Annotated in this window: 48 protein-coding genes and 2 pseudogenes (2 of these 50 cut by a window edge); 27 read left to right on the forward strand and 23 right to left on the reverse strand. The window is 73.4% G+C overall.

All coding sequences use genetic code 11. The features are described 5' to 3' along the window. The 6 genes from ACYVDO_RS01285 to ACYVDO_RS01310 all read left to right on the forward strand — a co-directional run. On the forward strand, positions 1–1,308 hold the 3' portion of the coding sequence (locus ACYVDO_RS01285) for a pilus assembly protein TadG-related protein (protein WP_460932232.1). Its footprint begins 6 nt before the window's first position; 1,308 of the gene's 1,314 nt are visible here — the last part of the coding sequence; the start codon falls outside the window, past its left edge; the stop codon is at positions 1,306–1,308. A gap of 13 nt (positions 1,309–1,321) precedes the next feature. Then, positions 1,322–2,134 carry an RcpC/CpaB family pilus assembly protein gene (locus ACYVDO_RS01290; RefSeq protein WP_460932233.1) on the forward strand — a complete coding sequence of 271 codons (813 nt, stop codon included), beginning with the start codon at positions 1,322–1,324 and terminating at the stop codon, positions 2,132–2,134. Further along, positions 2,131–3,315, forward strand: coding sequence for an AAA family ATPase (locus tag ACYVDO_RS01295; protein ID WP_460932235.1), 1,185 nt, complete (start codon positions 2,131–2,133; stop codon positions 3,313–3,315). The genes ACYVDO_RS01290 and ACYVDO_RS01295 overlap by 4 nt, the downstream gene beginning before the upstream one ends. Then, on the forward strand, positions 3,315–4,694 hold the full coding sequence (locus ACYVDO_RS01300; protein ID WP_460932237.1) for a CpaF family protein: 1,380 nt from the start codon (positions 3,315–3,317) through the stop codon (positions 4,692–4,694). The genes ACYVDO_RS01295 and ACYVDO_RS01300 overlap by 1 nt, the downstream gene beginning before the upstream one ends. A gap of 152 nt (positions 4,695–4,846) precedes the next feature. Continuing rightward, positions 4,847–6,682 (forward strand): type II secretion system F family protein, encoded by a 1,836-nt coding sequence (locus ACYVDO_RS01305; protein WP_460932239.1) that lies wholly within the window; start codon positions 4,847–4,849, stop codon positions 6,680–6,682. Beyond that, the gene (locus ACYVDO_RS01310) at positions 6,682–7,602 is read left to right on the forward strand and encodes a type II secretion system F family protein (RefSeq protein ID WP_460932666.1); all 921 of its coding nucleotides are present in this window, start codon (positions 6,682–6,684) and stop codon (positions 7,600–7,602) included. The genes ACYVDO_RS01305 and ACYVDO_RS01310 overlap by 1 nt, the downstream gene beginning before the upstream one ends. Before the next feature lie 113 nt (positions 7,603–7,715). Here ACYVDO_RS01310 and ACYVDO_RS01315 read toward each other — a convergent pair whose 3' ends face one another. Next, positions 7,716–8,366 carry a response regulator transcription factor gene (locus ACYVDO_RS01315; RefSeq protein WP_460932241.1) on the reverse strand — a complete coding sequence of 217 codons (651 nt, stop codon included), beginning with the start codon at positions 8,364–8,366 and terminating at the stop codon, positions 7,716–7,718. After that, on the reverse strand, positions 8,363–9,976 hold the full coding sequence (locus tag ACYVDO_RS01320; protein WP_460932243.1) for a sensor histidine kinase: 1,614 nt from the start codon (positions 9,974–9,976) through the stop codon (positions 8,363–8,365). Before ACYVDO_RS01320 ends, ACYVDO_RS01315 begins: the two co-directional genes overlap by 4 nt. A gap of 130 nt (positions 9,977–10,106) precedes the next feature. Here ACYVDO_RS01320 and ACYVDO_RS01325 point away from each other — a divergent pair, with 130 nt between their 5' ends. From ACYVDO_RS01325 to ACYVDO_RS01340, 4 genes are all read left to right on the forward strand, one after another. Then, entirely contained in the window at positions 10,107–10,871 is a 765-nt protein-coding gene (locus ACYVDO_RS01325) for a ComF family protein (protein WP_460932244.1), read from the forward strand. Positions 10,872–11,104: 233 nt separating this feature from the next. Continuing rightward, positions 11,105–11,746, forward strand: a complete 642-nt coding sequence (gene hpf / locus ACYVDO_RS01330) for a ribosome hibernation-promoting factor, HPF/YfiA family (protein WP_460932246.1) — start codon at positions 11,105–11,107, stop codon at positions 11,744–11,746. A gap of 53 nt (positions 11,747–11,799) precedes the next feature. Beyond that, positions 11,800–12,498 carry a response regulator gene (locus tag ACYVDO_RS01335; RefSeq protein ID WP_460932248.1) on the forward strand — a complete coding sequence of 233 codons (699 nt, stop codon included), beginning with the start codon at positions 11,800–11,802 and terminating at the stop codon, positions 12,496–12,498. Continuing rightward, a complete protein-coding gene (locus tag ACYVDO_RS01340; protein ID WP_460932250.1) occupies positions 12,495–13,715 on the forward strand; it encodes a winged helix-turn-helix domain-containing protein in 1,221 nt (406 codons plus the stop codon). The genes ACYVDO_RS01335 and ACYVDO_RS01340 overlap by 4 nt, the downstream gene beginning before the upstream one ends. Here ACYVDO_RS01340 and ACYVDO_RS01345 read toward each other — a convergent pair. Next, positions 13,653–15,488, reverse strand: a complete 1,836-nt coding sequence (locus ACYVDO_RS01345; RefSeq protein WP_460932252.1) for a histidine kinase N-terminal 7TM domain-containing protein — start codon at positions 15,486–15,488, stop codon at positions 13,653–13,655. The two genes, ACYVDO_RS01340 and ACYVDO_RS01345, sit on opposite strands and share 63 nt — an antisense overlap. 228 nt (positions 15,489–15,716) lie before the next feature. On the opposite strand from ACYVDO_RS01345, the gene ACYVDO_RS01350 reads away from it, so the two are divergent. The 4 genes and pseudogenes from ACYVDO_RS01350 (at position 15,717) to ACYVDO_RS01365 (ending at position 20,489) form a co-directional block, all read left to right on the forward strand. Next, positions 15,717–17,066, forward strand: coding sequence for an MFS transporter (locus tag ACYVDO_RS01350; protein ID WP_460932254.1), 1,350 nt, complete (start codon positions 15,717–15,719; stop codon positions 17,064–17,066). Positions 17,067–17,102: 36 nt separating this feature from the next. After that, positions 17,103–17,390: a GNAT family N-acetyltransferase gene (locus tag ACYVDO_RS01355; protein ID WP_460932256.1), complete on the forward strand. Its 288-nt coding sequence runs from the start codon at positions 17,103–17,105 to the stop codon at positions 17,388–17,390. Between the two features lie 168 nt (positions 17,391–17,558). Next, positions 17,559–20,052, forward strand: a pseudogene (gene secA / locus ACYVDO_RS01360) (preprotein translocase subunit SecA); the annotation flags it as partial. A gap of 68 nt (positions 20,053–20,120) precedes the next feature. Then, positions 20,121–20,489, forward strand: a complete 369-nt coding sequence (locus ACYVDO_RS01365) for an SEC-C metal-binding domain-containing protein (protein WP_460932667.1) — start codon at positions 20,121–20,123, stop codon at positions 20,487–20,489. A 10-nt stretch (positions 20,490–20,499) separates the two neighbouring features. On the opposite strand, the gene ACYVDO_RS01370 is transcribed toward ACYVDO_RS01365, so the two are convergent. Together ACYVDO_RS01370 and ACYVDO_RS01375 are read right to left on the reverse strand one after the other, a co-directional pair. Next, positions 20,500–21,081 carry an Rv3235 family protein gene (locus ACYVDO_RS01370; protein WP_460932258.1) on the reverse strand — a complete coding sequence of 194 codons (582 nt, stop codon included), beginning with the start codon at positions 21,079–21,081 and terminating at the stop codon, positions 20,500–20,502. After that, complete coding sequence (locus tag ACYVDO_RS01375; protein ID WP_460932260.1) at positions 21,078–21,980, reverse strand: LysM peptidoglycan-binding domain-containing protein; 903 nt, start codon at positions 21,978–21,980, stop codon at positions 21,078–21,080. The genes ACYVDO_RS01370 and ACYVDO_RS01375 overlap by 4 nt, the downstream gene beginning before the upstream one ends. Before the next feature lie 79 nt (positions 21,981–22,059). On the opposite strand from ACYVDO_RS01375, the gene ACYVDO_RS01380 reads away from it, so the two are divergent. Then, the gene (locus ACYVDO_RS01380; RefSeq protein WP_460932262.1) at positions 22,060–22,647 is read left to right on the forward strand and encodes a hypothetical protein; all 588 of its coding nucleotides are present in this window, start codon (positions 22,060–22,062) and stop codon (positions 22,645–22,647) included. A gap of 195 nt (positions 22,648–22,842) precedes the next feature. On the opposite strand, the gene ACYVDO_RS01385 is transcribed toward ACYVDO_RS01380, so the two are convergent. After that, positions 22,843–23,067 (reverse strand): helix-turn-helix domain-containing protein, encoded by a 225-nt coding sequence (locus tag ACYVDO_RS01385; protein WP_460932264.1) that lies wholly within the window; start codon positions 23,065–23,067, stop codon positions 22,843–22,845. Between the two features lie 238 nt (positions 23,068–23,305). On the opposite strand from ACYVDO_RS01385, the gene ACYVDO_RS01390 reads away from it, so the two are divergent. Further along, a complete protein-coding gene (locus ACYVDO_RS01390) occupies positions 23,306–23,974 on the forward strand; it encodes an SAF domain-containing protein (RefSeq protein WP_460932266.1) in 669 nt (222 codons plus the stop codon). Then, a complete protein-coding gene (locus ACYVDO_RS01395) occupies positions 23,971–25,218 on the forward strand; it encodes an AAA family ATPase (RefSeq protein WP_460932268.1) in 1,248 nt (415 codons plus the stop codon). The genes ACYVDO_RS01390 and ACYVDO_RS01395 overlap by 4 nt, the downstream gene beginning before the upstream one ends. Before the next feature lie 6 nt (positions 25,219–25,224). On the opposite strand, the gene ACYVDO_RS01400 is transcribed toward ACYVDO_RS01395, so the two are convergent. Both ACYVDO_RS01400 and ACYVDO_RS01405 read right to left on the reverse strand, forming a co-directional pair. Further along, positions 25,225–26,547 (reverse strand): hypothetical protein, encoded by a 1,323-nt coding sequence (locus ACYVDO_RS01400; RefSeq protein ID WP_460932270.1) that lies wholly within the window; start codon positions 26,545–26,547, stop codon positions 25,225–25,227. Further along, complete coding sequence (locus ACYVDO_RS01405) at positions 26,544–27,023, reverse strand: hypothetical protein (protein ID WP_460932271.1); 480 nt, start codon at positions 27,021–27,023, stop codon at positions 26,544–26,546. Before ACYVDO_RS01405 ends, ACYVDO_RS01400 begins: the two co-directional genes overlap by 4 nt. Positions 27,024–27,063: 40 nt before the next feature. Between ACYVDO_RS01405 and ACYVDO_RS01410 the strand changes: the two genes are divergently transcribed. The 3 genes from ACYVDO_RS01410 to ACYVDO_RS01420 are packed head-to-tail and all read left to right on the forward strand — an operon-like array spanning position 27,064 to position 29,910. Next, positions 27,064–28,488, forward strand: a complete 1,425-nt coding sequence (locus tag ACYVDO_RS01410; RefSeq protein ID WP_460932273.1) for a WS/DGAT/MGAT family O-acyltransferase — start codon at positions 27,064–27,066, stop codon at positions 28,486–28,488. Then, positions 28,485–29,483: a patatin-like phospholipase family protein gene (locus ACYVDO_RS01415; protein ID WP_460932275.1), complete on the forward strand. Its 999-nt coding sequence runs from the start codon at positions 28,485–28,487 to the stop codon at positions 29,481–29,483. The genes ACYVDO_RS01410 and ACYVDO_RS01415 overlap by 4 nt, the downstream gene beginning before the upstream one ends. A 4-nt stretch (positions 29,484–29,487) precedes the next feature. Then, on the forward strand, positions 29,488–29,910 hold the full coding sequence (locus ACYVDO_RS01420) for a DUF6912 family protein (protein ID WP_460932277.1): 423 nt from the start codon (positions 29,488–29,490) through the stop codon (positions 29,908–29,910). Between the two features lie 12 nt (positions 29,911–29,922). Here the strand turns inward: ACYVDO_RS01420 and ACYVDO_RS01425 are convergent, their stop codons facing one another. After that, the gene (locus ACYVDO_RS01425) at positions 29,923–30,744 is read right to left on the reverse strand and encodes an alpha/beta fold hydrolase (protein ID WP_460932279.1); all 822 of its coding nucleotides are present in this window, start codon (positions 30,742–30,744) and stop codon (positions 29,923–29,925) included. A 78-nt stretch (positions 30,745–30,822) separates the two neighbouring features. Here ACYVDO_RS01425 and pruA point away from each other — a divergent pair, with 78 nt between their 5' ends. Further along, positions 30,823–32,451, forward strand: coding sequence for an L-glutamate gamma-semialdehyde dehydrogenase (gene pruA / locus ACYVDO_RS01430; RefSeq protein WP_460932281.1), 1,629 nt, complete (start codon positions 30,823–30,825; stop codon positions 32,449–32,451). 127 nt (positions 32,452–32,578) lie between these two features. Here the strand turns inward: pruA and ACYVDO_RS01435 are convergent, their stop codons facing one another. From ACYVDO_RS01435 to ACYVDO_RS01460, 6 genes are all read right to left on the reverse strand, one after another. Beyond that, positions 32,579–33,070, reverse strand: coding sequence for a DUF2505 domain-containing protein (locus ACYVDO_RS01435; RefSeq protein ID WP_460932283.1), 492 nt, complete (start codon positions 33,068–33,070; stop codon positions 32,579–32,581). Positions 33,071–33,183: 113 nt separating this feature from the next. Beyond that, a complete protein-coding gene (locus tag ACYVDO_RS01440) occupies positions 33,184–34,845 on the reverse strand; it encodes a 5-oxoprolinase subunit B/C family protein (RefSeq protein ID WP_460932285.1) in 1,662 nt (553 codons plus the stop codon). After that, positions 34,846–35,616 (reverse strand): LamB/YcsF family protein, encoded by a 771-nt coding sequence (locus ACYVDO_RS01445; protein ID WP_460932287.1) that lies wholly within the window; start codon positions 35,614–35,616, stop codon positions 34,846–34,848. It abuts the gene before it with no gap. Next, positions 35,613–36,128, reverse strand: coding sequence for a hypothetical protein (locus ACYVDO_RS01450; protein WP_460932289.1), 516 nt, complete (start codon positions 36,126–36,128; stop codon positions 35,613–35,615). Before ACYVDO_RS01450 ends, ACYVDO_RS01445 begins: the two co-directional genes overlap by 4 nt. Beyond that, a complete protein-coding gene (locus ACYVDO_RS01455) occupies positions 36,125–36,472 on the reverse strand; it encodes a hypothetical protein (protein ID WP_460932291.1) in 348 nt (115 codons plus the stop codon). Before ACYVDO_RS01455 ends, ACYVDO_RS01450 begins: the two co-directional genes overlap by 4 nt. A 95-nt stretch (positions 36,473–36,567) precedes the next feature. Then, positions 36,568–36,723 carry a DUF6131 family protein gene (locus tag ACYVDO_RS01460; protein WP_460932293.1) on the reverse strand — a complete coding sequence of 52 codons (156 nt, stop codon included), beginning with the start codon at positions 36,721–36,723 and terminating at the stop codon, positions 36,568–36,570. A gap of 216 nt (positions 36,724–36,939) precedes the next feature. Here ACYVDO_RS01460 and ACYVDO_RS01465 point away from each other — a divergent pair, with 216 nt between their 5' ends. The 3 genes from ACYVDO_RS01465 to ACYVDO_RS01475 all read left to right on the forward strand — a co-directional run bounded on the left by ACYVDO_RS01465 (position 36,940) and on the right by ACYVDO_RS01475 (position 44,190). Further along, positions 36,940–41,847: an NAD-glutamate dehydrogenase gene (locus ACYVDO_RS01465; RefSeq protein ID WP_460932295.1), complete on the forward strand. Its 4,908-nt coding sequence runs from the start codon at positions 36,940–36,942 to the stop codon at positions 41,845–41,847. Beyond that, positions 41,844–42,611, forward strand: coding sequence for an MOSC domain-containing protein (locus tag ACYVDO_RS01470; RefSeq protein WP_460932296.1), 768 nt, complete (start codon positions 41,844–41,846; stop codon positions 42,609–42,611). The genes ACYVDO_RS01465 and ACYVDO_RS01470 overlap by 4 nt, the downstream gene beginning before the upstream one ends. Positions 42,612–42,696: 85 nt before the next feature. Then, the gene (locus ACYVDO_RS01475; protein WP_460932298.1) at positions 42,697–44,190 is read left to right on the forward strand and encodes a sensor histidine kinase; all 1,494 of its coding nucleotides are present in this window, start codon (positions 42,697–42,699) and stop codon (positions 44,188–44,190) included. Between the two features lie 135 nt (positions 44,191–44,325). On the opposite strand, the gene ACYVDO_RS01480 is transcribed toward ACYVDO_RS01475, so the two are convergent. Continuing rightward, positions 44,326–44,574, reverse strand: a complete 249-nt coding sequence (locus tag ACYVDO_RS01480) for a WhiB family transcriptional regulator (protein WP_460932300.1) — start codon at positions 44,572–44,574, stop codon at positions 44,326–44,328. 376 nt (positions 44,575–44,950) lie between these two features. Between ACYVDO_RS01480 and ACYVDO_RS01485 the strand changes: the two genes are divergently transcribed. Then, complete coding sequence (locus ACYVDO_RS01485; protein WP_460932301.1) at positions 44,951–45,361, forward strand: hypothetical protein; 411 nt, start codon at positions 44,951–44,953, stop codon at positions 45,359–45,361. A gap of 58 nt (positions 45,362–45,419) precedes the next feature. On the opposite strand, the gene ACYVDO_RS01490 is transcribed toward ACYVDO_RS01485, so the two are convergent. The 7 genes from ACYVDO_RS01490 to ACYVDO_RS01520 all read right to left on the reverse strand — a co-directional run bounded on the left by ACYVDO_RS01490 (position 45,420) and on the right by ACYVDO_RS01520 (position 56,474). Continuing rightward, positions 45,420–46,769 carry a hypothetical protein gene (locus tag ACYVDO_RS01490; RefSeq protein WP_460932303.1) on the reverse strand — a complete coding sequence of 450 codons (1,350 nt, stop codon included), beginning with the start codon at positions 46,767–46,769 and terminating at the stop codon, positions 45,420–45,422. Then, positions 46,766–47,284 (reverse strand): SigE family RNA polymerase sigma factor, encoded by a 519-nt coding sequence (locus ACYVDO_RS01495; protein ID WP_460932305.1) that lies wholly within the window; start codon positions 47,282–47,284, stop codon positions 46,766–46,768. Before ACYVDO_RS01495 ends, ACYVDO_RS01490 begins: the two co-directional genes overlap by 4 nt. 78 nt (positions 47,285–47,362) lie before the next feature. Continuing rightward, positions 47,363–51,613, reverse strand: a complete 4,251-nt coding sequence (locus ACYVDO_RS01500; RefSeq protein WP_460932307.1) for an FtsK/SpoIIIE domain-containing protein — start codon at positions 51,611–51,613, stop codon at positions 47,363–47,365. Positions 51,614–51,774: 161 nt separating this feature from the next. Beyond that, positions 51,775–52,497: an ATP-binding cassette domain-containing protein gene (locus ACYVDO_RS01505; protein ID WP_460932309.1), complete on the reverse strand. Its 723-nt coding sequence runs from the start codon at positions 52,495–52,497 to the stop codon at positions 51,775–51,777. Further along, positions 52,494–53,315: an ABC transporter ATP-binding protein gene (locus tag ACYVDO_RS01510; RefSeq protein WP_460932311.1), complete on the reverse strand. Its 822-nt coding sequence runs from the start codon at positions 53,313–53,315 to the stop codon at positions 52,494–52,496. The genes ACYVDO_RS01505 and ACYVDO_RS01510 overlap by 4 nt, the downstream gene beginning before the upstream one ends. Continuing rightward, entirely contained in the window at positions 53,312–54,088 is a 777-nt protein-coding gene (locus ACYVDO_RS01515; RefSeq protein WP_460932668.1) for an FtsX-like permease family protein, read from the reverse strand. Before ACYVDO_RS01515 ends, ACYVDO_RS01510 begins: the two co-directional genes overlap by 4 nt. A 214-nt stretch (positions 54,089–54,302) precedes the next feature. Beyond that, the gene (locus ACYVDO_RS01520) at positions 54,303–56,474 is read right to left on the reverse strand and encodes a hypothetical protein (protein WP_460932313.1); all 2,172 of its coding nucleotides are present in this window, start codon (positions 56,472–56,474) and stop codon (positions 54,303–54,305) included. 208 nt (positions 56,475–56,682) lie between these two features. Between ACYVDO_RS01520 and ACYVDO_RS01525 the strand changes: the two are divergent. Together ACYVDO_RS01525 and ACYVDO_RS01530 are read left to right on the forward strand one after the other, a co-directional pair. Continuing rightward, positions 56,683–57,303: pseudogene (locus ACYVDO_RS01525) on the forward strand (ATPase, T2SS/T4P/T4SS family); the annotation flags it as partial. Between the two features lie 49 nt (positions 57,304–57,352). Then, positions 57,353–57,389: the 5' portion of a recombinase family protein gene (locus tag ACYVDO_RS01530; protein ID WP_460932315.1), read on the forward strand. The gene runs 1,580 nt beyond the window's last position; only the first 37 of its 1,617 coding nucleotides appear in the window; the start codon lies at positions 57,353–57,355; its stop codon lies off the right edge, out of view.

Below are 57,389 nucleotides of genomic sequence, written 5' to 3' on the forward strand. Positions count from 1 at the left end.
GGCATCCTCATCATGACCCGCTTGGCGCGACTGGCCGGGCGGCCGGCGGCCGGCGAGCGCGGAGCGGTGGCAACCATCGTCGCCATCCTCCTCGGCGGCTGTGTCCTCTTCGGCATGGCGGCTCTCGCGGTGGACGTGGGTGGCCTCATGTTCGAGCGACGCCAGCTGCAGAACGGTGCCGACAGTGCCACCTCGAGCATGGCCATGGCTTGCGCCCGGGACGCTGCGAAGTGCACCGACACCGCAGGCAGTACGACCGCCCAGGACGTGGCGGCCCTCAACAACAAGAACAACACCCGCGACCAGGTGGGCGGCGTGCAAGGTGCGTGCGGCAACTCCGTAGCCGTGGCCCAGGCGGTGGCGAAGGGTGCCGCGCTCACGCTGTGTCCCACGACCACCCTTGGCGGTCCGGACTGTCCGCCAGTCCCTCCGGCCGTGACTGCCAAGGGACTTCCGTACGTGGAGGTCCGCACGGTGACCAAGGAGGCCAATGGTTCCTCCGGCATCACCAACTGGTTCTCGAAGGCCAACGGCGGCCAGGCCCAGAGCACTGTGAGCGCCTGCGCACGGGCCGCATGGGGCCCGGTCAACCCGGGGACACTGAACGTGCTGCCCGTCATCATCTCGTACTGCGACTGGAAGAACCAGACAGGGTACAACCCGTTGACCCCAGGCAACCCCCTGCTGTATCCGCCGGGCCCGGACAACACCACCACCTACGGCTACGGATCCGCCACAAACCCCTGGCCGGCGGGCAGCTGGGAGCGGGCCGTCTACACCAAGGGAAATGACACGACCTGCCCCAACTGGAACGGCCACACCGCCCCGGGTGGGTTCTCGGTCATCGACAACGCCTCCTGCACTGTGATGACCAGTGACGACTCGTGGTACCACGGCACCCCCGGTAGCTCTGCGCCCTGTGACCCGGCCATCTTCCACGCCTTCCTGGGCAAGGTGGTCTACGTCCCGGTGTTCGACTGCATGAGCTACCAGACCTGGCCGGCCTACACGACCACGGATCCGCCGGGCGGGTGCAACTCGGGAAACGGGAGCAACACCTACTACCGCGTGATGAACTACGCGGCCTTCTACCTCACGGGTTGGTACTTCTCCAGTGACCCGCAGAGCTCGATCAACCCCAACAACCCCTTTCCCGGGGGCAATCCCTGCACCGGGGGGGACCGCTGCATGTCGGGCTTCTTCCTGAAGGACCTCATCACCAAGGCCGACCTGCAGGACCTCCTGAACAACCCGCCCGGACCGCAGCCCCCCAACACCGGTCTCCAGGCCGCTGTCAACATCGGATAGGAACCCAGCAACCATGGGACGTCGCGTCATCGCCATCTTCGCAGCCGCTGTCATCGCCCTCGTCGGCGTCGCGGCCGTGCTGCTCTACGCCCGAGGAGCTGACAGCCGCGCGGTGGCGGCGAACCAGCCCACCACCGTGTACGTGTCCAAGGCACTGGTGCCTGCGTCCACGGTGCTCAAGGACGCCGTCCGCGCCGGCTTGATCGTGCGGACGCAGGTCGCGGCCAAGGCAGCTCCAGCTGGCGCTCTCACGCAGGTCGACGACACCAACGGAGCCTTGGTGGCAGTCACGGACATCGCTCCGGGGGAGTACCTCCAGGCAGCGCGCTTCGGCAAGACCCCCACGGGGTCGAAGGCGATCGAGGTGCCGCAGGGCATGCTCGCGATCTCGCTGCAGCTCTCGGACCCCGCGCGTGTCGGCAGCTTCGTGACTCCGGGTAGCCACATCGCCATCTTCGACACCTACAACATCAAGGCCATCGGCGCCGACGCCAAGTCGAAGGCGCTCAACGAGGCAGGGGTCAGCGGCACCAGCCTGATCATGGACAACGTGCTCGTGATCGGCATGGGCGACTCGGCCCTCAACCCGGGACAGACGGCCGCGGCCTCCGCCGAGGACCCCAAGGCAGCTGCCGCTGCGCCCGCGGGCGGTGCTCCCGCCTTCCTGGTGACCGTCGCGGTCAGCCCGAAGGACTCGACGAAGCTGGTCCACGCCATCCAGAAGGGAGTCCTCTACGCGGGCCTCCGAAGTGCGGACCTCAAGATGGGCACGGTCCCGCGTGCGGATGACCTCAACCTCGTCGACCTGAGCGGGCTGGGCAAGTGACCCTTCTCTGGGACGCCGACCCCGGCGCCGTCGAACGGTTCCAGGTCGCGCTGGGTGGGGTCGCCCGGCACGACTCCCCGGCGGCCCTGAGCCGTGCGCTCGAGGCAGACTCCACCGAGTTCCTCGTCATCATCGGTCCGGACGTAGACCTCGGTTCGGCGTGCGACTTCTCCGAGAGCGTGAGGATCCAGCGGCCAGAGGTGGGCGTGATCCTCACCCGCCGCCGGGTGGACGTCGCGGTGCTGGCCCAGTCCCTGCGCGCCGGCGTGCGCGAGGTCGTCCAGGCCGACGACCTGACGTCGCTCGCGGACGCAGCCCGCCGCAGCCGCGAGATCTCGCAGAAGGTTGCCGGGCACACGACCACGGACGCGAGTCGCGACGGCAAGGTCATCACGGTCTTCTCTGCCAAGGGCGGGGTGGGCAAGACGACCTTCTCCACCAACATCGCGGCCTACCTCGCGACCGCCGGGTCCAAGGTGCTGCTCGTCGACCTCGACCTGGCCTTCGGGGACGTCGCGATCAGCCTGCAGATGTTGCCCACCACGTCGATCATGGACCTGGTCGGCATGGCGGGGCACATCGACGAGCAGGGACTCGCCTCGGTGGTCACCCGTCACAGCAGCGGGCTCGACGCTGCTGCGGCCCCGTCCGACCCGAGCGACGCGGACCGCATCCCGGGCAGCACCATCAGCGAGCTGCTCCGGGTGGCCAAGTCGGTGTACGACTTCGTCATCATCGACACGCCTCCTGCGTTCACGGAACATGTGCTCGCAGCCTTCGACAACAGCGACCTCCTCGTCCTCATCGCGACCCTGGACATCCCGGCGGTGAAGAACCTGCGCCTCAGCCTGGACACCCTGGACCTGCTCGGCACCCCCAAGGACTCCCGCCTGGTGGTCCTCAACCGGTCCGACGCCAAGGTGGGCTTGCGCGCCGAGGACGTGGTGACCGCGATCCGGCAGGACATCGCCCTCATGGTGCCTACGAGCCCTGCCGTGCCGGCGTCGGTCAACAAGGGTGTGCCGCTCGTCATCGACGAGCCACGGCACCCGGTCAGCGTGGCCTTCAAGGAGCTGACCGAGAAGTTCCTGCGCAATCCCGGCTCGCCCGAGAGCCGCGCGGAGGCCAAGGTCGACGCCGGGCCGCAGCGCCGTTGGAGCCTCACCCGAGGGGGTAAGTGATGAGCCTCGCAGACCGTCTCGACAGCGTGCGGCGCGCCGCCCAGCCGAACCTCCCCGAGACGCACGCCAAGGCGGCAGGCCAGCAGGTGCAGGAGCGCCACCGCATCGTCGACCCCTTTGCCACGGTCAAGGCCAGTGTGCACCAGGCCCTTCTCGACTCCCTGGGCCCGCAGCTGTACGACCCCCACCTGGACCAGAACGAGCTCGAGACCCGGGTCCGGCACACCCTCCAGGAGGTCATCGACCAGGAGGAGACGCCGCTCTCCCTGTCCGACCGCACGCGCATCGCTCAAGAGGTGTCCGACGAGATCCTCGGCCATGGTCCGCTCGAGCCCCTGCTTCGAGACAGTGAGATCTCCGAGATCATGGTCAACGGTGCCGACTCCATCTACGTGGAGCGCGCCGGCAAGCTCTATCCGGTCGACACACACTTCTCCAGCGAGGCCCACCTCCGCCGCACCATCGACAAGATCGTGGGACGCGTCGGACGGCGGGTCGACGAGGCCAGCCCGCTCGTGGACGCACGCCTCCCCGACGGCTCCCGTGTCAACGCCGTCATCCCGCCCATCGCGCTCGACGGCGCGATGCTCACCATCCGCAAGTTCTCCACCGACCCCTTCACCGACCGCGACCTCATCGCGTTCGGGACCTTCACGCAGCGGGGTCGGGACTTCCTCGACGCCTGTGTCCGTGGCCGGCGGAACATCATCATCTCCGGAGGCACGGGCTCGGGTAAGACCACCCTGCTCAACGTGGTGTCCTCCTTCATCCCCGAGGACGAGCGCATCGTCACCATCGAGGACGCGGCCGAGCTCCAGCTGCGCCAGGACCACGTCCTGCGCCTGGAGTCGCGTCCGTCCAACATCGAGGGCAAGGGCGCCATCCCCATCCGCGAGCTGGTCAAGAACTCGCTGCGTATGCGGCCCGACCGCATCGTCGTCGGTGAGATCCGAGACGGCGCCGCGCTCGACATGCTGCAGGCCATGAACACCGGTCATGACGGCTCGATCACCACGGTCCACGCCAACAGCCCGCGCGACAGCCTCTCCCGCCTGGAGACCCTCGTCCTCATGGCCGGCGTGGACCTCCCGGTGCGCGCGATCCGCGAGCAGGTGGCCGGTGCTGTCGACCTGGTGATCCAGCAGGCCCGACTCAAGGACGGCTCGCGCCGCATCGTCGCGATCAGCGAGGTCTCCGGGATGGAGGGCGACATCATCACGATGCAGGACATCTTCACGTTCAACTACTCCGCCGGGCGCGACGAGCAGGGTCGGTTCCGCGGCACCTTGGTGAGCACGGGCCTGCGCCCCAAGTTCGCTGAGGAGCTCCACGACCTGGGCATCGACTTCGCCCCCGACATGTTCGTTCGGGGCGTCTAGTGGAGAGGAATGTCCTTCGACGGGTCCGGCGTGGCGTGGCTGCCGTGGGCGCAGGCGCGCTGGTGGGCGCACTGTTGGGCTGGGGCGCTGCCATGGCGGCGGGTCAGCCAGTCCCGGCGTCGCTGAGCTCCCTCGCGCATGAAGGTGATGACGTGACGGGGGTCCTCAGCGTCCGGGGCGGTCTGGAAGCGCTCACCATCGACGCCGCCTCCCTGAGTGCCACTGTCGGCGGCAAGACGTACCCGGTCAGCACTCGTCCGCAGTCGTCGTCGCGCCGAGCGACGATGCTCGTGGTGGACACGAGCGGCTCCATGGGCGAGCCAGGCATGCAGGTCGTCCGCAGCTCCGTGGCGGCGTTCCTGGCGGATGCCCCCAAGGACGTCGCCGTTGGCCTCATCTCGTTCGCCGGCACCGCCGGGGTCGATGTCGCACCGACCGCCAACCGCGCTCTGGTCCAGAAGGAAGTCAACGCGCTGAAGGCCCGGGGCGAGACCTCGCTCTACGACGCGGTCGCGCTGGCGACGACCGCGTTGGCCGGGTACGACGACCGCAGCATCATCCTGCTCAGCGATGGGGGGGACACAGCCAGCCGGAAGGCCACCCGGAACACCGCGACCGCTGCACTGGGCAAGTTCGACGTCCGCACGGAGGCCATCGCCTTCAAGACGGCGGAGAGCGACGGCTCGGTGCTGAAGGGCTTCGCCTCGGCCGGCGGTGGCAGCGTGGCGGCAGCGAACGACGCCGCGGCGGTGAAGGCGGCCTTCGAGGCGGCCGCCAACGTCCTCGACTCGCAGGTGAGCTTCACGATCCGGCCCGATGCCGGGCTGAGCGCCGTGGTGCCCGTGTCGATTTCTGGTTCGGCCGGCGGGCGGTCGTTCGTCGCCCAGGCCTCGGTCGACTTCGGCGCCGCACCACCCGCCCCTGTCGCGACCGCCCCGCCCGTCGTGGCGGACGCGGGTGCGGCTCCCGCGCTGGCACGACTGAAGGCACCCGGTGGTGTCAACATCGTCCTGCTCGCCGGGGTTGCTGCCCTCTTCCTTGGCCTCGTCGTCCTGTTCATCGCCCTCGTCGCCCCGCAACTGAGGTCGGGACGATCCAAGCGGGTCGAGACCATCGAGCGCTACGTCAACCCGACGACCGCCATGCCTCTTTCGGGCGCGACGGGCTCCTCGACCAGCCTGTCGGCCAACCTCGTCAACCTGGGTGACAAGGTGATGGAGGGACGAGAGTCGACGAGCAAGACCATGGCGCTCATCGAACGCGCAGACCTGCCCCTCCGGGCCGGTGAGTGGTGGGTGTTGCGGATCGTCGCGGTGGTTGTCACCACTGCGGTCGTCATGCTCCTGATGCGCGGGGGACTGGTCATGACGGCGGTCTCCATGATCCTGGGTGTCCTCGCCGGCGTCGCCCTCCCCTCGTTGGTGCTGCGGTTCCTGGCCAAGCGGCGGTCCAAGAAGTTCGAGGCCCAGCTCCCGGACGTGCTCACGCTGGTGGCGTCCAGCCTCTCCACCGGCTTCTCGCTTCTCCAAGCCCTGGACGCTGTGGCCAAGGACGCAGCGGAGCCTGCTGCGAAGGAGTTCGGACGGGCGCTGGCCGAGACTCGCATCGGTGCCGACATCAGCGAGTCGCTGGAGCGGATGGCCGAGCGGACCGGCAGCGTCAACATGAAGTGGACCACCATGGCGATCCGGATCCAGCGGGAGGTCGGCGGCAACCTCGCCGAGACCCTCAGGACCACCGCGACGACCCTTCGAGAACGTGAGGCGCTCCAGCGGCACGTCAGGGCTCTGTCCGCCGAGGGCAAGCTGTCTGCCTACATCCTGATCGGGCTCCCCATCGGCATCTTCTTCTACACGATGCAGACCAACCGGGAGTACGTCGAGCTGCTCTGGACGCGTCCCCTCGGGATCGCCATGTTGGTGGCTGGTGTCCTCTCATTGACCGCCGGAGTGTTCTGGATGCGTAAAGTCGTGGATGTGCAGGTGTGATGATGACGTCAGTTCTCCTCCTTGTCGGACTGGTCTGCGTCGCCGCGGGCCTGGTCACCATCGTCATGGCGGTCACCGCCGGCGCCGGAGAGGCGACCGGCGTTGCGCGCTCGCTCGCGCTCATCGAGCGCACCGTGGACGCCCAGGAAGTGGGCAAGGCCGACTTGCCGGCCTTCGAGCGTCTCGCGGTGCCCATGCTCCGAGGCCTGCGAGGCATCGCCTACCGCCTGTCACCCGAGGGAACCTCGGACAAGATGACGCGTCGCCTCGACCTCGCCGGCAACCCCCAGGGGTGGACCGCCGAGCGGATCATGGGGGGCAAGGGCATCGGCGTCTTCGTGGGCGCACTGCTCGGTCTGCTCTTCGGTGGCTTCAGTCTCCGTGGCGTGCTGTTCGCCGCGATCGGCGCCGTCCTGCTGTTCTTCGTACCTGACCTGCTGCTGTACAACTTGGGCCTCAAGCGACAGGACGAACTGCGACGGGGCCTCGCTGACGCCCTCGACATGCTCACCGTCTGTGTCGAAGCTGGTCAAGGTTTCGACGCAGCGCTGCTCCAAGTGGCCCGGTCAGTCGACGGCCCCATCGCGGGGGAGTTCGCCCGCGTCTTGTCGGAGGTGCAGATCGGCAAGTCGCGGGGCGAGGCGTTCTCCTCCCTGGCCAACCGGACGACCGTTCCGGAGGCCAAGAACTTCGTGAGCGCCCTCGTCCAGGCCGATCGGCTCGGCCTGCCCATCGGGAACGTGCTTCGGGAACAGTCGAACCAGATGCGCCTGGTCCGCCGTCAGCTGGCGGAGGAGAAGGCCCAGAAGGTGCCGGTGAAGATCCTCTTCCCGATGTTGCTGTGCATTTTCCCGGCTCTGTTCATCGTGATCATCGGTCCGGGCGCCATTCGGATCGTGGACACCTTCAGCGCCATGTGAGTGCCCAGCGCGAACAGCACGACGGGAGCGTGTCCGCCGCGGCGGACACCCTCCCGTCGTGCTGTTCCAGCGGCTCTCGTCGCATGTCGAGGACGCCGGAGTGGAAACGGGCCTCAGCGGTTGACCTGGCCCACCGACTCCGCCTTGACAAGCCCCAGACGCAGAGCGGCCATCACGGCCGACGCGCGGTTGTGGGCGCCGAGCTTCTCGTAGACCTTCGACACGTGGGTCTTCACGGTGGACTCGCTCATGTAGAGCCGCTTGGCCACTGCCGCGATGGAGTCGCCGGCGACGAGGCGGTCCAGCACCTCGGCCTCCCGCGGGGTGAGCCGCGGCTTGTCGTTGGAGTCGCGCCGACGCAGGGCTTCGGCGAGCCCGGTGGCCATGAACGCGTCCGGAGCCACGGCCGCCCGGCGCACGGCCGCGATGACCTCGTCGGAAGGTGCCGACTTCAGCACGAGGGCCGACGCCCCGAGGTCGAGCGCCTCGAGCAGCGTCTCGTCGTCGTTGTGCATCGTCAGCACGACGATGCCCAGGCGGGGAGAGGCCTCGCGCGCGGCGCGGGCCAGGACGAGGCCGGAGCCGTCCGGCATCGACACGTCGACGACGAGGACATGGATGAGGTTGGCAGCGAGCACGGCCTTGCCCTCGGCGATCCCGCCAGCCTGGCCGACCACCTTGAGGTCGTCCTCGCTGTCGATCATCCGGCACACCGCCTCACGGACGAGGGTGTGGTCGTCGATCACCACGACGTTGATGGTCATGACGGTTGGGGGATCCTTTCGTTCGACAAGGTTGCCGACGGAGCGCCGCCGCGGCCCCGCATGCGCATGCGGATGGCGACGCCGTCACCAGCGTAGGGCTCGACGACGATCTCGCCGCCGAGCCCGGTCAGGGGGTTGTCGGTGAAGTCACGCTCGGTGAGGGAGCTGGTGCCGTTGTGGCCCATCCAGAGCTCGACTCGCGGTGCCGCCACGTTGAGCCGCACCTCGACCATGGTGGCGTTGAGCGAGTGCCGGGCGTCGGCGAGCACCTGGAGGAACAACCGGTAGATGAGCACCTCGGTGTGCGCCGGGAGCCGGAACCCGTTCTCGCTCAGGTGCATCCGCGTCGTGACGCCGGAGCTGGAGCCGAAGTTCTGCAGCCTCGCCCCGATCATCGCGCCCAGCCCGGTGTCGGGTCGCACCGCGATCCGCAGGTCGGCGATGTGCAGGCGCAGGTCCGCCAGCACCCGGGAAACCTCCTCGCGCAGGCCGTCGAGGTCGTCGGCGAGGGGCGAGCCCTGGGTGCGCGCGATGCGGCGCAGCGAGTCGATCCCGAAGCCGAGGGCGACCATCTCCTGGGCGATGCCGTCGTGCATCTCCCGCGCCAGGCGCTCCCGCTCCTCCAGGCCGGCGCGCTCACGCAGGCCCGCGAAGAGCACCGAGAGGTCGATGTTCGTGGAGTGCTGCGAGCCGACCCCGATCGCGGCGTCGAGGTCGCTCTCGGTGAACGGAGTGACGAGGGGCCGGTCCGCGACGAGCAGCCCCATGCGCTGGCCGTTCTCGTCGTGGAGCGGCACCGCCAGCAGGGACCGACCGACGAGGTCCTCCGTCCACTCCGTCAGGGTGGCGACCCCGTCGTTCCAGGCCGGAGCGAGGACGGAGCCCGGCTCGGTGGGGTCCGGCCACGGGGTGCGGTCTGCTCCGCGGATGGCGAGGGGGACGGCGGGGTCGGTGCCGTAGCCCACGAGCACCGCGCTGCGCGCCGCCCGCATCCGGCTGGCGAGGTCCTGCAGGGCCATCTCGGCCGAGGCCGGTGCGTCGAAGCCGGTGTCGAGGGTGTCGGCGAGCTCGTGCAGCCGGCGCAGGAGCAGCCCGGCCTCCGCCGCGACGTTCGCGTCGACCGGGGGCGCTTCGGGCTCGAGCGCGTGCGACCAGGCGCCCAACATGCCGAACAGCAGGGCCAGCAGGACGGCCAGTCCGATGCTGACGGCCTCGGCGGTGTCCAGGCGATGGAGCTGCCAGGCGGTCAGCAGGGCGACCGGAGCGCTGAGGACGGGGACGATGACCGCTCCGCGGTGCCGGAACCTCGTGCCCGCGTGGTAGGCCGGGATGAGGACGAGCAGCTTCGCCCAGCCGCCGGTGAACCCCATCGCCAGACCGGCGATGACGGTCGAGCCGCACAACAGCGCCCACACCTGCGCGCGGCGCACGGCGGTGTCGAGGACCGTGAGGTAGGCAAGCCCGGCCGCCGTGAGGTCCAGGGTGAGGACGAGCAGGATCCAGGGAAGACCGGCGAGGAGGTCGCCGTCGATGTACGCGAACATGCCCGCGAGCAGGGCGAATGCCAGGCGGAGCCTGGTGGACACCGCGAGGTGTGGCATCCACGTCATGTGTGCCTCCTGTCTCACCCGGCTCCGTCGCCCCGCTGTCCACAGGCCGGTCCACAGCCTAGTCGCGTCCACACGCCCACGTCGCCTGATCGCCCCGAACACACGCGTCCGAGACGATCGGCGGGTGTGCGTGACCGGTGCCCTGCGCAGCCTCGTGGACCTCGCCCTGCCACCGTCGTGCGCCGCCTGCGGCACTCCGGACGACGGGCTCTGCCCCCGGTGCCGGGCCGACCTGGAGCAGGGCCGGTGGCCCGACGGTCCGCGCCGGGTGGCGCCGGACCCGTGCCCCACGGCACTGCCGCCCGTCGTCGCCTGCACGCCCTTCGCCGGCGCCGCGGCCCGCCTGGTCGTGGCCCACAAGGACCGCGACCGCAGGGACTGCACCCCCCTCCTCGCCGAGCTCCTCTCGGCGAGCATCGAGGCCGTGCTCGTACTCGACCCGCGGGTGCGCCGTGCCCTGGCGGGTGGCAATGGTCCGGTGCTCGTGGTGCCCGTACCCTCCTCGGCCCGGGCGCGGCGAGCCCGGGGTGACGCGCCGCTCGTGACGCTGGCGCGCCGGGCCGTCGCCGGGTTCGGCCCCCGGGAGGTGGTGCTGGGCCAGGTCCTCGCCGTCCGCCGGAGGGTGGCCGACCAGGCGGGCCTGGGCGCCCGCGAGCGCGCCGCCAACCTCGAGCACGCGCTGGTCGTCCGCCCCGGTTGCGAGGATGCGGTGGCGCGCTCGCCCTGCCTCCTCGTCGACGACGTCCTCACCACGGGTGCGACGCTCGCGGAGGCGGCTCGGGCCTTGCGCTCAGCAGGGGCCCGTGACGTCGCGGCGGCCGTCGTCTGCGCCACCGAACGCCGGCGCGGCCCGCGGGTCGTGCCTCGGCCGGCCCCCTCCGGAACCCCTCGGTAAACGTGGGGTCAGATGCGCTGTCGGAAACCTCGTGGACCAACTACCGTCGGTACATGGCCCCCCTGGCCCCCGTGCTGGACACGACCGCAGGGCGTCGCGGACCTCGTCCGTCAGGCGCCCCGGCGAGGGGAGCAGGAACCTCCTCCGCGCCAGGTGGGGGGTGGTGTCGCGGCTGACGCTCCGGGGTCCCGCCGCTCCCGACACCCCCATCCGCCGTAACCATGGAGGACACCGTGGAAATTGTCGTCACCGGACGTCACATGCAGGTCTCGGACCGTTTCCGTGCCCACCTCGACGAGAAGCTGGCGAAGATCCCGCAGCTCGCGCCCCGCGCCCAGCGGGTCGACGTCGTGGTGAGTCACGAGCCCAACAAGCGCCAGGCGAAGGCGTGCGAGCGGGTCGAGATCACCTGCCATGTGAAGGGCCCCATCGTGCGGGCCGAAGCCTGCCTGGACGACAAGTACGGAGCGCTGGACCTCGCCATGGACAAGCTCATGGAGCGATTGCGACGCGCGCAGGACCGCAAGCGCGTCCACCGTGGCCGGCACGCCCCGGAGTCACTCGCCGAGGCGAGCGCCCGGTTCGAGTCGAACGGGACCGCGCTCGAGGCCGATGACAGTGCGACAGGGGAGCAGGACGACCCCTTCGGCACGCAGGGCAACTCCCCGATCGAGGTCCGCGAGAAGGTCCACGCCTCGACGCCCATGGGGCTCGACCAGGCCGTCCGGGAGATGGAGCTGGTCGGCCACGACTTCTACCTCTACCACGACATGGACACCGGGCAGCCGAGCGTGGTCTACCGGCGCCGGGGCTGGTCCTACGGCGTCATCCACCTCGACGTCGCCGAGCCCGACGCCGACCGGAAGGTCTCCTGACCGCAGGACCTCCGCTGACCTGCGCCGACGGCGTCTCATGACAGAATGCGCGGGTGACCGACGACCCGCAGGCCGCGCCCGTTGCCGACCCCATCCGGGTCGTCATCGCGGACGACCACGTGCTGTACCGGCGCGGGCTGCAGATGGTGGTCTCCCAGGACGACGACATCGAGATCGTCGGTGAGGCCGGGGACGGCAAGGAGGCGGTCGACCGGGTGGTCGAGCTGCTGCCCGACGTCGTCCTCATGGACGTGCGGATGCCGCACACCTCCGGCATCGAGGCGTGCCAGCGGATCAAGTCCCAGGTCCCCTCGACCAAGATCATCATGCTCACGATGTCCGACGAGGAGTCCGACCTCTACGAGGCCGTCAAGGCCGGCGCCAACGGTTACCTCCTCAAGGACGTCCCCGGCGAGGAGATCGCCGACGGCGTCCGGGCGGTGCACAACGGGGACTCCCTCATCTCGCCCTCCATGGCCTCCAAGCTGCTGGCCGAGTTCGCCCAGATGAGCCGCCGCCAGGGTGAGCGTCCGTCCGCGGTCGGCGCGCCCCGCCTCACCGAGCGTGAGCTCGAGGTGCTGCGCCTGGTCGCCCGTGGCCTGGCCAACAAGGAGATCGCGCACGACCTGTTCATCTCCGAGAACACCGTGAAGAACCACGTCCGCAACATCCTCGAGAAGCTCCAGCTGCACTCGCGGATGGAGGCGGCGATGTATGCCGTGCGCGAGAACCTCCTCGAACCCGACGAATGACCGGCCCTGCCCCGCTGCGCCTCACGAAGGCCCAGGCGCGGCGGATAGCCCTGGCGGCGCAGGGCTTCCTCGACCGTCGTCCCGAGCCGGGCACGGCGACAGCGCGGCACCTCCAGCGCGTCGTCGAACGGGTCCAGGTCGTCCAGATCGACAGCGTCAACGTGGTCACGCGCAGCCAGTACCTGCCCTTCTTCTCCCGGCTCGGGCCCTACGACACCGCCCTGCTCGACCGGGCCCGGGACCGCGCCCCACGGCGGCTCGTCGAGTACTGGGCCCACGAGGCGAGCCTGGTCCCGCCGACCACGTGGCCCCTGCTGGACTTCCGGATGCGACGGGCGCTGGCCGACTCGTGGGGTGGGATGCAGCGGGTCGCCCGCGACCACCCCGACCTGGTCGAGGCGGTCTTCACCGAGGTCGTGACGCGCGGCCCGGTCACCTCCCGGGAGCTCGAGGCGGCCCTCGAGCACGACCTGCCCCGGTCCCGCGACCAGTGGGGCTGGAACTGGTCGCTGGTCAAGAGCGCCCTCGAGCACCTCTTCTGGTCGGGCCGCATCTCCTCGGCCGGGCGTACCCAGCAGTTCGAGCGCCGGTATGCCTCGCTCGAGCGGGTGCTGCCGAAGCCGGTGCTCGCCGTGGCGGCTCGCCCCGAGGACCGCCCCGACGACGCCAGTGCCTTCCGCGCGCTGGTCGAGCTCTCCGCCCGCGCGCACGGGGTCGGGACCGAGCAGTGCCTGCGCGACTACTTCCGGCTCAAGCCGGAGCAGGCGCGCCCGGCCATCGAGACGCTCGTCGCCGACGGAGTGCTCCGCCCCGCCACCATCGAGGGTTGGCGCCGGCCGGCATACCTGCACGTCGACGCGCGCCGTCCCAGGAAGGTGCAGGCGCGCGCCCTCCTCAGCCCGTTCGACTCGCTCATCTGGCAGCGCGAGCGGACCGCGGCGCTGTTCGGCTTCGACTACCGGCTCGAGATCTACGTGCCTGCCGCGCAACGGGTGCACGGCTACTACGTGCTGCCCTTCCTGTTCGGCGAGCACCTCGTGGCGCGCTGCGACCTCAAGGCCGACCGGGCCGCCGGTGTCCTGCGGGTGCACGCGGTCCACTGGGAGCCCGGTGCGCCACCGGAGGCCGGTCCGGCCCTCCACGCCGAGCTCGCGTCACTCGCCGGCTGGTTGGGCCTGCCTGGTGTCGTCGGGCAGGTCGTCGACGGCCTCGGCTGAGGCCGGCTCCGCGCGCAGGAGCAGCACGGCGAGGTCGTCCTCGAGCACCCCGCCGTGGAAGTCGCGGACCGCGCCGAGCAGGGCCTCCAGGACCCGCTCCGACGGATGGGCGGCCTGGCGGGTGAGCACGGACTCCACCCGCCCCGTCCCGAACATCGCCTGCCCCCGTCGGGACTCGACCAGCCCGTCGGTGAAGGCGCACAGCAGGTCGCCGGGCCGGAGCACGAGGGTGGTGTCGTGCAGCTCGGGGTCCTCGAGCAGGCCCAGGACGGTCCCGGGCACTCCGTGCTCCCCGCTGCCGACTCCTGGCTGCACCACGATGGGCAGCGGGTGCCCGGCCAGGCAGAAAGTGAGCCGCACCCCGTCGTCGAGCGGCTCGACCTGCCCGTAGACGACGGTGCAGAACTGCTCCGGGTGGGTGGCCTCGAGCAGGCGGGTGTTGACCGACCGCAGGGTGCGGCTGGGTCGGTGCCGGGCCTCGGCGAGGGCACGGATCGTGTACCGGGCAGCGGCGCTGACGGCCGCCGCCTGCGCCCCCTTCCCGCTGACGTCACCCAGCACGAAGCCCCAGGTCCGCGGGCCGAGCGCGAAGACGTCCAGGAAGTCACCCCCGACCTCGCCGCCGTCACCGGCCGGGTGGTACGCGCTCGCGACCTCGCAGCCCGGGACCGTGGGCAGGCGCCCGGGCACCATGCTGGCCTGCAGGGCCGTCGCGACGCGTCGCTGCTCGGCGAGCACCCGCTGCAGCTCGGTCCTGGCCCGGACCCGGTCGGTCACCTCGCGCAGGACGATCAGCTCGCCGGCCGGGCGTCCGGCCCCGTCGGCGAGCTGCTGGCGCTGCACGTCGAAGGAACGCTCGCCCGACGCGTCCTCGATGTGGACCTCCGGCGCACCGCCGTCCGGCGTCGCCACGGCGAAGCGGACCTCGTGCGGCAGGACGTCGGTCAGCCGGCGCCCGACCAGCGAGGACCGCGTGGCCGACAGGAGCGAGGCCGCGGCCGGGTTGACGTCCGCCACGCGCCCGAAGGCGTCGAGCACGAGGACGGCGTCGGCCATGGTCTCGACGACGGCGCTGCGGGCCAGCGGGGCGAGGTCGGTGATCCGCTCCCGGAACAGCCCCCAGACCAGGACCCCGCCGGTCAGGCTGAAGGCGAAGGGGGTGAGGTCGATGCGGGCGAAGACCCCCACGCCCCCGTTGTGCAGGAAGTTCGCGACCCACGGCAGGAGCCCCGCGGCCATCAGCAGCAGGGCCAGCCGGCGGTAGGTGCGGGCCAGCCGCACCATGCTCGTCATGAACAGCACGGTCGCGACGACCAGCAGCGCGTTGACGTAGACGAGGTGCACCCAGAAGAGGGGACCGGTCGCGACGACGACGAGCTGGTCGGGGGCCACGCGGGCGGGGTAGTGGTGCACCAGGTCGTGGGTCGCCGGGACGGCGAGGGCGGCCATGACCACGACGGGCTCGACCGCCAGCAGGAGCAGCAGCCGGCGCGTGACCCGGTGGCCGCGACCGGTGTACTGCAACACGAAGCACAGGAACGACGGGCCGAGCAGGCTCACGCCGAGGTACTTCAGGTCACCCCACAGCGACTTGGTCGCGACCGCGACCGAGGCGAGCTCCACGGCATACGCCAGTCCCCACCAGGCCACGGAGCCGAGGACGGCTGCCAGGCTCCAGCCGGTGGGGGTGTCCCGGCGCCAGGCGGCGTACAGCGCGAGCACGGCCAGCAGGGTGCCCGCCACCGCCATCGACACCGCGAGCAGCTCCAGCATGCACGACCCCCTCGCGAGGCTCCTGCCCCCACCACCACAGCCCGTCCCCTTGAGCACACCGTAACCGGTGCGGGGCCGGCTCCGGAGGCGAAGTGACGGAAACGAGACCCGCGGCGTCGACGCCGACACCGGCAGCGCTGGTCGAAGCGCCAGCGGCTGGCGGGAACCGCGCGGGTGTTGTCCGGATCAGGCTGTCCCGGGCGTCCGCGTGGCAGATAGCCTGCGCAGGTGAGTTTTCCTGCCGTGACGACGCCGGCCACCCGAGCTCCCCGGACCGCAGGACGCCGTGCGTGGTGGGTCGCGCTGGTCGTGCTCGGCGCGCTGGTGGCCGCGGCCGGCTTCCGGTCCTCGACGGGCGCCCTCCTCGTGCCGCTGGAGACGGAGTTCGGGTGGTCCCGCGCGACCACCTCCGGCGCGGTGACCGCCAACCTGGTCGTCTACGGGCTCACCGCGCCGTTCGCCGCCGCCCTCATGGAGCGGTTCGGCATCCGCTCGGTCGTGGTCGCCGCGCTCGCCCTCGTGGCGGCCGGCTCGGGGCTGACCACCGTCATGACCGAGCCGTGGCAGCTGTGGCTGCTCTGGGGGCTGGCGATCGGGGTCGGCACCGGCGCGATGGCCCTGGTGCTCGGCTCGGTGGTGGCCAACCGGTGGTTCGTCGAGTCGCGCCGCGGACTGGTGACCGGGGTGTTCTCCGCCGCCGGGGCGGCCGGTCAGCTCGTCTTCCTGCCCGGGATCGCCGCGCTCGCCACCGGCCCCGGATGGCGCTGGGCGGCCCTGGTGGTCAGCGCCGCCTCGCTCGTGCTCGTGCCGCTCGTGCTGCTCGTCGTGCGCAACCACCCAGCCGACCTGGGGCTGGCACCCTACGGCTCCGAGCCCGGGGCGGACCCCGAACCGGCTCCGTCGCGCCACCTGCCCGGGCCGGGTCCTGCCCGCCTCGCGCTGGCGACGCTCCGGTCGAGCACCAGGTCACGCACGTTCTGGATCCTCTTCGCGACGTTCTGGATCTGCGGCTGGTCCACCAACGGCCTCATCGGCACCCACTTCATCCCGGCCGCCCACGACCACGGGATGCCGGAGACGACCGCCGCAGGCCTGCTCGCCCTCGTCGGCGTGTTCGACCTCGTCGGGACCATCGCCTCCGGGTGGCTCACCGACAAAGTCGACCCGCGCCTCCTGCTCTGCGGGTACTACGGGTTCCGCGGGCTGTCCCTGCTCTTCGTGCCGGCGCTGCTCGGGCCGGACCTGCACCCCAGCCTGTTCCTGTTCATCGTCTTCTACGGGCTGGACTGGGTGGCGACGGTGCCCCCGACCATCGCCCTGTGCCGGCGCCACTTCGGCGTCGCCCGCTCCAGCGTGGTGTTCGGCTGGGTGTTCGCCGCCCACATGGTGGGCGCCGGGGTGGCCGCCTCGTATGCCGGGTGGGTGCGCCAGGCCACCGGGGACTACTACACCGCGTGGCTGACCGCCGGGGGCCTGTGCCTCTTCGCCGCCCTGGCCTGCCTCGCGATCTCGCGGTCGCCCGGCGAGGAGCGCGACGCCGCGCCGCTCGAGGAGGCCGAGGTCGCGGCCCTGGCCTGAGGTGCGGCGGGGCAGCCCGTCTGGTGGGGTGGGGCCATGAGCGAGACCACGGTGAAGGACAACCCCGACCTCAGCCGCTACGAGGCCTACGTCGACGGCACTCTCGCCGGCTTCGCGGCATACCGGTTCTCCGGGGGCCACATCGTCTTCACCCACACGGAGGTGGACGACGCGTACGAGGGGCAGGGGGTCGGCAGCGAGCTGGCGCGTGGGGCGCTGGACCAGGTGCGCGCGGCGGGGGAGCACGACGTCGTCGCGATGTGCCCCTTCATCGCCGCCTGGATCGAGCGCCACCCCGACTACCAGGACCTCGTCGCACCGTAGCCGCGCCGGGGCGCCGCCCTGCCGGAACCGCCCGGGCGGGCGCCGCGTTGGCGCTCCGGGGGAGTGTTCCCCCTGACGTGCGTCCGACGGGCGGACAGGGTCGACTAACCTAGTGCGGGCCGCCGGCGCATCCGTCGCCGGAGGCCGCGAACTTCCAGGAGAGACTGCGTGTCCAAGATCGTCGAAAAGCTGCTGCGTGCCGGTGAGGGACGCATCCTCAAGAAGCTCCAAGGCATCGCCGCCCAGGTGAACGCCATCGAGGAGGACTTCGAGAAGCTCACCGACGCCGAGCTGCGCGCCGAGACCGACGTCTTCCGCAAGCGCCTCGCCGACGGGGAGACTCTCGACGAGATCCTCCCCGAGGCGTTCGCGGCCGTGCGCGAGGCCGCCAAGCGGACCATCGGCAAGCGGCACTTCGACGTCCAGCTCATGGGTGGCGCGGCCCTGCACCTCGGGAACGTCGCCGAGATGAAGACCGGTGAGGGCAAGACCCTCGTCGCGACGCTGCCGTCCTACCTCAACGCCCTCGAGGGCAAGGGCGTGCACGTCGTCACGGTCAACGACTACCTCGCGGAGTACCAGTCCGAGCTCATGGGCCGCGTCCACCGCGCCCTCGGCCTCGAGACCGGCGTGATCCTGTCGGCGATGACCCCCGAGCAGCGACGCGCCGAGTACGCCAAGGACATCACGTACGGCACGAACAACGAGTTCGGCTTCGACTACCTGCGCGACAACATGGCCTGGACCATGGACGAGCTCGTCCAGCGCGGCCACAACTTCGCGATCGTCGACGAGGTCGACTCGATCCTCATCGACGAGGCCCGCACGCCGCTCATCATCAGCGGTCCCGCCGACGCGGCGACCAAGTGGTACACCGAGTTCGCGCGCATCGCCCAGCGGCTGACGCGCGGCGAGCTCGAGTCCGGCCAGGGCGACTACGAGGTCGACGAGAAGAAGAAGACCGTCGGCGTCCTCGAGGCCGGCATCGCCAAGGTCGAGGACTACCTCGGCATCGACAACCTCTACGAGTCCGTCAACACCCCGCTCATCGGCTACCTGAACAACGCCATCAAGGCGAAGGAGCTGTTCAAGCGGGACAAGGACTACGTCAACATGAACGGCGAGATCCTCATCGTCGACGAGCACACCGGCCGCATCCTCGCGGGCCGGCGCTACAACGAGGGGATGCACCAGGCGATCGAGGCGAAGGAGGGCGTCGAGATCCAGAACGAGAACCAGACGCTCGCCACGATCACCCTGCAGAACTACTTCCGCATGTACGACAAGCTCTCGGGCATGACGGGCACCGCCCAGACCGAGGCGGCCGAGCTGTACTCGATCTACAAGCTCGGCGTCGTCCCGATCCCGACGAACCGGCCGATGATCCGCATGGACCAGCCGGACCTCGTCTACCGCACCGAGGAGGCCAAGTTCTCCGCGGTGGTCGACGACCTCGTCGCCCGGCACAAGAAGGGACAGCCCGTCCTCGTCGGCACCACCTCGGTCGAGAAGAGCGAGTACCTCTCCGACCAGCTGCGCCGCAAGGGCGTCCCGCACGAGGTGCTCAACGCCAAGCAGCACGAGCGTGAGGCCGCGATCGTCGCGCAGGCCGGTCGCAAGGGTGCAGTCACCGTGGCCACCAACATGGCCGGTCGAGGCACCGACATCATGCTCGGCGGCAACCCCGAGTTCATGGCTGTCGCGGCGCTCAAGCAGCGCGGCCTCGACCCGGAGGAGACCCCGGAGGAGTACGAGGCTGCCTGGGACCAGGCGCTCGCCGAGGCCGAGGAGGCAGTCAAGGCCGAGCACGACGAGGTCACCGAGCTCGGCGGCCTGTACGTCCTGGGCACCGAGCGGCACGAGTCGCGCCGGATCGACAACCAGCTGCGGGGACGCTCCGGCCGCCAGGGCGACCCGGGCGAGTCCCGGTTCTACCTGTCGCTGCAGGACGACCTCATGCGCCTGTTCAACGCCGCCATGGTCGACCGGTTCATGACGACCGCCAAGATGGACGACGACGTGCCGATCGAGTCCAAGATGGTCAGCCGCTCGATCCAGAGCGCGCAGGGCCAGGTCGAGGGCCGCAACTTCGAGATCCGCAAGAACGTCCTCAAGTACGACGACGTGCTCAACCGGCAGCGGACCGTGATCTACGACGAGCGCCGGCGGGTGCTCGAGGGCGAGGACCTGCACGAGCAGATCCGCCACTTCGTCAACGACGTCATCGACGGGTACGTCGCGGCCGAGACCGCCGAGGGCTTCGCCGACGACTGGGACTACGACCGCCTCTGGACGGCGCTCAAGACGCTCTACCCGGTGTCCATCACGCCGGACGACGTCGCCGAGCTGGCCGGTGACCGCAGCGCGATCACGGCCGACCTGCTGCGCGAGCAGATCAGCTCCGACGCCCACCACGCCTACGACGCCCGCGAGGCCGAGCTCGGCGAGGAGGTCATGCGCGAGGTCGAGCGCCGCGTGGTGCTCTCGGTCCTGGACCGCAAGTGGCGCGAGCACCTCTACGAGATGGACTACCTGCAGGAGGGAATCGGCCTGCGGGCGATGGCCCAGCGCGACCCGCTCGTGGAGTACCAGCGCGAGGGCTTCCAGCTCTTCGAGGCGATGAACGAGTCGATCAAGGAGGAGTCGGTCGGCTACCTGTTCAACATCCAGGTCGAGGTGGACCACACCCACGAGGAGGCCGCCCCGGTCCAGCCGATGAGCGTGTCGGACATGCTCGCCGGGTCGGGTCTGTCGAGCTCCGAGGCCGAGCCCGAGGCAGTTGCCGCCGGGTCGGGCGCCGAGGGACAGCGGGACGACGCGCTGGCCCCGGCGCAGCTGCGGGCCGACGCCACCGCTCCCGGTGGGGCGGGGGAGCAGGCGCAGCCGGCGTTCCGTGCCAAGGGGCTCGAGCAGCCGGAGCGACGTCCGCAGCAGCTGCAGTACTCGGCCCCCACCGAGACCGGTGACGTCGAGCACCGCGCGGTCGGCACCGCCTCGGACACCCTGACCGCCGAGCAGCTGCGCGGCGCCTCGCGCAACGGTCCCTGTCCCTGCGGCTCGGGCAAGAAGTTCAAGATGTGCCACGGGAAGAACCTCTGACGGGCGGGTCTCAGCCGACCTGGAGGGCCTCCACCCGCCAGCGACCGTCGAGGCCGACCATCCGGAACGCCAGCGCACGCACCCGGCCGCCGTCGACGACGACCGCGCTCGCCTCCGCCACCCCGTCCGCCGGCTCGCAGACCCGGACGCTGCGCACCACGGCGCGGCCGGCGGCCGGGACGCCGCGACGTCCCTCGGCGGCCGCACGCCGGGCCGACACGGCTGCGCGTCGGGCCACTACGGCATACACCTCCGGCACCGTCCACCGCAGCAGCTGAGGTGCCGGCCGGGAGCCGGACATGACCTCCACGAGGGCCTGGGCGACGTGACCCGCCCAGTCCCTCGGCTCGGGGAGGTCGTCGCGCCGGGTCGGGCGCGAGCCGAAGAGCTGCTCGTCGGTGAGGGTGTCGAAGTCCATCGCCAGCGCGCCCTGGACGTAGCGGGGGTCGTCGCCGGGGGCCTCGGGCCACCACTCCGTGTCGGGCAGCACCGGTGGGCGGTGCCTCGGTGCGGGGAGTACCCGCAGCGGCCGCAGCCGGGGACGCGACTGCGCCGTCGTGCCGGCCACCTGACCGGTCGCCGCGGCGCTCACCGGGTCACCGCCGCGTCGCGAGGCACGCTCAGCACCTGCCCGGGCAGGAGGAGGTCGGGATCTGCTCCGACGACCGAGCGGTTGGCCGCCCACCAGCGCGGCCACGCCTCGGCCACCTCGGCGTCGGTGGCCTCGGGGCCGAGGTGCCGGGCGACGATGGACCACAGGCTGTCGCCCCGCAGCACCACGACCTCGGCGGGGGCCTGGCGTCCCGGCCCGGCCACCAGGTGGGGCGCGGGCTGTGGCCGGACGACCGGTCGCGGGGGCACCCAACCCGGCACCGGCACCTCGCCGGTCACCGGCGCCTCGCCGGCCGCTGGCGGCTCCGGGCTCGCGGTCGGCTGCGGGCTCGCGGTCGGTGCGAACCCCGGTGCGGACGGATCATCCGTCGTCGGAGGCGACCAGGTGGGGGCGGGGGCGGACGCGGTGCTGACGGTGACGGGTGCGGTGGAGCTGAAGCCGGGGGCGGACGCGGTTCCCACGGCGACGGGCGCGGTGGCGCTGAACCCGGGGACCGGGGCCGGGGAAACCACGCCGGCGGCAGCTCCCGGGGCGACCACCCCGGTCACGCTCGCACCGACCAGGACCGTCGCCACGCGGCGGGCGAGGGCCGGTGACCAGGACCGGGACCACGCGTCGAGCCCGCGACCGAGACGCCCGGGCAGGTGCGCCAGGAGCGCGACCACGGCGGTCGCGGTGAGCCAGGCGCCGACGAGGACGGCGGCCAGCGCCAGCACCGCCGCGACGACCTCGTCGAGCCGCGCGGGTCCCGGCTCGAGCACGGTCCGCCACTGCAGGCGGCACGACACGACGAGCGCGGCCTCGAGCGCGGCCCCCACGGCGAGCACCGCCACGGCGCCCCCGATGACACGCCCGATCCGACGGCGTGTTCCCTCCACGTTTCCCCCTTGGCGTGTGTTTGCATGTGTTTGCCTTCGTTTGACCGTAGGCCACGACGGCCCGGCGTGGCAAGGGGAGATGTCGTACGCTCGCCGGCACGGCAAGGCCAGGGGGGACGGGATGCGCTGGGAGGACCTCTTCGCGGACCTGGAGTCGCAGTGGGACGCGGAGCACCGTCGCGAGCTCGACGCCGAGGTGGCGGACCGCACGCGGCGCGAGCGCGCGACGGTGGCGCTCGCGGACCGCTTGGCGGCGGCCGGCTCACGTACCGTGGGCGTGACGGTCCGGGACGGCTCGCGCCTGGGCGGCCGGGTGGTGGACGTCGGGGACGGGTGGTTCCTGCTGGGCGAGGACGGCCGGCCTCCGTGCCTGGTGCCGGTGGCGGCCGTGGCTGCGGTCACGGGTCTGGCGACGCGGGCCGCGACCGGGAGCGCGCTGCGTCGCTCGTTCGGACTGGGCTACGCCCTGCGTGGGCTGAGCCGGGACCGCAGCGTCGTCGCCCTGACCGACGCGACCGGGGCGGTCTGCACCGGCACGGTGGACGCCGTCGGGTCGGACCACCTCGAGCTGGCGGAGCACGCCGCTGACCTGCCGCGACGCCCCGAGAACGTCACCGCCACCCGGGTGGTGCCGTTCACCGCGATCGTCGTCGTGCGCCCCGCCTGAGCCCGGGCAGGGCTGGGGCAGGCGGGATGTGGGTGCGACGCCGGCCGGAGCACGAGGTGCGCGCAACGCTCGGGCCTGGGGCCCTACGCGCCGAGGCCGTGGCCGCGCCCCGTACGCAGGGAGGCCTGCAGCGGTCGTCCCGCGCGGGGGCCTGCCGAAGTGCTCGGGGTGGCGGGTCGGCGTCGAGGGGTCGGCTCAGTCCTGGCCCTGCCCGAACGGGTGGGCGGCGACGAAGCTCTTCGTCTCGTGGTACATGCGCTGGATGTAGCTCTCCAGCTCGGCCACCTCCACGCGCCACTGCCCGCGGCCCCCGACCTTGATCGCCGGCAGCTCGCCGGAGCGGACCAGGGCGTACGCCTGTGCCGAGGAGATGTCGAGCACCTCGGAGACCTCGGACAACTGGATGAAGCGCTTGGCCACGGCCAACCCCTCTCTTCGCCCCACTTGACTGGGAACTAACGTTCTCTTGACCAACTTTTTACCATGATCGTGCGGTGGCGTCCGGCTGGTCGAGGAATTCTCGCATCATCGGCCGTTCGGGGGAGTTGACGCCCCGGCCCTGTGGATGAGCCCGCGTGGTGTGGATTGGCCGGGCGGACGTGGCGTTCGGTGCGCCATGATGGCCGCCGGGGGACGGACCACACCGAGGGGGAAGACCGTGAGTGACCTGCCCGTGCCATCCGCCAGCCGGCTGCGCAGGCCGGGGTGGCGCGACACCCGCCTGCTCGTCGGCCTGCTGCTCGTGCTCGCCTCCGCCACCCTGGGCTCGTACGTCGTGGCCCACGCCGACGACCGCCAGCCCGTGTATGCCGCGGCCGGTGCGCTCGTGCCCGGCCAGCCGCTGACCGAGGACGACCTGATCCGCGTCGACGTCCAGCTGGGGTCGCACGCGACGCGCTACCTGCCGGCCACCGCGGGACTGGCCCCGGACCGGTACGTCCTGCGTGAGGTCCCGGCCGGCGAGCTGGTGCCGGCCTCGGCCGTGGGCGCGCGCGACCAGGTCGGGGTCCAGCCGCTCACCCTGGTCGTCGACGCCGGTGCGGCCGCGACCCTGCGCGTCGGCACGCGGGTCGACGTCTACGTGAACCCGATGGACCCGGCGGCGACCGGCTCCGCCAAGCGGTTCACCGGTCCCGAGCTGGCCCTCGAGGGCGTGTCGGTGGCGGGGCTGCCCAAGACGTCCGGGGGCCTGGGTGCGAGCACGGGCGCCGACCGCCCCATCCAGGTGATGGCGCCCCGGGACAGGATCAAGGAGATCATCGGGGCCGTCGACCTCGGGGCCCGGATCACGGTCGTCCCGGTGCCGGGCACCGGGGGCGCGCCGTGACCCGCAGCGTGCTCACTGCGCTCACGGGTGCGGAGGAGTCCGACGTCGTCACGGCGCTGGAGGGCACGTCGGGGTATGCCGTGGCCCGGCGCTGTGCGGACCTCGCCGACCTGCTCGCGTCCGCCGCGGCAGGGCTGGGTGACGTCGTGCTCGTGTCCGCCGACCTGCGCGCCCTCGACCGCCCGGCCCTGCACGAGCTGGCCCAGCACGGGCTCGGCGTCGCCGGGGTGGTGGCGCCCGGCGACGAGGCGGGCGAGCGCAGGCTGCGCCAGCTCGGCCTCGGCGTCGTGGTGCGGGCCGACGTCTCGGCCCCTGAGCTCCAGGACGCCCTCGACGAGACCGCGTCGGGCCTCGCAGACGTCGCCGAGGCCGACCCACCGGACGGCGGTCCGCCCGACCTGCCCACCGTGGAGCCGGGCCGGGTCCTGGCCGTGTGGGGCCCGACCGGCGCCCCCGGGCGCAGCACCGTCGCCCTCAACCTCGCCGCCGAGCTCGCCGTCGACGCGCCCACGTTGCTGGTCGACGCCGACACCTATGGCTCCTCGCTGGCGCAGGCGCTCGGGCTCCTCGACGAGGCGCCCGGGATGACGGCCGCCTGCCGCGCCGCGGACCAGGGATCCCTCGACCTGCTCGCCCTGGCCCGGCTGGCCCCCGAGGTCTCCACGGGCCTGCGCGTGCTGACCGGGACACCCCGGCCACACCGGTGGACCGAGCTGCGGGCGCCGTCGGTCGCGCAGGTCCTCACGATCGGGCGGCAGCTGGCCGCGCACGTCGTGGTCGACTGCGGGTTCTGCGTCGAGGACGACGAGGAGCTGTCCTACGACACGCTGGCCCCGCGCCGGAACGCCGCCACGCTCACGGCCCTGGAGGAGGCGGACGACCTGCTGGTCGTGGGTGCGGCCGACCCGATCGGCCTGCAACGACTGGTGCGCGCGGTCCAGGACCTCGCCTCCGTCCCCTCGCCGACCCCCACCGTGGTGGTCAACAAGGTGCGGGCGTCGGCCGTGGGTTCGCGCCCCGAACGCCGCATCGGCGAGGCCCTGGAGCGGTTCGCCGGGATGGACGACCTGGCGTACCTCCCGTGGGACCAGACCGCCCTGGACGGCGCCATGTTTGCGGGCGCCTCGCTGGTCGACCACGCTCCGCAGTCCGAGCTGCGGCGGGCGGTCCAGGCGCTGGCGTCCCGCTGGGCGGCCGACCCCGTGCCGGTCACGCGGCGGGGGCGCCGCTCCGCCCGCCGCTGACCAGCCCTAGGAGCTGAACAGCAGGGTCAGGCCGCCAACGGTGTAGAGGACCATCAGCACGAGCAGCGGCACCTGGCCGACGACCGCGGCCCGGCGCGGGAAGAGGGTGAGGGCCCGCTCGTGGGCGACCACCACACCGAGCACGTGCCCGGTGATGATCGCGACGACCTGGATCCCCGCCACGAGCCCCGGGGCGATGAGGGCGCCGGACGGGTGCACCCCGGCGGTGCCGAGCCAGTCCGCGCCGGTGCCCAGGGGGTCGGAGAACTTGGCCAGCCCGTTCGTACCCTCCCAGACCCAGAGCGACCAGTAGTGGGCCACCAGGTATCCCGCGGCGATCGGGACCAGCGAAGGGGCGAAGGCGCTCGTGACACCGCGCGGCGAGACCCCGGCCAGGCGGGCCGACAGGGCGGCGGCAAGGGCGAGGGACGCGGCGACGACGAGGCACAGGCCGAGCAGGGCGCCGGTCTCCCAGAGCCGCGGCACGGACCGGGTCTGCACGAAGGAGTACCAGCGCGTCTCACCGGAGAACCCGTCGTAGGCGGTGGAGCCCAGCATGACGGCGGCCACCGCGACCAGGCCGGGGGCCGGGCGCAGCTGCAGCGGGCCGTGGAGCGGGCTGCGCAGGACCCAGCGGCCGTCGGGACGCCGGCGGCCCAGGGGGCTCAGCGTCCCGTACAGCGAGGACCAGGCCCCGAACGGCTCGCCGCGGCGCAGGTAGGGCCGGCCGAAGGCGAGGGCGAGCACGAGACTGACCAGGAGGTAGCCGAACACCGCCACGCGCAGGACCGGCAGCGTCGCGTTGTCCGGCGCGACCAGCTCGAGCCACACGAAGGCCCCGAGCCCGGACGCCGCCGGCCAGTAGCCCAGGCGGTACTCCGCAAGGGCGAAGTCGGGCTCGATCCGGGCCACCCGCAGCAACCCGGCGTGCAGCCAGCGCACCGGGTTGACCAGCCGCCAGACGCCGCCGACGAGCATCGACAGGAACGCCAGCCCGACCCAGAGCCAGACGTACACGACGTAGGGCACGGGGTTGTTCGCGTCGTCCTTGCCGAGGACCAGGGCGAGCATCGTCCACGCCGCGACCGCCAGGGTCAGGACGACCGCCGCCGCGCGCACCGGGCGGGCATCGAGCGCGCGGGCGAGTCCGCGGGGCAGCGGCACGCCGTCGTCCGGCCGCAGCCGGGGCGTCCGCCACAGGGCGCCGAGGGCGAGGAAGGAGATGACGAGGGCGGCCCCGGCCCCCACCAGCACGAGCGAGAAGGGCAGCGGCAGGTCCTCGCGGGAGCCGACGCCGTGCGCCGGCAGCGCGAGCGGGGGCAGCCTCACCGGACTGCGAGCTTCAGCAGTCGCAGGCCCGGCTCGTGGGTCTCCACCTCGTAGACCCCGGGCGACTGTCCGGTCAGCTCGACGCTGACCGGACGCCCGGCCGGCAGCTGCCTCTCGATGTCGAACCCGTGCACGTGCAGCTGGTCTGCGTGGTCGCTGGTGACGACGAGGGTGATGGTCTCGCCGACCCGTAGGTCCACGGTGCCGGGGGCAGGGGTCACCCGGTTGCCCGTGACCGTGACGGTGATCGTGCGTCCCCGTGGGGCGGTGCTGCTGGAGGGTGACGCCCCCGACGAGGGGGACGAGGATGCCGAGGCGGTGGTCGAGGTGGCGGCGGAGGGCGCGCTCGTGGAGGTCGCCGAGCCCTGGCCGGCCGTGGAGTCGCTGCCGCAGCCCCCGAGGGTGGCCGCCAGACCCGCGACGAGCACCACGGCGGCGGCGGACCGCAGGACCGGGAGGTGCGTCTTCGTGGTCACCGTGCCGAGTCTAGAGGGGCCTTTCTGACACGATGAGGGGGTGCCCGACCGTCTCAGCTCCCTCGACGCGTCCTTCCTCTACCTCGAGGAGGCGACGACGCCGATGCACGTCGGGTCGGTCATGGTGTTCGAGCCGCCGAAGGAGGGCTTCGACTACGACCGGCTCGTCCAGCTCGTCTCGGCGCGGATCGCCTTCGTGCCGCGCTACCGCCAGCGGATCAGGCAGGTGCCGGGCCGGCTCGCCAACCCGGTGTGGGTCGACGACGAGAACTTCGACATCACCTACCACGTCCGGCGGTCCGCCCTGCCGAGGCCGGGCACCGACGAGCAGCTGCAGGAGTTCGTCGCCAGGATCCAGCCGCGGGCCCTGGACCGCCGGCGCCCGCTCTGGGAGGTCTACCTCGTCGAGGGGCTGGCCCAGGGTCGGTTCGCGGTCGTCACGAAGTCGCACCAGGCCCTCGTCGACGGGGTCAACGCCGTCGACATCGCCCACGTCATCGTCGACGGGGACCCCGCCGCGGACGGCCTGGTCACCGACACCTGGCGCCCGTCCCGCGAGCCCAGCGACATCGAGCTGCTGACCGGCGCGCTCGTCGACGCGGTCCGCCGGCCCAGCGAGGTCGTCGAGAACATCCGCGGCGGCATGGCCGACGTCAGGGCCGTGGGGACGCGCGCGCTCACGGCCGCCGGCGACGTCGTCTCGACCCTGGCCCGCACCGCGGCGCGGCCGGCCCCCCACTCGCCCCTCAACGCCACCGTCGGCGAGGCCCGCCGGTACGTCATGATCGGCACCGACCTCGAGGACTACCGCAAGGTCCGGACCCGGCTGGCCCGGGGCAACTACGCGGACGACGTGTCGATCAACGACGTGGTCCTCGCGACCATCTCCGGGGCGTTCCGGAGCTGGCTGCTCACCCGCGGCGAGTCGGTCCACTCCGGCACGACGGTGCGCGCGATGGTGCCGGTGAGCGTCTACGACGAGGGGGCGCGACACGTCAGCAGCCGCCTCACCGCCTGTTTCGTCGACCTGCCGGTGGGGGAGCCGGGGCCCTCGATGCGGCTGCACCAGATCGCGTTCGCCATGCGCCAGCAGATGGAGGGCGGCCAGGCCGTGGGCGCGGAGTCCCTCGCCGGGCTGGCCGGGTTCGCGCCGCCGACGCTGCACTCCCTGGGCGCACGCCTGGGGTCGGCGGTGTCGCGGCGGCTCTTCAACGTCGTCATCACGAACGTCCCGGGCCCGCAGCACACCCTGTATGCCGGTGAGGCCAAGATGCTGTCCACCTACCCGGTGATGCCGCTCGCCCGCGGGCAGGCGCTGTCCATCGGGCTGACGTCCTACGACGGCGGGGTCTACTACGGGCTCAACGCCGACCGTGACTCGATGCCCGATGTCGACGTCCTCGGCCAGAGCGTCGTCGACTCCCTGGCCGAGCTGCTCGACACCCAGCGGTCCACCCGGCGATGAGCGCCGAGGGGGGCGGCCGGACCCGCAGGGGACTCGTCCTCGGCGGTGGGGGCGTCCTCGGCGCGGCGTGGATGGTGGGCGCGCTCAGCGCGCTCGAGGCGCAGACCGGTCTCGATGCCCGCGACTTCGACGAGGTGGTGGGGACGTCGGCCGGTTCCGTGCTCGCGGCGCTCCTCGGCGCCGGCGTGCCGGTGGCCGACCTGCTGCACCACCAGCTCGAGGGGTCCGTCGGCGCCGGCCCGCTGGCGGGTTACCTCTGGGACTACGAGCGGGACACCGGCGGCGACCGGCCGGGCCTCCCGCGTCCGGGGCTGGGCTCGCGGGAGCTGTTGCGCCGCAACGCGCTCCACCTGAGGAGCCTGCCACCGACCGCCGTGCTGTCGGCGATCCTGCCGGAGGGCCGGGGCAGCCTGGAGGCGGTGGGCGCGATGGTGGGGCACGTCGTGCCGTCGGGCTGGGCGCCTCGCGAGGGCATCACCGTCGTCGCGCTCGACTATGACAGCGGGGACAGGGTCCCCTTCGGACGCCAGGGTGCCCCGGCGGTCGACCTGCGGGACGCCGTGATGGCGTCGTGCGCGATCCCCGGGTGGTACCAGCCCGTGCGCATCGGCGAGCACCGGTACATCGACGGGGGCGCCTGGTCCTCGACCAACCTCGACCTCATGGTGGGGCTCGGGCTGGAGGAGGTCTACGTCCTGGCGCCGCAGGTCAGCTTCGTCAAGGACACGCCGACCCACTGGCGCACCCGGGTCGAGCGCCAGTGGCGCAACCGGGTGACGCTGCGGGCGCTGCGCGAGCTGCACCGGGTCCACGCCGACGGCGCCGAGGTGACGATCCTCGGCCCGGGCGAGGAGGACCTCGAGGCGTTCGGCTCCAACCTCATGGACGTCAGCCGACGTCCCGGGGTCATCGCCACGTCCCTGCGCACCTCCGCCGCCGCCCTGCGTGACCCTGCCCCCCTGCCCGACCACAGCACCTTCGAGGATGTGGGATGACCCCATGACGCAGACCCGGATCTACCTGCCCCTCACCCCCGACGGCGTGCGCGCGCTCGCCCGGCACCGCGAGGTGGGGCCCGCCCCGGTCGTGGCGTATGCCGTCACCCGGCGGCTCGAGCGCTCGCTGCCCACGGGCGACGAGGAGGAGTGGGAGTACGCCGCGCTCGCCGAGGCGGTCGACGCCGCTGAGGCCGCGCAGGGCACCACGGTCACCAAGCGGGTCGTGGCGGCGGCCGACGTCGACCCCGTCTGGGTCGAGGACGACCCGACCCGGGACGGGCTCGGTGCGGTCACCGTCTCCTCGCCGGTGCCGCTGCGGCTCGTCGTGTCGCTGCACGTGGACGAGACCGCCGGGGACCAGGGCATGGACGACCTGCTCTGGTACGACGTCACCGAGCTCGACGAGGTCGTGCGCGTCCTCTGACCGGGGGTCGCCTCAGCGGTGCCGGGCGAGGAACGGGTCGACCAGGGCGTGGTAGGCCTCGGTCCGCTCGCGGCGGATGCAGTGCCCCGCCCCCTCGACGACGCAAATGTCCAGGCAGGCGTTGGCGATCCGGGCCGCGCGCTCGCGGACCTCGGGCAGGACCGGCCCACCCCGCTCGGCCAGCAGGACCAGCGTGGGCACCTCGATCGCGGCGACGACCTCGTCCCAGGGCTGCACGAGGCTGGCGATCCCGAGCCCGAGGAAGTCGAGGTCGACCTGCGCCTTGGACTCCACCCACGGGTCGAGCTCGGACTCGGGCCACGTCGGGTTGTCCGCGCGGCCCTGCGCCCGGGCGCCGGCCGGGTCGTCGGCGAACGCCCGGCACTCGGCGACCCGCTCGCGCACGACCTCGGCAGGCTGCACGCGGTGCTCCGGGTCGCGCCACGCCGGGTCCTCCAGGACGGCCGCGCGGACGAGGTCGGGTCGACGGGCGGCGAGGGCACCGGCGATGCCTGCGCCCATCGAGTGACCGACCAGCACCACGGGTGCGCCGCGGTCGGCGGCGATGCGGGCCACCGTGGCCTCCGTGGCGGCGTACACAGCCTCCATGGGGTCGGGGGACGCGAGCTGCGCGGGCGTGAACCGCGGCGACCGGCCGTGGCCGAGGGCGTCGACGCCGACGACGCGGTAGGTGGCCGACCAACGACGGACCGCGTCGGGCCAGCAGTCGCCGGAGTCGCCGAGCCCGTGCAGCAGCACCACCGTCGGGGTCGCGGGGTCGGTGGGGCCGGCCCAGCGGTGGGCGAGCTCCGTGCTGTCGTTGGCACCCGGCATACGTGACACCATAGGGGCGCCCGCCCGGGCGCCCGGGCGGCCCCGTCTCTGACGCGACCCCGAGGAGCCACCACAGCCATGGATGCCGTCACCCAGGTACCCGCCCCCGTCAACGAGCCGGTGCTCGACTACGCGCCCGGCAGCCCCGAGCGTGCCTCGCTCGAGGTCGCGCTGGCCGAGCTCGGCGGGAACCCCATCGACCTGCCGCACACCATCAACGGCAAGCGCGTCATGGGCGGTGGTCGCAAGATCGAGGTGCGCCAGCCGCACGCGAAGCGCAAGCTGCTCGGCACCATGCGCAACGCCACCCTGGCCGACGCGCAGGCGGCCGTCGACGCGGCGAAGGCGGCGGCACCCGGCTGGCGCGCGCTGTCGTTCGACGACCGGGCAGCCATCCTGCTCAAGGCTGCCGAGCTGCTCTCGGGCCCGTGGCGCGCGCACCTCAACGCCGCGACGATGCTGGGCCAGTCCAAGACGGCGTACCAGGCCGAGATCGACGCGGCGTGCGAGCTCATCGACTTCTGGCGCTACAACGTGCACTTCGCGCGGCAGATCCTCGCCGAGCAGCCACCGGCCAACGCCAAGGGCATCTGGAACCGCACCGACCACCGCCCGCTGGAGGGCTTCGTCTACGCGATCACGCCGTTCAACTTCACCGCCATCGCCGGCAACCTGCCGACCGCACCGGCGCTCATGGGCAACACCGTGGTGTGGAAGCCGAGCCCGACCCAGCAGTTCGCCGCGCAGCTGACCATGTCGCTGCTCGAGGAGGCTGGGATGCCGCCCGGCGTCATCAACATGGTCACGGGCGACGGCATCAACGTCTCCAAGGTGGCGCTGGCCGACCCCGACCTCGCCGGCATCCACTTCACCGGGTCGACGCCGACCTTCCAGCACCTGTGGCAGGAGGTCGGCGCCAACCTGCCGAGCTACCGCACCTACCCGCGGCTCGTCGGCGAGACGGGCGGCAAGGACTTCATCCTCGCCCACCCCTCGGCCGACCCGGACGTGCTGCGCACGGCGATGATCCGCGGCTCGTTCGAGTACCAGGGGCAGAAGTGCTCGGCCGCTTCGCGCGCCTACGTCCCGCGGTCGCTGTGGCGCAAGATCAAGGCCGACCTCGTCTCGCTCACCGAGGGCCTGAGCCAGGGCGACGTCACCGACCTGTCCAACTTCATGGGCGCGGTCATCGACCAGCGCGCGTTCGCCAAGCACTCGGCCGCCATCGACCGGGCGCACGCGGCGGCCGGGGTCGACGTCGTGGCCGGTGGGACCTACGACGACACCGAGGGCTGGTTCGTCCGCCCGACCATCCTCGAGATCGACGACCCGAGCGACGAGTCGTTCCGCACCGAGTACTTCGGGCCGATCCTGTCGGTGCACGTCTACCCGGACCGCCAGTTCGACAAGGTGCTCGACCAGATGGAGTCGTTCGCGCCGTACGGCCTCACCGGCTCGATCATCGCCCAGGACCGGGTGGCGATCGCCGACGCGACCGAGCGCCTGCGGTTCGCGGCCGGCAACTTCTACGTCAACGACAAGCCGACCGGGGCGGTCGTCGGGCAGCAGCCGTTCGGTGGGGGTCGCGCGTCGGGTACCAACGACAAGGCCGGCGCGGCGCAGAACCTGCTGCGGTGGACCAGCGCGCGCTCCATCAAGGAGACGTTCAACCCGCCGACGAACCACGTCTACCCGCACATGGGCTGAGGTCCACGGCATACGCCGAAGGCCCGGAACCGCAACGGTTTCCGGGCCTTTCGCGTATGCCGGGGGTCGGGCGTCGGAGGTCGGGTGGGCGCGCGGCGCCGCAGCGCGCCCCCGCGAGTGACCCGTCCTAGCGGGCGAGCCACTCGTGGGCCGTGCGACCCTCGATGGTGATGGCGTTCTCGATGGCGGGGGCGGCGGCCTTCTCGATCTTGCCGCCCACGAGCGGGATGCTGGCCCTGAGGTCGGCGTCGAGGTGCTCGACGGTACCCGGGCCCTCCACAGCCAGCGCGACGGTCCCCTTGAGCGCGATGGGGGCGCCGGTCACGGACATCGAGACGGTGCCCGTGCGACTGCCGTCAGCGCGGGCGGCCTGCCAGGTCTGGGTCTCGACGACCTTGAGGGTGGGTCCGACCATCGACTTCGCGAAGTCGGGCAGGCCGTCGGCGGGCAGCTCGCGCTCGGTGGTGATGACGGTCGCGTCGCCCTGCGGCTGCACCGAGGCTGTGAACGAGATCGCCCCGGTGGCCGCGCACTTCGCCTCCTGGAAGGCGACGTCGGCGAGGACGGCGAAGACCTCGGCCGGGGTCGCGGCGTACTCGAGCGTGCGGGCGATCTTCATGCGGTCTCCTGGGGCATCGGGGGGCGCAGCGCGCTCAACCCTAGCGGCGTGGTCCCGGCCCGGCTCGGTCACGTCGAGGGCACCGGACGGCGCCGGGGGCAGTTGGCCGGCGCTCAGGACCAGCGGAGCCGGACCTGCTGGCCCGGCACGACCTGGGCCAGCAGGTCCTGCGCCGTCTCGGTCAGCACCGCGACGACGGGGTAGCCGCCGGTGACCGGGTGGTCGGCGAGGAACACGACCGGCTGCCCGTCGGCCGGCACCTGCACGGCGCCGCGGACCACCCCCTCGCTCTCGAGCTCCCGGTCCGCGAGGTGGGCGGGGCGGCGCAGGGCCTCGCCGGACAACCGCACGCCGACGCGGTCGCTCGCGGCGTGGACCGACCAGGGAGCGCGCACGAGGTCCCCGGGCGCGGCCAGCCAGTCGACCCGCGGGCCGGGCACCACGTCGAGGAGCAGCACCCCTGCAGGGAGCTCGCGCAGGGGGGCGACGTCGAGGGTGGGGTGGCCGACGCCGGGCCCCACCGGGAGCACCGTTCCCGCGGTGAGCGGCTCTGGTCCGACGCCGGCCAGGGTGTCGGTGGAGCGTGAGCCCAGCACGGGAGGCACGTCGACACCTCCCCGGACCGAGACATACGTGCGCAGGCCCCGGACGGGCGCAGGCACCCGCAGCACCGAGCGGTCGGCGAGGTGGAACGGGGCGGCATGGCCCACGGGCACGCCGTCGACCGTGGCCGCCGTGGGGGCGCCCGTGAGGACCACGGTGACGCCGCCGTGGGCGCGCAGCACGAGACCGCCCGCGTGGACCTCGATCGCCGCGGCACTGCGGTCCTGTCCGAGCAGCCGGGCGCCGAGGGCGTGGGCGGCGCGGTCCGCGGCACCCCCGGTGCCGACCCCGAGCGACGCGTGTCCGGGGCGGCCGGCGTCCTGCAGCAGCGCCAGCGGACCGGGCTCCAGCACCTCGAGGTGGGGACGCTGCGGGCGGCCAGACGCAGCCGGCCGTGACGGTGGCGGGGCAGGCGGCGGTGCGGCCGAGGTCTGCCCCGCGGGGTGCGGCCGGCGCTGGAGCGGGAGTCGCGGCGAGGTGTGCGAGCGCGGGGCACCGACAGCCCCGGGACCCGCATCGACGAACCGGACCCGCATCCCCGGGCGGAGCAGGGCCGGGGGGCTGGCGGCGAGGTCCCACAGGACGACGTCGGTGCTCCCGATCAGCTGCCAGCCGCCGGGGGACGGCCGGGGGTAGATGCCGCTGAAGGTCCCGGCGAGCCCCACGGCGCCGGGGGGTACGCGCGTCCGCGGCTCACGGCGCCGGGGGACCTCGAGCCTGGGGTCACCTCCGGCGAGGTAGGCGAACCCCGGCGCGAAACCGCCGAACCCGACGGTCCACGGCGTCCCCGTGTGCGCGGCGACGACCTCCTGCGGGCTCAGGCCGGTGTGCGCGGCCACGTCCGCCAGGTCCGGCCCGTCGTACCGGACCTGGACCTCGACCTCCGCGGGCTGCTCACCGACCGGCTGCTCACCGACCGACTGCTCGCCATCCGGCGCCTCGCGGCCTGTCCCCTCGCGGCCCTGCGCGCCCTGGATCCGCGACCGGAGCCCCGGCAGGTGACGCGGCGAGGCGGCGACGAGCAGCAGGGTCCGGGCCCCGGGCACCGCGTCGACCAGGCCATCGGGGCGGTCGTGCTCCCACAGGCGCCGGCGCAGGGCGAGCGCCTCGTCGAGGTCCGCGCACTCGACGAGCAGGGCGCGGGGACCGGAGGGCAGCACCCGCACCGGCACTCAGCCCCGACCGTCGACGAACGGGGTCAGCCGCATGCCTGCCGACTCCAGCGAGCGCCGGACCGCGGTCGCCAGCGAGACGGCGCCGGGGGAGTCGCCGTGCACGCAGACCGACTCCGCACGCACCTGCACGGTCGACCCGTCGACGGCCTCCACGACGCCCTCGACCGCCATCCGGACGGCGCGGGCGGCGACGACCTGCGGGTCGTGCAGGACGGCGCCGGGGTGGCTGCGCGGCACCAGGGTCCCCTCAGCCGTGTAGCCCCGGTCGGCGAACGCCTCGGTGGCGGTGCGCAGACCGGCTGCCTCGCCCAGCTCGAGCAGGATCGAGCCGGGCAGCCCCAGCAGCACCAGCTCGGGGTCGATCCGCCGCACCCCCTCGACGACCGCCTGGGCCTGCGACTCGTGGTGCACGACGGCGTTGTAGAGGGCACCGTGCGGCTTGACGTAGGCGACCCGCGTGCCGGCGGCGGCGCACAGGCCCTGCAGCGCGCCGACCTGGTAGACGACGTCCGCGACGAGGTCGGCCGGGTCGATGTCGACGAAGCGGCGGCCGAACCCGGCGAGGTCGTGGTAGCCGACCTGCGCCCCGACGACGACTCCCCGCCGCGCGGCCGCCGCGCAGGTCTCCAGCAGGGTTGCCGGGTCGCCCGCGTGGAAGCCGCAGGCCACGTTGGCGCTGGTGACCAGGTCGAGCATCGCCTCGTCGTCGCCGAGCTGCCAGCGGCCGAAGGACTCCCCGAGGTCGGCGTTGAGGTCGATCTCGCTCATCGGCGCAGCGCCTCCGCATGGGTCGCGAGCAGGCCGGTCGACCGGCGCAGGGTGGCAGCCAGCCTCGTCCGGCGCCGGCGCAGCAGGCCCTCGACGTGGTCGAGCCGCGACTGCAGCTCGGCCCGGACCTCGTCCTGGTCGGTCGCGACGCGGGCGTCGGCGACACCGGCCACACCCCACCTCGGGACGAGCCGGCCCGAGCGGTGCTCCAGACCGGCCGCGGCGGCCCGGTCGAGCACCTGGCGCGCGTCGGACAGGGCCTCGGCCAGGTCGCTGGCGTGGGCCTGCAGGGCCGACCCCACCTCGTCGAGCTCCCCGACCGCCACCGCGAGGGAGTCAGTGACCTGGGCCGCGCGCCGGCGAGCGCGGACCACCGGGGCAGGCGGCCGGGCGGCCTCACCAGGGTCGGTGGCGGTACGCAGCCGCCGCTCCTCGACACGCAGTCGGGCGGCGACCTGGCGCAGGGAGCCGCCGAGCTGGGAGCAGGACGCGGGGTCGCCCGAGACCGTCATCCTCGCCGCCCCTTCGTGGCCGAGGGCCCGGTCGCCGGCCGCTCCTCGAGCCGCTCGTCCCCCAGCCGGTCGGGCCACGGTCGGTCGGGCCGCGGCCGAGGGCGCGCGCTCGCGCCGCTGAGGCGCACCCGGTCGGACAGGTCGGCGCACGAGGCCTCGACCTCGCGGAGCAGGTCGGCGGCCTGGTCGAGGAACTCCTCGAGGCTCGACTGCGTGTCCCGGTCGCCGAGCTCCGGGTAGTGCGAGAGCACCTCGTCGGCGCCTGCGCGCGCCCCGCCGCTCGCGGCGTCGAGGGCCGTCTCGAGCGCGGGGAGGGGGTGGGGGGAGACCGGCGGCCGCGGCATACCGCCACTGTAGTGACCGGACGCGGACGACCCCCGGTGTCGCCCACAAGGGCGCCCGGGGGTCGTCGTGGAGTGCGGGCCTCTAGCCCGCTCCGTCAGTACCAGGTCTTTCGTCCGCCGATGGCGCGGCCCGTGGCGCCGAGGATGGAGAGGATCAGGCCGACGACGATGAGGATGATGCCGATGGTCGTCAGGATGGAGATGGAGGCCACGAGGCCGATGATCAGCAGAATGATGCCGAGGATGATCACAGGGATTTCCTTTCATCCACTGTAGGGGGTGGGAACAGCCAACCACCGGTTCACCTATTTCGCATCCTTCACCTGCGCGGACGCGCTCGGGAGGGGTTACCCGCGGGTTCCCACCGCCGTGCGTCGGCGCGGATCCACAGCGATAGTCTCGGGCCACGGGCGCACGACGGTGTGCGCCCCCGCGCACAACGACACGTGAGGATGTAGCCGACCGTCATGTCTGGGTCGCTGGAGCAGTCTCGTCAGCAGCTGTTGCACTCCGCCGCCGAGCGGGCCGACCACGCGGGAGGTGAAGCGGTCGAGGCGTTCCTGCGCAGCTACTACCGCCACGTCGCCACCGAGGACCTGCTGGCCCGGGCGCCCGAGGACCTGCTCGGGGCAGCCCTGGCGCACCGCGAGCTGGCGCAGCACCGGCCGGTCGGCACGGCCACCGTCGACGTCTTCAACCCCGAGGTCGAGGAGCAGGGCTGGACGAGCGGGCACACCGTGATCCAGGTCGTCACCGACGACATGCCCTTCCTCGTCGACTCGGTGAGCTCCGAGCTGCTGCGCATGGACAAGGTCGTGCACCTCGTGGTCCACCCCGCGATGACGGTGCGCCGCAACGCGGCCGGCGAGCTCGAGGAGGTCCTGCTCGAGCGTGGCAACGGGGGCAACAGCGGCCACGGCGGCAACGGGGACAGCGGTGACGGCGGCTTCGGGCAGGTGCGCGAGTCGTGGATGCACCTCGAGGTCGACCGCGACAGCGACCCCGGCAGCCGCGAGCAGGTCGCCGAGAACCTGCGTCGCGTCCTCGGCAACGTCCGCGAGGCCGTCGAGGACTGGCCCAAGATGCGCGCCACGTGCCGGCAGGTCGCGGACGACCTGCAGGCCGCCCCACCGCACGGGATCGCGCAGGAGGAGGCCGAGGAGGCGCGCGAGCTGCTCGACTGGCTGTCGGACAACCACTTCACCTTCCTCGGGTACCGCGAGTACGCCCTGCACCGCGGCACCGACGCCGACCGGCTCGAGGCCGTCCACGGCACCGGGCTCGGCCTGCTGCGCTACGACCCGACCGCGAACGGCGTGCGGCTCTCCGAGCAGGCCCGGCAGGTCGCCCGGGCCCGCGAGCTGCTCATCATCACCAAGGCGAACTCGCGGGCCACCGTCCACCGCAACACCTACCTCGACTACGTCAGCGTCAAGCAGTTCGACGCCGACGGCGAGGTGACCGGCGAGAAGCGCTTCCTGGGTCTGTTCACCTCCAGCGCCTACACCGAGTCCGTCACCCGGGTGCCGGTGCTGCGCGCCAAGGTCGACGCCATCTTCGAGCGCAGCGGCTACCTGCCCGACTCGCACTCGGGCAAGGACCTGCTCGAGGTCCTCGAGAACTACCCGCGCGACGAGCTCTTCCAGGCCGACGAGGAGCAGCTCTACGACAACGCGACGACGGTGCTGCACCTGCAGGAGCGGCGCAAGACCAAGCTGTTCCTGCGCCGTGACCGCTTCGGCCGGTTCGTCTCCTGCCTGGTCTACATCCCGCGCGACCGCTACAACACTGCGGTGCGGCTCAAGATGGAGTCGATCCTGCGCCAGGCGTTCCCGGGTGCCACCGTCGACTACACGACGCGGGTCTCGGAGTCCGTGCTGGCGATGTTGCACTTCGTCGTGCGCGTGCCGTCGGGCTCGTCCATCCCGGACGTCGACCGGTCGGTGCTGGAGCGCCAGCTCGTCGACGCGACCCGGACCTGGGACGAGGACCTCGGCGAGGCAGCCCGCACCGAGCACGGCGAGGAGGCCGCCGCGCGGCTGTCCGGGCTCTACGGCAGGGCCTTCCCCGAGGCGTACAAGGAGGACTTCACCCCTCGCGTTGGCGTGGCCGACATCCGCCACATGGAGGGCCTCGCCGACGACGAGGCGACCGGGCTGAACATGTACCAGGAGCCCGGCGCCCCGGCGAACGAGCGCCGGTTCAAGCTGTACCGCCGCAGCCCGCTGTCCCTGACGCAGGTGCTGCCGATGTTCACCCACATGGGGGTGGAGGTCGTCGACGAGCGGCCGTACGAGATCGACCGCGCCGACGGGGTGACCCTGTACGTCTACGACTTCGGCCTGCGCGTGCGCAACGACAAGGTGTGGGTCGGGGACGGTAGCCGCGACCGCCTGCGCGAGCTCTTCCAGGACTCCGTCGCCGCCGTGTGGCAGGGCCGCGCGGAGAGCGACGGGTTCAACGCGCTGGTGCTGGGCGCAGGGCTCACCTGGCGCCAGGTGGTCATCCTGCGCACCGTCGCCAAGTACCTGCGCCAGACCGGCTCCACGTTCTCCCAGGACTACGTCGAGAGCGCGCTGGTCCAGAACCTCGGGCTGGCCGGGAAGCTCGTGTCCCTCTTCGAGGCCCGGTTCGACCCCAGCCGGTATGCCGGTGAGGCCGGTGAGCAGCGCGCGGACGCGGAGGCGGAGGTGGTCGAGGCCATCACCACTGGTCTGGACGAGGTGGGCTCGCTCGACCACGACCGCATCATCCGGGCGTTCCTCGGCGTCATCACCGCGACCCTGCGCACGAACTTCTACCAGGTCGACGACGACGGCCACCCCAAGTCGTACGTCTCGCTCAAGCTCAACCCCAAGGAAGTGCCCGACCTGCCCGCCCCGCGGCCGCAGTTCGAGATCTTCGTCTACAGCCCGCGGGTCGAGGGCGTGCACCTGCGCTTCGGCCCCGTGGCCCGAGGCGGCCTGCGCTGGTCGGACCGGCGCGAGGACTTCCGCACCGAGGTCCTTGGCCTGGTCAAGGCGCAGATGGTCAAGAACGCCGTCATCGTGCCGACCGGCTCCAAGGGCGGGTTCTACGCCAAGCAGCTGCCGGACCCGTCCGTCGACCGCGACGCCTGGCTGGCCGAGGGCATCGCCTCGTACAAGGTCTTCATCTCCGGGCTGCTCGACCTCACCGACAACCGCAAGGGCGGCGAGGTCGTGCCGCCGCCGGCCGTGGTGCGGCACGACGGCGACGACTCCTACCTCGTCGTCGCCGCCGACAAGGGCACGGCGACGTTCTCCGACATCGCCAACGGCGTCGCCCAGTCCTACGGCTTCTGGCTCGACGACGCGTTCGCCTCCGGTGGCTCGGCCGGCTACGACCACAAGGCGATGGGCATCACCGCCCGGGGCGCCTGGGAGTCGGTCAAGCGGCACTTCCGCGAGATGGGCGTCGACACCCAGTCGCAGGACTTCACGGTCGTCGGCATCGGCGACATGTCGGGAGACGTCTTCGGCAACGGCATGCTGCTGTCGGAGCACATCCGGCTGGTCGCCGCGTTCGACCACCGGCACATCTTCGTCGACCCGAATCCCGTTGCTGCCACGTCGTACCCGGAGCGCAAGCGGCTCTTCGAGCTGCCCCGGTCGTCCTGGGCCGACTACGACCGCTCGCTGATCTCCGCGGGCGGCGGGGTGTTCGAGCGGACCCTCAAGGCCATCCGGGTCACGCCCGAGATGAGCGAGGCCCTCGGGTTGCCCAAGGGCGTCACGACGATGACGCCCGCCGAGCTGATGAAGGCGATCCTGCTCGCCCCGGTCGACCTGCTCTGGAACGGCGGCATCGGCACCTACGTCAAGGCGGCCGGGGAGTCGAGCTCCGACATCGGCGACCGGGCCAACGACGCGATCCGCGTGGACGGTGCGGACCTGCGGGTCAGGGCGATCGGTGAGGGCGGCAACCTCGGGCTCTCGCAGCTGGGCCGGATCGAGGCCGCGCGCAAGGGGGTCCGCGTCAACACCGACGCCATCGACAACTCGGCCGGCGTCGACACCTCCGACCACGAGGTCAACATCAAGATCCTGCTCACCGAGCAGGTGCGCGGCGGTGACATGACGCTCAAGCAGCGCAACTCGCTGCTGGCGTCGATGACCGACGACGTGGCGCGACAGGTGCTGCGGCACAACTACGAGCAGAACGTCCTGCTCGGCAACGCGCGCGCCCAGGAGCACCCCATGCTCCCGGTGCACCAGCGGCTCATCCACTGGCTCGAGGAGCGCGGCGACCTCGATCGGGGGCTGGAGTTCCTCCCCAGCGACTCCGAGATCGACCGCCGGTTCGCCGCCGGCGAGGGCTTGAAGTCGCCCGAGTTCGCGGTGCTCGTCGCCTACGCGAAGCTGGCGCTCAAGGAGGACCTGCTCCCGACCGAGCTGCCCGACGACCCGTGGTTCCAGCAGACGCTGACCGACTACTTCCCGCCGGCGCTGCGCGAGCGGTTCGCCGGCGAGCTCGGCCAGCACCCCCTGCGCCGCGAGATCGTCACCAACTCGGTCGTGAACTCGATGGTCAACCGCGGTGGCATCACCTTCGCGTTCCGGGCCATGGAGGAGACGGGGGCGACACCCGAGCAGATCGCACGGGCGTTCGTGGTCGCCCGCGAGATCTTCGACCTGCCGTCCTTCGTCGCGCAGGTCGAGGCCCTCGACAACGTCGTCTCGACCGAGGTGCAGAGCCAGCTCTACCTCGAGTTCCGGCGGCTCATCGACCGCGCCATCCGGTGGTTCCTCACCTCCCGGCCGTCGCGGCTCGACGTCGCGGGGGAGGTCGCGCGGTTCGGTGACGTGGTGGGCGAGTTCGCGCCCAGGATCTCCGAGCTGCTCCAGGGCGCGGAGCTGAAGCGGCTGCAGCGCAATGCTGGGGCGCTGCAGAAGGCCGGTGTGCCCGAGGAGCTCGCGATGCGGGCTGCCAGCCTGCTCGACCAGTTCTCGCTGCTCGACATCGTCGACATCTCCACCGACACCGGGGAGTCGCCGGCCGACGTGGCCCCGCTGTACTTCGTGCTGTCGGAGAGGTTCGGCATCGACGGCATGCTCAGCAGGGTCACCAACCTGCCGCGTGACGACCGCTGGGACGCCCTGGCCCGCGGTGCCCTGCGCGACGACCTGTACGCCGTGCTGGAGAGCCTGGTGCGCAGCGTGATCGACGCGTCCACCACGGGTGCGCCGCCGGCGCAGCGGTACGAGCAGTGGGCGAAGGCCAACCACGAGTCGCTGACGCGGGCCAAGGGTGCGCTGCACGGCATCGAGCGGCTCGACCACCCGAACATCGCCGCGCTGTCGGTGGCCCTGCGGACGCTGCGCTCCGTGATCCGCTCGGGCGCCGCGACCACGTGACGACCGGTACGCAGGGTGGCGACCGCGGCGACGGCCGTCCCGTCACGGACCCCGCACAGGACGGCGAGGTTTTCGCGAAGGTCGTTGCACTGCAACGGTTCCCGGTCAAGGGCACCGGGGCAGAGCCCTGCACCGAGGTCGAGGTCGACGCTCGTGGAGTGGTCGGCGACCGCGGGTTCGCGATCTACGACGCAGCCGGCAAGATGGCCTCCGGCAAGCACTCCCGCCGGTTCCGCCGGATGGACCCGGTGTTCGAGCTCGAGTCGTGGCTGGTCGACGGCACCGCGCTGCTGCGGCTGCCCGACGGCGCGACGGTGGTGGCCGGCTCGCCGGAGGCGGACGAGCAGCTGAGCCGGTTGTTCGGGGAGGCTGTCGCCGTGTGGGCCGAGGACGCGACACCGCACTTCGACGCCGGGAGCGTGTCGGTCGTCGGGTCGGCGACGCTCGCCGAGCTCGGCCGGCACGAGGGCGACGGGCGCCCGCTCGACCCCCGCCACCTGCGCGCGAACCTCGTCCTCGCCACCGGCGAGCCGTATGCCGAGGACACCTGGGTCGGGCGCGAGCTCACGGTGGGCGACGTCGTGCTCAGGGTGGCCGAGCCGATCGAACGGTGCCGGATGGTCGGTGTCGCGCAGGTCGGCCTGCCCGCACGACCGGGGATGCTCAGGACCGTGAGCGAGCAGCACGACCTGTGTGCCGGCGTCTACGCGGACGTCCTGCGGCCCGGGAGGGTCGCCGTCGGTGACGTCGCACGGCTGGGCTGAGCCCACGGCATACCCGCGAGGTGGTCGGTGCCCGGCCGGGGACGTGCCGGACGGGCGCGCCCCCATCGCTGGTTAGGCTCTGCGCGTGGCCACCCTGAACGAGGTCCTCTCCTCCGCGACCGACCTCGCCCCCCACGAGGTGGAGTGGCTGCAGCTGCTGGTGGGGGACTGGCAGCTGATCTCCGACCTGTCCTTCGCCGACCTCGTGCTGTGGGTGCCGGGCGGCCTGGAGGGCTGGCTCGCGGTGGCGCACGTGCGGCCCACCACCGGGCAGATGGTCTTCTTCGAGGACGTCGTCGGGCGCCGGACCCACCGGGGCCGGCAGTCCCTGCTCGACCAGGCCTACCTCGACCGGCGGATCGTGCGGCAGAAGGACCCGATCTTCCGCGACGACATGCCCGTGCGCGAGGAGGCCATCCCCGTCGTCAAGGACGGCCGCGCGCTGGCCGTCATCACGCGCCACACCAACCTCGCCGCCATGCGCACGCCGAGCCGGCTGGAGCTGACCTACCAGGCGCTCGCGGACTCGCTGGCGCGGATGATCGCGGCGGGGGAGTTCCCGAACGTGTCGGCGCCGACGGGGCAGCGGCGTGGCGCCCCCCGCGTCGGAGACGGCGTGATCCGGTTGGACGTCAACGGGATCGTCACCTACGCCAGCCCCAACGCGCTGTCGGCCGTGCACCGCCTCGGGCACGTCGGGGACGTCATCGGGGAGCTGCTGGCGAAGGTCGTCGCCGACCTGTTGCGCGACGAGTCGCCGGTCGACGAGTCCCTGGCCGTGGTCGTCACCGGCCGGGCCCCGTGGCGCACCGAGGTGACCAGCCGTGGCGTCAGCGTCTCGATGCGCGCGATCCCCCTCACCGAGGGGGGCCACCGGGTCGGGGCGCTGCTGCTGCTGCGCGACGTGTCCGAGCTGCGCCGGCGCGAGCAGGAGCTGATGACCAAGGACGCGACGATCCGCGAGATCCACCACCGGGTGAAGAACAACCTGCAGACGGTGGCGGCGCTGCTGCGGCTGCAGGCCCGGCGCCTGCCGGCGGGGGAGGCCGGGCGGGTGGCCCTGGAGGAGGCGGTGCGCCGCGTGGGCGTGATCGCCCTGGTGCACGAGACGTTGAGCCAGGGCTTCGACGAGACGGTCGACTTCGACGACATCGCCGTGCGCGGACTGCAGGCGATCACGGAGGTCGCCAAGGCCGAGGAGCCGATCACCTCCCGGGTGGAGGGCGCCTTCGGCATGGTCCGCGCCGAGGACGCCACGGCGATGGCGATGGTGCTCTCCGAGCTGGTGCAGAACGCGGTGGAGCACGGACTGGCCCCCAGCGGTGGGGGGACCATCACGATCGAGGCGCGTCGGGCCACCGACGGCAAGGGCGAGGACCTGCTCACCGTGACGATCACCGACGACGGGATCGGGCTGCCCGAGGGGTTCCGCCCCGGTGGTTCGGGCCTGGGCACCCAGATCGTCACGTCGCTGGTCCAGGACCTGCGGGGCCGGATCGTCTGGGAGCCTGCGCAGCCCCGCGGGACGCGGGTGCGGCTGGTGGCCCGGTTGCGTCCCCTGGGGCGGGAGCCGGGCTGAGACCGGGCGGGCCGGCGGTCCGCGCCGCGAGTGCGCGGACAGTGCCTCGGTGCGCACTCGGCGCCGCGAGGGCGTGGTCAGTGCGGCGAGTGGGGTATCACTGTCGCGAGGGGGACCAGTGTCGCGAGTGCGCGGTCAGCCCGCGCGACGAGCCCGCGCGTTGCGCCGCTTGAGGGCGCGGCGCTCGTCCTCGGACAGGCCGCCCCAGACGCCGGCGTCCTGGCCGGACTCCAGCGCCCACTTCAGGCAGGTGTCGATGACCTCACACCGACGGCAGACGGCCTTGGCCTCCTCGATCTGGAGGATGGCCGGGCCGGTGTTCCCGATCGGGAAGAACAGCTCGGGGTCCTCGTCGAGGCAGGCAGCGCGGTCGCGCCAGTCCATGAAGATCGTGCTCCTTGTGATGCGGGGGGCGTAGCGGGTCCCGGGCGCGCGGCCCAGGGTGCGGACCACACGGCACGGGCGCTTCGTTGCGGGGTGTGCAGGGGTCGTGCTCGCCGTCGCCGACGGTGTTGCGTTCCGGTTCGGCGCAGGCAGGAAAACGCGTGCGGGGTTCATTGTGGTGGTGCGGGGGCACCTGTGCCAACGGCAACTCCGACGTTTCTGTTCCAGCCTCACAGATGGAGCGGCATTTGTGGAGGGTTGCCGGGATGTAACCGTCATGTGTCGATGAGGTATTGCTCACATCGCGGACGCGAAGGGCGCTCCACCTGGTGCGTGCGCACCAGAGGGGAGCCGGTGAGGTCATAGCCTGAGCCGCGTGAGCGACGTCCCCCCTGCACTGCCGCCGGTGTCGGCCCCCTCCCGCCACGACCCCTTCCGCCTCCTGGCGGCGGCGCTCTGCGGGCTGCACGCGCTGGTCCTGCTGGGGTTCTGCGGCTTCTACCTCTGGGAGCTCGCGCAGGGCGCGGGGAACGACCCCACCCGGGTCGTGATGTCGGTCGTGCTGATCGCCGTGTTCGCGGTGCTGCTGCTGGTCCTGGCCAGCGCCTGGCTCCGGGGCGCGAACTGGCCCAACACCCCCACGATCGTCTGGAACCTGCTGCTGCTGCCCGTCGCGTGGTCGCTGTTCCAGGCGGGGCGGGCCGAGGTGGCGCTCGCGCTGGCCGTCGTGGCGGTCCTGGGCGTGCTGGCCGCCGCGCGTGCCGACACCGCGGACCGCGCGGCCTGACCTTTCGCGCCGGGTGCCTCCGGGCCGGCGTGGGCACCGCTCGGCGCCTGGCTGCCGGTCAGCGCATGTGGGCCGAGAAGATCCACCGGGCCTCGATGGGGAACGGGCTGGCGTACCGCTCGCCGAGCAGGCCCGCCCAGGCCGCCACAGGACGCGCCAGGCGCACGAGGACGACGACGAGGGTGAGGATCGCGAGGAGCACGGCCCACACGAACAGCCGGTCCTGCCAGACCGCCGCGGTGTTGTAGTAGGCCGGGTCGTCGAAGGCGCCGGCCCGCCAGGAGACCGGGCGGCCCGAACCGCTCCCGCTGGAGCTCAGCAGGGCGCCGGTGGCTGCGAGGCGGGTCTCGCCGCCGCGGCTGACGACCAGGTCCTCCCCGCGCCAGGCCAGTCCGTCGACCTTGACGGTCCGCAGCGGCACGGCGCGACCGGGCTCGACCCGCTCGTCGGTGAGCGTCGCCATCGGCCAGGTGAGCACGGTCGAACCGCCCCGCAGGCCGTCCCGCGAGTCGCCGTCGACGTCGACGCCCAGCGCCAGCGTGCTGCCCGCCGGAGACACCGATGCGACCGTCGACTCCAGGTAGTCCAGGGAGGCGCCGGCAGGCAGCGTGAGGGTGCCGAGCGGGTCCCAGCTGCCGCTGCCCAGGGTCCAGGCGAAGGCCAGCAGGCGCGTCACGCCCGGGCTGTCGGCCCTCGGCTGGGCAGGGACGAGGACCAGGACCCGCGTCGACCCCAGCCAGGTGACGGGCGCCGCGAAGAGCCGTTCTTCGGCGCCGGCGGGCAGGGCAGGAGCCGCCGCCAGCGAACCGTCGGCGCTGCCCACGAACAGGCGGGTCGGGCTGCCGTCGGGCGCCTCCGACAGGACCGCCACGTGCCGGGAGTCCGCGGACCAGGACGTCGCCCCGCGGCTGCCGGTGGAGGCGCCCGGGACGGCGGCGAACCTGCGGACCGTCCCGGCGAGGGTGTCGACCACGGACCAGCCGTCACTGACGCGGCGACCGTCGGGCGACAGCGCCATCGTGGTGCGGCGACCCCGTGCGTCCGGGACCCGCCATGAGCGCCCGGTGTCGTCGACGGCATACACCGCTTGGTCGTCGAGGAACGCGGCGCTCATCGGGCGGTGGGCGTCGAGCACGGACGGGGCGAAGTGCGGCTGGGGGATGACGGAGGGGTACGTGCGTGCCCGGCTCGGGCTCGTGCCGGCCGGGACCGCGCTGCCCTGCCACGTGCCCGGGGCCAGGACGAGGGCGACGACCGCCGCGACCACGGCGACCACGGCCGTGGTGCGCAGTGCCGACCACAGCCGCCGCCGGCGACCGGCACGCCACAGGTCGGTGGTGTCGGGGCCGCGACCGGGGTCGAGGTCGCCGACGAGGGTGGCCAGCTCCTGGCCCAGGGTGGTGCTCATCGGCCGACCTCCTGGCGTCCGAAGGTGTCCGCGAGCTCGGGGGCGAGCTCACGCAGGCGACCCAGCGCGTGCCGGGTCTGGGACTTCACGGTGTTGACGGAGCACCCGAGGATGCGAGCCGACTCCACCTCGCTGCGGTCCTCGTAGAACCGGAGCACGAGGACGGCCCGCTGCCTCGGGGTGAGGCGGCGCAGGGCCGCCTCCAGGGTCACCCGCGTGTCGGTGGCCGCGGCCGTGTCCGGGCTGCTCGACCGCCACCCGACGTGCTCGCTGGCGGTCGGCTCCCGGCGGGTGCGGCGCCAGGTGTCGACCGAGCGGGTGTAGAGGATGCGCCGGACGTAGGCGTCCGGGGAGTCGGCCTCGGCGATGACGGTCCACCGCTGGGCGGCCCGGGCGAGCGCGTCCTGGACGAGGTCCTCCGCGGCGTGCCGGTCACCGGTGAGCAGGGTGGCGGTGCGCAGCAGGGGCAGCCAGCGGGCTCGCGCGTAGTCGTCGAAGTCCTCGAAGCCGCCCATCAGCCCCTCCCTGCCGCCCGGTCGCCGTCCACACCATCCAAGACGGTTCTCGACGCGGGTTGGGGTGGAACCCCGCGATCAGCGTCTCCGCGGCCGGCCGGGCCCGGGGTCCGCGACCTGCACCGGGGTGGGGCCGCCGCGGGTCACCAGGACCCCCCGACCGGGCGGCCAGGCGCCGCCCGGGGGCAGGCGCACGCCCAGAAGGTCCGCCTCGAGGGTGCCGCAGCGACCCAGCAGCAGACCAGTGCGGTGCCGTGCGACCTCGACGGCCGGGCCCCGGTACTGCCCCGCGAGCGCGGTCGCGTCCGCCCCGCAGACGACGAGGCCGCCGTCCCGGTCCACCAGTCCGCAGATCTCGCGGAGCACGGGGTCCAGGGGCGTGTCGACCAGGGTGTCGGCGTCGTCGACGAGCAGGACCAGCCCGGGGGCTGCCTGCCGCAGCTCGACGAGGCGCCGCGGGTCGAGCGGGTCGCACCAGGTGACGCCGTCGGGTGGCTCGACGCCGCGGGGACCGCCCACCAGGGCGACCTCGTGGCCACCGGCGGCGGCCCTGGCCGCGAGGAGCCGCAGGGCGGTGCTGACGCCGCTGCGTGGGGCGCCGCACACGAGCCAGCGGCGGCCGTCGGTGGACGGGTCGAGGGACAGGACTGCACCGTCGTCGCCGCCGCGGCCCAGGTGGATCGGGCGGGCGCCGGGCCTCCCCAGCTCGGTCACCTCGACCCGCGTGGGCACCGGGGCCACCCGCAGGGGTGGGCGCCCCGGCGAGCCCGGCACGTCGGCGGCAGGGCGCCACGGGGGCGGCCCGGCCAGCTGGACCTCCGTGCCGTCCGCGAGGACGCCCCGTCCCGGGGGCTGGTGGGCGGGCAGGGCCCGAGGGCTGAGCCCGAGGAGGAGCACGTCGGCCGCGTCGGACTGGCGCAGCAGCACCCGGTGGGACAGCGCCGCGGCAGCGCGACCCGTGAGCAGTCCCCGGCCGCCGGCCACCCCGGCGGTCAGCCCGAGTCCTTCTCCCTCACGCACGAGCGCGAGCAGCCGGTCGGTCAGTGTCCCGAGGGCCGGCTCGTCCGCGCGTCCCTGGAGCAGGTCCCAGTCGTCGACGAGCAGCAGCACCAGCGGCGGGGCGCCGAGGTCCTGCGCGCGCCAGGCCGCCATCGTCGGCAGCCCGGACGAGGCCAGCGACGCCCGGCGTCGACCCAGCTCCTCGGTGAGCCGGTCGAGGAGCCGGTGCAGCCTGGGCAGGTCGTCCCAGGTGACGTGCGCGCCGCAGTGCGGCAGGTCGGACACGGGGCTGAGCGAGCCACCGCTCACGGCATAGAGGTGCAGCGCCGAGGGCGGCATCGCCGCGGTGGCGACGGAGGCGAGCCCGAGGAGCGCGCTGGTCCGCCCGCTGCCGCTCGCGCCCACGAAGGACCAGTGGCCGGGCGCGCCGAGGTCCACGACGAACGGTTCCTGCACCTGGCGGGCGGGCCGGTCGGCCAGGCCCAGCGCCAGCGTGCCCGCGCCGGCTCCCTGGGGGCGCCCGGCTGAGGGGACGCAGTCGGGCAACGGTGGCAACCACACGCCGCGGGGGGCAGGCACGTCGAGCTGCGCGGCGGCGTCGCGGGCGTACTGCACCAGGGCCGCCAGCTCGGTGTCGGCCCGGGTGGATGCGGCGTCCTCGTGCCCTGCCTCCGGGGCGTCCGTCTCGCGTCCGCCGGGGTGGCGGACGACCGGGCGCCCGTGCCGCAGGCCTCGGACCCGCACGCCGGACGACGCCGGCGCCGGTGGCGGACCTGCGACGTGCGCGGCCTGGAACTCGACCGGCGGGGCGCCGGCGATCGAGCACAGGGCGCGCCCCGGCGTGGTGGGTGCGATCCGGGCCGCGTCGGGGGTGCCGACGATGTCGTCGGACTCGGCCGGGTCGCGCACCCGCAGGGCGATGCGCAGGTTGACGTTCGCCTTGATGTCCGCGGTCACCACCCCGGCCGGACGCTGGGTGGCGAGGACGACGTGGACGCCGAGGGACCGTCCGAGCGCCGCGAACCGCACCATGCCGTCGACGAAGGCCGGCAGCTCGTCGGCCAGGGCGCGGAACTCGTCCACCACCACGACCAGCCGGGCCAGCGACTCCCGTTGGGAGGCCGGATGCCGTTGGTATGCCGCGAAGTCCGGCACCCCGACCGCCCGCAGCACCCGCTCGCGGCGCTTGAGCTCGGCCGTCAGGGAGACCAGGGCTCGATCGGCCAGGTGCTCGTCGAGGTCGGTGACGACGCCGCTGACGTGCGGCAGGCCGGCACACTCCCGGAAGGCGGCGCCGCCCTTGTAGTCCACGAGCACGAAGGAGAGCCGGTCGGGTCGGTGGTGCAGTGCCAGCGAGGCGACGAGGGTGCGCAGGAGCTCGGACTTGCCGGCGCCCGTCGTGCCGCCGACGAGCACGTGCGGCCCGTCGGCGGCGAGGTCCAGGACCATCGGGCCGTCCGGTCCCGCGCCGACGGGCACCGCGGTGCACGCCGGCACCTCGGTCCACCGGTCGGCGAGGGCGCGGGCGTCGGTGACCGTCCACCCCAGCGCCGCGGCGAGGCCCAAGCGCTCGGGCAGGGCGCGGCCGCAGCTCGCGGGGGTGGCGTCGCGCAGCGGGGCGAGGCCGCGGCTCAGCCGGTCGGCCCACCAGCCACCGACCCGGTCGACGGCGAGCCGCTCGTGCGTGCTCCCGGCCAGCACCAGGCGTGGGACGGCAGGCGGCTCCAGGTCGAGCACCGCACCGCACGCCGCGGGCAGGGCACCGTGCCGGTCGGCGAGCGCCAGCCCCAGCACGCCGGCGGTGCCCCCGTCGGCCAGCACCTCCGCCAGGCCGGGCACGTCCTCGAGCCGCGTGCCGTCCACGACGAGGACGGTCCAGGGCTCCTGCCCCTCCGCGCCAGCGGCCGGTCGCGCCTGCGGCCCGGCGCGCGGCCCGCCGAGGCGCTCGACGACGCCGGCCGCCTCGACCGGGCCGACGGCGAGGGCGCCGGCGCGCAGGCCGCCGTCCTCGCCGCGGGAGTGCGGCAGGCGCAGCAGCCACGCCCAGTCGTCGACCCGTTCCTCGCAGGTGAGCAGCACCAGCTGCACGTCGGCCGGGGAGTGGGCCGTCACCACCTGTCCCAGCACCGACCGGGCGGCGCCCAGGACGTCCGCGCGCGCCCCGCACACGCCGAGCGTGCCCACCCGGGGCCACGGCACGACGCAGGGAACGCCCTCCAGGCTCACGTGCTCCGGCCCCGCGTCCCCGGGTGGGCGGATCACCCGCGTCGTCGAGGGCCGGTCACAGGTGCCGACCGCGACGAGGAGCGCGTCGGGGTCGTGCCGCTGCCGCTCCCAGAGGCGGGACGTCGGCCCGCACGCGGCAGCCAGGACCGCAGCGGGATCGGGGTGCGCGCGACGGAGGCCGTCAGACTCCGCCGTGGCGGCCTGCGCCACCCGGGCCCTGGCCTCCGCGAGGCGGCGGGCGTACTCGGCGGACTCCACCGCATACCGGCGGCGGGAACCGAACCGGTCGCCCAGGGCGGTGCCGGCCATCACGACGGGACCCATGACCGCGAAGGCCAGCATCAGCGGGCCGAAGAACACGGCCATCACCGCAGCGAACGGGATGGGAAGGAGCATCGCGGCCCAGGGCACGCGGGTGCGCCGCGGCTCCTGCGGTGGCGCGGGCAGGGCGATCGCCGTCGGTGCCGGCGGGTCGAGCACGCGGGGACGGCGGTTGACCGCGGTGGTGCCATCGCTGCGGGCGGCGGTGGTCGCGGGGACCTCGGTGGGGGCGCCCAGCTGCAGGCTCGTGGACCCGACGCGGACGAGCGCGTCTGCCCGCACCCGGCGGGGTGACCCCCCGACCCGCTCGCCGTCGAGGTGCGTGCCGTTGGTCGAGCCCAGGTCGGCGACGTGCACGCCGTCCGTCGTGACCAGCAGGCGGGCGTGCACCCGCGAAAGGCGCGGGTCGGCGAGGCACACGTCCGCCTCCGGGGAGCGCCCGAGCGTGTGGGTGCCGGGCGTCAGCTCGAGCACGCGCCCGGCGTCGGGGCCGTGGACGACCCGGACCTGGACGGGCGTACGGGGCCGCCCGGTGCGTCGCGGCGCAGGGGGCGGGCCCAGGGTCAGGGCTGCCCCGTCGACCAGGGGTGGGGTGCCGAGGAGCACCTCGCCGGCGACCACGCGCTGCCGGGACGACAGCACCGCGCCCGGGGCGTCCAGATGGCTCGACAGGGCGGCCGTGAGCTCGGCGGCAGTCCGACCGATGGCCGCCTCGACCTCGACCTCGTGGGTCATGGGCGCGCCGCCGGGCCCGGGTGTCGACACGGTGAGCTGCAGGCGCATGCGGCGAACCTAGGTGGGTAGGAAGGAGCGATCGGTCGTCCCTCCACCGCCTGTGCACGAAGGCGCTGCTCGCCCGCCGGAAGGCGTACGCTGGCCGGCGCCCGACCGGGAGCCACACACCAGGCTGGGCCCCCGGGTGGCAGGCCGGCGGTGCGCGCCGCTCAGACCCGGATGCGGGCGTCCGAGGCCTCGAGCAGGAGCGGGTCGGTCGTCGCCACGAGTACGCAGGCACCGGCTGCGGCTGCCTCCCGGAGGGCAGCGGCGACGAGTCCTGCACTGACCGGGTCGAGCTCGCTCGTGGGCTCCTCGAGGACCAGCCCTCGAGGCCGCGGGGCCAGGGCCCGCGCGAGCGCGGTGCGCTGGTGCTGGCCACCGGAGAGCTGCTCGACGGGGTGGTGCCAGCTGTCCTCGTGCAGCCCGAGGGCGCGGAGCTGGTCCTGGGCCGCCTGCCAGTGGCCGTCGGTGGCCGTCCTGCGTCCGGCCCGGCGTGCCCCGCGTCCCCGGCGCGGCTCGCGCGCCCGGCGCGTGGCCTCCCGCGCGAGCAGGCCGACGACGACGTTCTCGACCGCGGTGAGGGTGCCCACGAGGGCGTGGTCGGCGCCCAGGTATCCGACCGGTTCCGCCGCGGCGCCGGTCCCGACGAGACTGCCGTCGAGCTCCACCGTGCCGCGGGCGAGCCGGACGCGACCGGCTACCCCCGCGAGCGTGTCCGACAGGGCGGCGGAGCGGCTGGAGAGCGCGACCACCGTGCCTTCCGGGACGTCGAGGCACAGGGACCCGGCCGGCCGGCCCGCGGCGTCGAGCAGTGGCACGCCGCGCACCCGCAGGCCACCGGTCGCAGGCCTACCGGTACCGGTGCCGCCGGTGCCCGCGCTGCTGGTCACGGTTCCTCCGGCGAGCGGTCCGCGCGGGTGAGGCGCAGCTCGTCCTCGCCCACCGGCTCGATCCGGACCCGGGAGCCCGGCGGCCACCGGCCGACCAGGTCGTCGGGCAGGGGCACCGACCCGTCCGCCCCCACGACGGCATACGGCTGCTCGCGCACCCCCTCGGACGCGATGCGCCCGTCGCGCATCCGCACCATCCGCTCCATCCGGCCGGCCACGGCCTCGTCGTGCGTCACCATGAGCACCGTGGTCCCCACCGTGGCCTCGACGAACGCGTCGAGCAGGGCGTCGCGGTCGGTCGGGGCGAGCAGGTGGGTCGGCTCGTCGACGAGCAGCAGCGGAGGACGGCGGCTCAGGGCCACCGCCAGCGCGACCGACTGGCGGCCCGAGGGGCTGAGCCGGCCGACCGGTCGTCGCTCGTCCACGAGGCCCACGAGCGAGAGGACGTGCTCAGCTGCCTGCGACTGCTGTCCGGCGACGTGGCGGACGTTCTCGAGCGGGTCGGCGTAGGGCAGCAGGTTGCCGTTGACGCCCTGGAGCATGAGCCCCGCCGTGTGCCGACGGTAGCCCCGCAGCTGCTGCTCCCCCGCGCGCGTTACCTCGAGCTCGTCCACGACCACCCTGCCGGCGGAGGGGCGCAGGAGTCCGGCGACGACCGCGAGCAGGGTGGACTTGCCCGACCCGGACGGGCCGAGCAGGGCGATGCGCTCCCCGGGGGCCAGGGCCAGGTCGGCACCGCGCAGCGCGGCGACGTCCGAGCCCTCGACGCGGTACACGTGCACGAGGCCCGTGCAGCGCACGGCGGCGCCGGGGCTCATCGGCGCCCCGACCGGTCACGGGTCTCGGTCAGCGCGAGGGCACCCGCCACGAGCACCAGCACCAGCACCACCACGGTGGTCCCGAGCACCACCACCAGGGGCAGCCACGACAGCGTGAGGTCGAGCGGTGGGCCGGCCGCGGCCAGGTCGACGACGGGCAGGCGGACGGCGGCGAGGGATGCCGCCAGCCATCCTGCCCCCGCACCCAGCGCGGCGCCGAGCACAGGGGGCAGGGCGATCTCGACCCGGGCCAGCCGCCGCAGCTGCGCGCGGGGGACGCCGGCCGCCCCCAGCGCGATCCAGTCCGCCTGCCGCCTCGAGGCCCCTGCTACGCGGCCGGCGACCACCGTGAGCAGCGCCAGCACGAGTGCGACGGCGCCCATCGCCGCCGCCAGCCGGGACCCGAGGGCGGCCGGCGAGCGCAGGAGCCGGTCACGCTCGGTGGCCAGGAGCTCGCGCCCCTCGACGACGACGCCGGCGCGCACCAGCCGGTCGACGACCGCGGGGGAGGCCCCGGCCGCCAGCCACACCTGCGGCTCGGCCTGGTCCAGCGACGGGTCGCTGAGGGCCGAGGCGCGCTCGGGGTCCACGAGGACGCCGTCCCCGAGGGCACGGGGAAGGACCGAGGCCCGGCCGCGCAGCGCGAGCAGCTGGGACTGCCCGTCCAGCCCGGTGCCGGCCACCGCGTCCGGGATGCCGGCGAACCGCTGGGTCTCGGTGCGGGGTCCCACCACGGCGGGCAGGGGGTCCGCGGCGTCGGGCGGCAGGAGCATTACCGGTCGGTCACCGACGTCGTCGGTGACCTGGACCTCCAACCCGGTGCTGCCCGCCGAGGCGCTGAGCGGGGTGGACGGGGTGGGGTCGGTGAGGTCTCCGACGCGGGGGTGCCAGGTGGCGCCGTACAGCGCCCCGTGGACGTTCGCCGGGACCTGCCCGTCCACCTCGAGGCCGGTCAGGACGAAGGATGCGGTGTAGGCCGTCTGCGCGTCACCGGTGACCGTCAGGCTCGCCAGCCGGCAGCCGTCCCGGCAGGGGAGCCTCGCGGTGAACCGTCCGTCCGGCCGGTCGAGCGGGCCGAGGGCGACCGTCTGCCACCGTCCGGGCGACTCGACGACCAGGCTGAGGCGCGGGTGCGGCACGGTGACGCCGGCGCCGGAGACGGCCGCCACCACGTTGGCCCCGGCGACCGTGAGGACGAGGCGGGAGCCGTGCAGGACGACGGGGCGGTCCGGGGCTGCCGGCGAGCGCGGTGGCCACGTCCGGGACCCCCGACCAGCGCGGCCGCCACGAGCTCACGGACATGAGCCGTGCCGAGTCCACTGCGACGAGGCGCGAGGTCGAGCCGTCCGCGCTCGCGGCGCGTTCCCGGACCGCCATCGCCGACCGCCCAGCAGGGTCGGCCGCCCGGACGAGGTCGACGAGGGACGTCCCTGCCGGCAGGCGGATGTGGAGCACCGTCGCAGCGCCGACGGTGGCGTCGGCGCGCAGCGACTCGTTGCGCTGGGACAGCACCGGCAGCTGGGTCGCGAACACGGCCAGCGCGACCCCGACCGCCACGACGACGGCCGGCACCAGCGCCGAGGGCACCCGCGCCGCGTGCCGTCCGACCACGAGGGCGCCGAGGCCGCGGGGCGGCCGTCCGGTGGCCCGCCGGACGAGCTGCACGGCGACCCGGGTGGCGAGGACGCCCAGCGCGACGGCCAGCACCGCGGGCGCGGCCAACCCGAGCTGAGGGCCCGAGCCCGACAGCACGCCACCGGTCACGAGCTGGTACACCGAGAGCGCTGCGACCGTGAGGACGAGCACCTGGGCGCCGACGACGACCGGGCCGTCGACCGACGCCTCGGACCGCTCGTGAAGCTGCTCGGCCAGCGGGCGGCGCAGCGAGGGCAGGGACGCGGCGACGACGGCCACGAGGCTGCCGGCGGCGCAGGCGCCGGCCGCCAGTAGCACCGGCGGCCGGCCCGGCTCGACCGCGACCCCGCTGCCCAGGACGGCCCGGACGACCCACGAGCTCACCGCCAGGGCGCCGACGCCGCCGAGCAGCAGGCCCAGGCCCACCGGGACCAGCGTCTCGGGGAACACCGCGGCCGCCCACCGGCGCCACCCCAGCCCGCGCAGCCTCCCCACCGCCCACTCGGGTGCGCGCGTCCGGGCGATGCGGGCCATCACGGCGGCCGCGGCGAGCAGGGCGAGCACGAAGGCCTGCAGGGACGTCACCGAGACGAGGACCTCTGCCTCCCGGGCCTGTCGGGTGGAGTCGTCGAGGACGCCGAGCAGCGGGCTCTCGACGAGCAGCTGGCGCTGCTGGCCCAGGGCCGCCGACCGCAGCCCGGCGACGAGGGCGCGGACCGGCGCGGCGTCCTCCACCCCGAGAGGGCGCGCGAGGCGCAGGCTCCCGGCGACGGTGACCGGCACTGCCAGCCGAGCGAGCTGGGCGGGGCTCACGACGAGGGAGTCGCCGGTGACGGCGGCATACGTCGCCTGCGGCGTGCCGGCGGGCGTGACCACCTCCGGTGCCGTGCGGGCGAGGTCGTACGTGCCCACCACGGTCCAGCGGACCGTGGTGGTGTCGGGGAGGACCACGGTGACGACGGCTGCCTCGTTGGCACCGTCGGTCAGACGGTGCGCGGCGGCGTCCCGGGTGCTGAGCAGCACCACGCCGGCCCCGGCGGGGCAGCGGCCGCCGACCACCGCGAAGTCGTCGCAGCCGGTGCCGGCGGAGCTGACCCGGGACGAGCTGAGGGCTCGGGTCGGTCCGGCCGCCCACCGCAGGGTGGACTCGCTCTGCGCGGAGAGGACCAGGGGGCGCCACAGGCGCCGGCCGGGAGTGCCGCCGCTGCCGGTGCTCGCACCCCCGTCCTCCGCGGCCGGGTATGCCGTGGTGACGGCGGTGCGCACGGCCTGGACACCCTGGCCCGTCGGGGCGGCGGTGCTGAGGTAGGTGGACACCCGGACGGAGCGGTCCGCGGCCGGAGCGGCCGCGACGGCGCTGCGCACGGACGACTGGGTGAGCGCGCGGACGAACAGCGGTCCGAGGGTGCAGGCCGTCATGGCGCTCGCCACGAGCACCGTGACGGCGAGGGCCGCGACCGGCCTGGCGCGCAGGCCACGGACGAACAGCGGTGTGCGCCCGTCGCGTCCCCACGATCTCGCCATGTCGTCCTCGTCCGCCCCGGCGACCCCCCGGTGCTGCGCCGACCAGTCGTCCGCCAGCGTAGACCGCCCGGTGCCGGGAGGTCCTGTGGACGACCTCGGGCGGTCCGCGGTGATCCGTCCTACCATGCGGCGTACGTCCGGAAGGCCCGATAGGCGGGTCTGCGCCAGGGGGTGGCGCGGTGGCCGGACGGCGAAGGGGGAGCACGTGGTGGATGCCGTCGCCACCGTCGAGTCCGAGGTCCGTGAGCTGATCCGCCGCTCCGGCCTCGACCCTGCCCGGGACACGCGCGAGCTCGACCGGCTCGTGCGCGAGGCCGTGGCCGACTACGACGAGCGTTCGCTGCACGGCGGGCTGCCCTCCCTGGCCAACGTCGAGGACGCGGTCAAGTCGGTCCTCGACGCGGTGGCCGGTTACGGCCCCCTCCAGCCGTACTTCGACGACCCGCAGGTCGAGGAGATCTGGATCAACGAGCCGACCAAGGTCTTCATCGCCCGAGGGGGCGTGGCGGTGCTGACGACGACCATCCTCACGCCGGACCTCGTCCAGGACCTCGTCGAGCGGATGCTCAAGACCAGTGGCCGTCGGGTCGACCTGTCGAGCCCGTTCGTCGACGCCGTCCTGCCCGACGGCTCGCGCCTGCACGTCGTCATCCCCGACATCACCCGCCGGCACTGGTCGGTCAACATCCGCAAGTTCGTCGTCCGCGCCAGCCACCTCGACGACCTCGTCGGGCTCGGCACCCTCACCCCGCAGGCCGCCCGCTTCCTCGGCGCCGCCGTCGCGGCGGGGCTGAACATCCTCGTCGCCGGCGGCACCCGAGCCGCGCAAAACCCGGCATAATTGGGAGGTAGCAGCCGCCGACCCGCTGGAGCCAGCCGTGCCCGAGAAGACCGCCGTCCTGTACCTCCGCCAGA

Source organism: Phycicoccus ginsengisoli (assembly GCF_054779295.1).

What these genes read in the sequence shown, in the direction of transcription:
- ACYVDO_RS01290 (WP_460932233.1), top strand. Translation starts at nt 1,322, where the DNA reads ATGGGACGTCGCGTCATCGCCATCTTCGCAGCCGCTGTCATCGCCCTC.
- ACYVDO_RS01300 (WP_460932237.1), top strand. Translation starts at nt 3,315, where the DNA reads ATGAGCCTCGCAGACCGTCTCGACAGCGTGCGGCGCGCCGCCCAGCCG.
- ACYVDO_RS01310 (WP_460932666.1), top strand. Translation starts at nt 6,682, where the DNA reads ATGATGACGTCAGTTCTCCTCCTTGTCGGACTGGTCTGCGTCGCCGCG.
- ACYVDO_RS01315 (WP_460932241.1), bottom strand. Translation starts at nt 8,366, where the DNA reads ATGACCATCAACGTCGTGGTGATCGACGACCACACCCTCGTCCGTGAG.
- ACYVDO_RS01320 (WP_460932243.1), bottom strand. Translation starts at nt 9,976, where the DNA reads ATGACGTGGATGCCACACCTCGCGGTGTCCACCAGGCTCCGCCTGGCA.
- ACYVDO_RS01340 (WP_460932250.1), top strand. Translation starts at nt 12,495, where the DNA reads ATGACCGGCCCTGCCCCGCTGCGCCTCACGAAGGCCCAGGCGCGGCGG.
- ACYVDO_RS01345 (WP_460932252.1), bottom strand. Translation starts at nt 15,488, where the DNA reads ATGCTGGAGCTGCTCGCGGTGTCGATGGCGGTGGCGGGCACCCTGCTG.
- ACYVDO_RS01355 (WP_460932256.1), top strand. Translation starts at nt 17,103, where the DNA reads ATGAGCGAGACCACGGTGAAGGACAACCCCGACCTCAGCCGCTACGAG.
- ACYVDO_RS01365 (WP_460932667.1), top strand. Translation starts at nt 20,121, where the DNA reads ATGCTCGCCGGGTCGGGTCTGTCGAGCTCCGAGGCCGAGCCCGAGGCA.
- ACYVDO_RS01380 (WP_460932262.1), top strand. Translation starts at nt 22,060, where the DNA reads ATGTCGTACGCTCGCCGGCACGGCAAGGCCAGGGGGGACGGGATGCGC.
- ACYVDO_RS01415 (WP_460932275.1), top strand. Translation starts at nt 28,485, where the DNA reads ATGAGCGCCGAGGGGGGCGGCCGGACCCGCAGGGGACTCGTCCTCGGC.
- ACYVDO_RS01420 (WP_460932277.1), top strand. Translation starts at nt 29,488, where the DNA reads ATGACGCAGACCCGGATCTACCTGCCCCTCACCCCCGACGGCGTGCGC.
- ACYVDO_RS01425 (WP_460932279.1), bottom strand. Translation starts at nt 30,744, where the DNA reads ATGCCGGGTGCCAACGACAGCACGGAGCTCGCCCACCGCTGGGCCGGC.
- pruA (WP_460932281.1), top strand. Translation starts at nt 30,823, where the DNA reads ATGGATGCCGTCACCCAGGTACCCGCCCCCGTCAACGAGCCGGTGCTC.
- ACYVDO_RS01435 (WP_460932283.1), bottom strand. Translation starts at nt 33,070, where the DNA reads ATGAAGATCGCCCGCACGCTCGAGTACGCCGCGACCCCGGCCGAGGTC.
- ACYVDO_RS01445 (WP_460932287.1), bottom strand. Translation starts at nt 35,616, where the DNA reads ATGAGCGAGATCGACCTCAACGCCGACCTCGGGGAGTCCTTCGGCCGC.
- ACYVDO_RS01450 (WP_460932289.1), bottom strand. Translation starts at nt 36,128, where the DNA reads ATGACGGTCTCGGGCGACCCCGCGTCCTGCTCCCAGCTCGGCGGCTCC.
- ACYVDO_RS01455 (WP_460932291.1), bottom strand. Translation starts at nt 36,472, where the DNA reads ATGCCGCGGCCGCCGGTCTCCCCCCACCCCCTCCCCGCGCTCGAGACG.
- ACYVDO_RS01465 (WP_460932295.1), top strand. Translation starts at nt 36,940, where the DNA reads ATGTCTGGGTCGCTGGAGCAGTCTCGTCAGCAGCTGTTGCACTCCGCC.
- ACYVDO_RS01480 (WP_460932300.1), bottom strand. Translation starts at nt 44,574, where the DNA reads ATGGACTGGCGCGACCGCGCTGCCTGCCTCGACGAGGACCCCGAGCTG.
- ACYVDO_RS01490 (WP_460932303.1), bottom strand. Translation starts at nt 46,769, where the DNA reads ATGAGCACCACCCTGGGCCAGGAGCTGGCCACCCTCGTCGGCGACCTC.
- ACYVDO_RS01495 (WP_460932305.1), bottom strand. Translation starts at nt 47,284, where the DNA reads ATGGGCGGCTTCGAGGACTTCGACGACTACGCGCGAGCCCGCTGGCTG.
- ACYVDO_RS01500 (WP_460932307.1), bottom strand. Translation starts at nt 51,613, where the DNA reads ATGCGCCTGCAGCTCACCGTGTCGACACCCGGGCCCGGCGGCGCGCCC.
- ACYVDO_RS01510 (WP_460932311.1), bottom strand. Translation starts at nt 53,315, where the DNA reads ATGAGCCCCGGCGCCGCCGTGCGCTGCACGGGCCTCGTGCACGTGTAC.
- ACYVDO_RS01515 (WP_460932668.1), bottom strand. Translation starts at nt 54,088, where the DNA reads ATGCTCCTGCCGCCCGACGCCGCGGACCCCCTGCCCGCCGTGGTGGGA.
- ACYVDO_RS01520 (WP_460932313.1), bottom strand. Translation starts at nt 56,474, where the DNA reads ATGGCGAGATCGTGGGGACGCGACGGGCGCACACCGCTGTTCGTCCGT.